We start from the raw sequence: 57,671 nt of genomic DNA, 5'->3' as shown, positions 1-57,671 counted from the left end.
GCCCCGAAACAATAAGCTCTTTTCTTTTACAGGAACACGCCTCTCATCCGCACCGCATCGGCCACTCTCTGGATAGCGGCCATGAAGGCTGCCCGGCGCATCTTGACGTTCTTGTCCTTCGCGTACGTCCACACCCGCTGGAAGTTGTCCTTCATGATGCGGATCAGCCGGTCGTTGTACTCCTCCTCCGACCAGAAGAATCCGCCGAGGTCCTGGGCCCACTCGAAGTAGGAGCCGATGACTCCGCCGGAATTGGCCAGGAAGTCGGGAACGACGAGAATTCCCTTGTCATCGAGAATGGCGTCGCCTTCAGGAGTGATGGGGCCATTGGCTGCTTCGACGATGTACTTCGCCTTGACCTTGTCGGCATTCTTCCCGTTGATGACGCCCTCAAGGGCGGCGGGGATAAGGATGTCACAGTCCAGGAAAAGCACTTCGGGAAGGTCGAGCTTCTGGCAGCCGTCGCAGGTAAAGCCTTCAAGAAGGCGCTTCGGATGGTTGCTCACGTGGTCGAATGCTTTTTTGATATCAAGGCCGTTGGGGGCGTAATAAGTTCCGGTGATGTCGCTGATGCCGATGACCTTGGATCCGGCATCGATCATTGTAAGGGCGGCATAGGTGCCCACGTTGCCGAAGCCCTGGATGGCGACGGTGGCGCCCTCGGGAGACTTGCCCAGATTCTTCAGAAGCTCGAGAGCGCAGGTGGCGACGCCGTAGCCCGTCGCAGCCGTGCGGCCCTTGGACCCCCACAGGGGAATGGGCTTTCCGGTGAAAATTGCAGGCTCGAGCTGGTTCTTCATCTTGCTGATGGTGTCCATGAACCAGACCATTTCCGGTCCGCCGGTGTTCACGTCAGGGGCGGGGACGTCGGTCCATGCTCCGATAACGGGAGCCATCCGGGCTGCCCAGGTTCTGGCGATCCGCTCTTTTTCCTTCTTGGAAAGCTCGAGGGGTTCGCAGGAAACGCCACCCTTGCCTCCGCCGTAGGGAATGCCGGCGAGGGAGCATTTCCAGGTCATCATCATGCCGAGGGCTTCGCATTCATCAAGATTCACTTCGGGGTGGAAACGGACTCCGCCCTTGCCCGGTCCGATGGCGGAAGAATGGAGAACCCTGTACCCGTCAAAAACCCTTACCGTACCGTCATCCATTTCCACGGGGATGGAAACGCATGTCCGGCGCTCGGAGTGGCTGAGGATGTCGATGAGTCCCTCTTCGAGCCCCATCTCCTCAGCTGCTGCATAGAAATTCTTGAGTGCTGTGTCAAGGAGAACGTTTGAGGAAGTACGCTTCACTACGGCCATTAAACACACCTCCTGTATTTTTACGGCTTCCGCCGTTTGAGACCGTTCATATCATAACATTTTTTTCCTTAAAGCACCAAGAAAAGAGAAGAAATAGGTCAAAATAGTTCCAAATACCTAGAACAAAATCTTACAATTCATTCTCCGCAATCGGAACAATCAGCGCAAAAAGAGCCGCTGCCCGCTTCTACGCTGGTAACCATGAGATAGGCCGACCACAGAAAGCCCCGCTGGACTACCTCGACAGTGTCATTTCTGAATTTCATAAAGGAGGGAACCCAGAGGGAAACTCCTTCGTGCTCTATTCTGCGGTATTCGCCCTCCGACGGAGGAACGCCGTCTTCAACTCTGAAGACTCTCCTGGCTCCTCACCCGATCCCGAGGGTCCGCTGGATGACAAACGCTTCGCCTTTTTTCCGGAGCTTGTCCATAATGCTCCGCTCCGCGACGATTTTCAGTTCCATCATTATCCTCCTCTCCGGACCTTCAGTCCGTCACTCCTCTTCCATTACGGAAGCCGCCATCCCCGGGAGGCGCAAAGGGACTCCATGTCGGCGGGAAGAGGAGCGGTAATCCTCATGCCGGACAAATCCTCAATTTCTCCCCCGAGTTCCCCAAAAAGGATCCTGTAGCTGTGAAGCAGGGGGCGCCGGATTCCCCGCTTTCTCCATTTTCCGTTGGTTTCCTCGCTTCCGTACCGGATGTCGCCGAGGACAGGGCATCCTATGGACGCCATGTGGACCCTGGCCTGGTGGGACCGTCCCGTCACGAGGTCGATCTCCACGAGGGAGGCGTCGTTTCCGCCGCCGAGAAGCCTGAACCTGGTCAGGGCTTCTTTGCCGGCAGGATCGACCCGGACTGTGTTCGACGAAGGCTCCTTCAGGAGCGGCGCCCGGATCTCTCCTTCCTTCGGCGGGAGTCCCGCCACCACCGCGAGGTAGGTTTTGCGGATTTTTCTCTCCCGGAAGGCGTCCTGAAGTATCCGGAGACTGACCCCCGAAAGGGCAACGAGCAGAACGCCCGTGGTGTTCCTGTCGAGGCGGTGCACGGCATAGGCCCTTTCTTCGAGCCCCTCGAGCTGCAGCATGTACTTCACCCGGTCAAGGACGTTGTCCTGGTCCTTCCTGTCGGGCTGGACAAGAAGGTTTTCAGGCTTGTTCACAGCCCAGATCCGGCTGTCACGGAAGAGAACGGACAAAGTCCGGCGGTAGCGGTACTCCCCCGCCGCTTCCCTGGGGCTCTCCCACGGGACGTAAATCTCCTGGCCGGCAGAAACCCGGACATCGCAGGAGGCCTTTTTTCCGTCAAGCCTCACGGAGCCTGTCCGGATTCCCTTCATGACCACGCTCAGGGGAAGGCCGGGCCAGATGGACCGGAGCACCTTGTCAAACCTGCGTCCGTCGTCGGATGAGGAAACCGTCAGCTTATGCGCCATTCCCCTGCTCCCATTTCCAGAAACGCCTCTGGGCTGAAACGTTGTAATCCGTAATTTCCTTGCCGTCCTCCATTTTCTCCACAGAATTTTTCCAGCAGAAAAGCCTGAAGTCGAGCTCGTCGGCCGCACTCACCGCCATGGCCTCTGGGGTGGCGGGCAGAACGGGGGATCCGAATTCCCGGCATCCATGATGGCTCACCAGAATATGGCCTATGGCGAGAAAAAGCCGTTCCTCCAGGCCGAAATCCCTGGCAAGGGCGGCGAAGGTGCTGTATCCCAGGACAATATGGTCTATGACCGTGCCGACCACCGTCATTTCGGGAGCAGGAACGAGTCTGTAGGAATCCATCTTTCCGAGATCGTGCAGCAGGGCCCCCGCCACAGCGACTGGGACACTGATTTCATACCCCGATTCGGAGTAGGTCCCCGCCAGGGATCTTGCCGTCCTCGCCACGGCAATGGTGTGCTCCAGCAATCCACCTACGTAGGCATGGTGGTGGGCCACCGCTGCCGGCCAGTCCTTGAACCGGTCCCAGAGTTTTCTCTCGAAGAAGACGTAACGGAGAAAAGCCTCCACCTGTCCGCCGCAGCTCCCCAGGAGGTCGAAAAACTCCTTTTCCAGGGTGTCCTGGTCGATGGGAGAACGCTGTACAAACTGGTGGGGAGGAAATTTCTCCTGGTTCAGGAAATACACCGCGTTGAAATTGTACTGGAGCTGTCCTTTGAATTCGGTGACCTGACCCGCCAATCCCAGGGTTTTGCCCACAAGCTCACCGAAAACTGACGATTCGGCAGGGTCCTGCACCTCGACCTGCCCGTCGCCGCTCTTGTCCCACCACCTGGAATTTCCCCAGATTTTTCCTTCGATGATGCCTTCGTCATCCATAAGGGCGATATCCCAGTAATTCTTCCCGTTCTTGTCCTTTCTCACGGAGGCTCTCGACACAACCCCGAGAACCTTGAAACGGTCGTCCTTGGCCATCCGCCGGATTTCTCCGGTCTTGCTCAGCCGCTGCTCTTCCACGCCATCACCCCGTATTGTCATAAAAGAGGCCTTACGCGCCGTATTTTTCTAGCCGGCCGGCATGGGCGAGCATCAGTCCGAGCAGCTTCCGCGCCTCCATCCTGCCCCCCGAGCCGATGCGGCATTCCCTCTCGCTGAAGGCCGCTGAATCCCCTGAACGAACGAAGGGGCTCGAGAGCAGGAACGGCACGGGATGCCAGGAGTGGGCGCTCATGACGCTGGGGGTGCTGTGGTCCCCCGTCACCACCAGTACGCCGGGGGACAGGGCAAGTAGTTTCGGAAGAAGGGCGTCCACCGTCTCCACCACTTTCCGCTTGCCGTCGAAGTCTCCGTCCTCTCCCCTGCTGTCCGTGTACTTCACGTGGACGTAGAAGTAGTCATAGTCGTTCCAGAGACGGCCGACGGTGTCGAAGAGCTGGTCCAGGGTCTCGCCGGCGTCAACGACGTCCATCCCGACGAGCTTCGCCAGCCCGCGGTACATGGGGTAGGTTGCCACGGCAACGGGCCTCATCCGGTAGAGGTCCCCCATCAGGGGCAGATCGGGAGCTGAGGAGAATCCCCTCAGCAGGCATCCGTTCGCCGGGGCATCACCCTTCAGAACCTCGGAGACCTTCCTTATGAAGGCATTGGCCACGGCCGCCATCCTTTCCCCGTCGGGCCCAAGAGAGTCCGCCCACCGCATGGGGGCCCCTTCCTGCTGGGGGTCGGCATCGGCAACCTGTTCAGTCAGGCCGGCACCGGAGAAGACGACGACAAACCGGTGTTCCTTTCCGGGGTAAAAGGTGACCTTCACACCATCTATCTCTCTTATGGCTGCCGCCAGCTTCTCCACCACGAGAGCGCTTTTTTCCGTGGCTATCCGCCCGGCTCTCCTGTCCAGGATGATGTCGTCTTCGGAGCGGGTGCAGAAATTCCCCCGGGCGCAGACGTCTCCCGGGCCTACGAGAGCCCCGACGCCCATGGCCTCGAGGATGCCCCTGCCGATGGAAAACTCGAGTGGATCGTAACCGAACAGGGAAAGATGGCCGGGACCGCTTCCCGGGGTTATTCCCGCGTCCACCATGTCGATGAGGCCAAGCTCGCTTTTTGCGGCAAGGCCGTCCAGGTTCGGGGTATCAGCGGCTTCGAGCTCGGTTTTTCCGTCCGGGCCGGGAAGTCCGCCGATTCCGTCCATGACGAGGAGTATCATTTTTTTTCCGTTGTCGCGGGCGAGTCTCCGCAGAAGTTCCATTCTTTTCATGGGTCAGATTCCACCTCCGGGTAATTTCCAGGAACAAATTTGTAGTAAGTACTCGTTTTTTTCTGCAAAAACCATTGGATTTTATGATATCATTTTCTCCAAAGGTCCATCCAGTTTAATTCAAGGGGGTAATACAGGTGAAGTTTTCCGAACGAGTTCGCGCGCTTCAGTCGTCGCCTGTCCGCCGCCTTCTTCCCTATGCGGAGGAAGCCCGGGCGAAGGGCAAAAAGATCTATCCCCTCAATATCGGCCAGCCAGACATCGTGACTCCTCCATCCTTCCTCGAGGCCATCAGGGGCTTTTCCCAGGACGTGATAGCCTATGCCACCTCCCAGGGAAACAACGATCTCCGTGACGCCATGAGCGGCTACTATAAAAACTTCAACATTCCCTTCGAACGGGAGGACATCATCGTCACAAACGGCGGAAGCGAAGCCCTCATGTTCGCCTTCATGGCCATGTGCGATCCCGGGGACGAAGTGCTCATCCCCGAACCCTTCTACGCCAATTATAACGCCTTTGCCGGTTCCGTGAACGTGAAAGTGCGCCCCATCACCACAAAAGCCGAAGAAGGGTTCCACCTTCCCCCGAGAGAGGAAATCGAAGCCCTCGTCACTCCGAAGACCCGGGGTGTTCTCGTGGCCAATCCCGGCAACCCCACCGGAACCATCTACACGAGAGATGAAATGGATATGCTGGCCTCCCTGGCCCTGAAGCATGACCTTTTCATCGTCGCCGACGAAGTGTACAGGGAGTTCGTATACGACGGGCTGCAGTACACGAGCTTCGGACATCTCCCGGAGATCGCCGACCGGGTCATCATCGTGGATTCCGTATCCAAGCGCTACAGCGCCTGCGGCGCCCGCATCGGCTGCATCGCCTGCAGAAACAGGGACTTCATGGCCCAGGTTCTGAAGCTCGCCCAGGGAAGACTGTGCGTCCCCACCCTGGAGCAGGTGGGCGCCACGGCCCTGTACAGCACGCCGAAGTCCTATCTCGAGGAAGTCAACAAAGAGTACCAGTCAAGGAGAAACACCCTGTACAAGGCCCTGAAGGAGATGCCCGGCGTGGTGTGCGCCGAGCCGAAGGGAGCCTTCTACGTGATGGTGAAGCTGCCGGTGGACGATGCTGAGAAGTTCATCATCTGGATGCTCCAGAACTTCGACGTAAACGGGGAAACTATGATGGCGTCCGCCGGAGAAGGCTTCTATGCCACCCCGGGTCTCGGAAAGCAGGAATTCCGGCTGGCCTACGTCCTGAACAACGAAGACCTCCTCAAGGCAATGAACATTCTCAAGGTCGGCCTGGAGGCGTATCCCGGCCGCGTGGAGGCTGCAGTGGCCCGCTGAAGCGGACCTGCCGCCGTTTGAAGACCGGTCCCTCCCCGTTTGTCGGGGAGGGCTTTTTTATGGTAGCATTCCGGATGTAAAAAAAGTACCGCCGCTGTATTGACGATCTACAGGAAAGAGGGAATGAAGCATGCTCAAAGTCAAGGAAGCCATGCCGAAAGACGTAGGCCGGTGCATCGCCCGGATGGCGCCGGAGGATATTCGCGAGCTGGGGCTGTCTGAAGGGCAGATCATCGAAATAGAAGGGAAGAAAGTCACTGCGGCACGGCTTCTTTCGTGCGATTCCGAGATGTCCGAGGGAGGGGGGCGGGGATTCCTCCAGATCGACGGCATCATCAGGGACAACGCCCAGGCAGGAATCGACGACAAGGTCACCGTCAGGAAGGCCGATCACCATTTCGCGGGAAGCATCACCCTCCGGCCGCTCACGTCCACCGCCCTTCTGGAAAAAGAGCGGGACGCTGTGTATATCCGGTCCCTGCTCGAGGGAATGGCCGTCAGGAAGGACGACCGGGTGCGGACAAACCTCTTCGGCACGAGAATCTGCGACTTCAGGGTCATGGACACGACTCCCGACGGAACGGTCATCATCAGCAAGTCCACCTACGTGAACGTGGAAAAGCAGCCGGAAATGGAGAAGAAGGCCAGGATTTCCTACGAGGACATCGGCGGCCTCGGTTCCCAGATCCAGCGCATCAGGGAGATGATCGAGCTCCCCCTCCGGTTTCCTCTGGTCTTTGACCGCCTCGGCGTTCAGCCTCCCAAAGGCGTCCTTCTCTACGGCCCTCCGGGAACGGGAAAGACTGTGATCGCCAGGGCTGTGGCTGCCGAGACCGATGTTTACTTCACCCACATTTCGGGACCGGAGGTCATCGGGAAATTCTACGGCGAGAGCGAAGAGAGACTGCGGAACGTCTTCGAGGATGCCCAGGCCCATGCTCCCTCCATCATATTCATCGACGAGATCGACGCCATCGCCCCCAAGCGGGAGGATATGGGCGGAGAGAAGCAGGTGGAACGGCGGGTTGTGGCACAGCTCCTGGCCCTGATGGACGGGCTGGAGTCAAGAGGACAGATCGTGGTCATCGGGGCGACGAATATTCCCAACACGCTCGACCCTGCGCTCCGCAGGCCCGGACGGTTCGACCGGGAAATTTCCATTCCCATTCCCGACAGGAAGGGAAGGCACGAAATCCTGACCATCCACACCAGGGGAATGCCCCTGGCGGCGGACGTGGACCTCAGGAAAGTGGCTGAAATGACCCACGGCTACGTGGGAGCCGACCTGGAAGCCCTGGCAAAGGAGGCCGCCATGGCAAGCCTCAGGGAACTGCTTCCGGAGATCGACATGGAGATGGAGGACATTCCCTACGACCGCCTTCTTGCCATGGACGTCCGCATGGACCATTTTCTCGAGGCCTTCAAGGAAGTGGAACCCTCGGCCATACGGGAAGTCTTCGTGGAGGTTCCCGATGTCACATGGAGGGATATCGGAGGGCTGGAGGAGATCAAGGAAGAGCTTCGTGACGCGGTCCAGTGGCCTCTCCAGCACGGCGATATTTTCGAGAAGTTCGACATCACGCCGCCCAAGGGAATCATGCTCCACGGGGCCTCCGGAACGGGAAAAACCCTTCTGGCGAAAGCCCTGGCCCGGGAGAGCGGAGTAAATTTCATTTCCGTGAAGGGCCCCTCCCTCATGTCAAAATACGTGGGAGAAAGCGAACGGGCCATCCGGGACGTTTTCAGGACCGCAAAACAGGCTTCGCCCTCCATCCTGTATTTTGACGAGATCGAGTCCCTGGTGCCGGTGCGGGGAAAGGAAAGCGGCAGCGGGGCGAGCTTCACAGAGCGGGTGATCAGCCAGTTTCTCGCGGAAATGAGCGGCATCGAGGAGCTCAAGGGGGTAGTGATCCTGGCGACGACAAACCGCCTTGACCTTGTGGACCCCTCTCTTCTTTCAGGCGGACGGTTCGATCTGATTCTCGAACTTCCCCGCCCTGATGCCCAGGCCAGGGAGAAAATCTTTGAAATACACCTGCGGAAAAAACCACTGTCTTCCGAGGTCCGCATCGCTACCCTGGCCCGGCTTACCGACGGCAGAACGGGAGGCGACATCGCCTTCGTCTGCAGGAAAGCGGCCATGCTCGCCGTGAGAGACCACCTGAAAACGGGAGGAGACGGGGAGCTCCTCATGGAGTGGCACCATTTCGAATCCGCCCTGAAGGAACTCAAAGAGCTGCCGGCAATCTGCAGGCAGAACGAAGGCAGCAAGTAGAAAAGCAAAAGGGGCCCCGCTCTTTCCCGGCGGGGCCCCTTTGACTTTATTTTCCTCCGTCGTCCAGAAGAAGAGGAGCTTCGTCGTCCCTGTCCTCAGGGTCGGGACCGTCGGCGGAAGTTTCAAGGTCGTCGTCAGGCACGTCGCCGGGCGCTCCCGGAGCCGCACCTTCTGTTCTGGGAATGCCGTACAGCGCCCTGTAAATGTGAAGATTGGCCATCACTTTCCTGACATAGTCATTGGTTTCCTCAAACCGGACCGATTCTATCCATTCATCCAGGGGAACGTCCTTCCTTCCGGCAAGCCAGCGTCTGGCCGAGCCGCTTCCTCCGTTGTAGGCGGCCACAGCCTGCTCCACGTTGCTGAAGGATTTCAAAAGGCGGGCGATATGGGCTGTTCCGAGAATAATGTTCTGGCCGGCGTTGTAGAGGTTGTAGTTCTTCATCTCCAGGGCTTTCGCCTCGCTCCGTGCCGTGGCGGGCATGAGCTGCATGAGCCCGGCGGCGCCCACCCAGCTTGTGGCGTTGGGATTGAAGGCGCTTTCCTGCCGCATGATGGCCCAGACGAGATTTTCCTCCACCTTGAACCGTTCCGCCGCCTTTCTCACCTCGTCCAGAAAGGGCCGGGGGTAGAGATATTCCATGCCCTTCCTGAAGAAAGAAGGCCCCCGGGTTATCTCCCCGGCGATGCGGCCAACGGCTGAATAGGCCGCCAGGTGATCTCCGCTCCACTCCGCCAGCCGGGCTGCGCGGAAGAGGGATTTGGCGTCGCCCCTTGCGAGCAGGTGCCACCGCGCATAGGTGATGAACCCCCACTGCTCGAGGTCCGAAGGGCTGTCCTGGGCCAGGGGACGGGGAACGTCAGGGACAATGGACAGCTTGTCCCCGCCGCTGAGAAAAGCGTAGATGGACAAAGGATGATTCTTCCGTATTTTTTCAAGGAAGGCGGCCTTCTTTTCAGGCGCCTTCAGCCGTTCGTATCCATGGGCGACCCAGTAGAGAACCCTGGGGCGCCAGTTCCCGTCCATACCTGAGGAAATACTCTTTTCCCATTCCTGCACGGCTCCCTTGATGTCGCCGCTGTTCCACCGGTCCCATCCCCGGTTGTAGAGGATACGGGTGGTGAAGGCCGAATCCGGAATAAGGGCGATGACCTTTTCCTCGAGTTCCCGCTTTTCTTTTCCTGAAGCGTGGGTCGAGAGGGAATACAGGGCCCTCGCTTTTATCGCGCCCTCCCGGGAGGCGGCAACTTCCCGGAGCACCCGGAGGGCCCGCTCCTTCTGGGCTCTCCCTGCAAGGATGGATATTCTCCGTATGGAGGACTCGGCATAGGTGGAGCCGTTCCTGGCGAGGTAACTCCACAGCTCGAGGGCCTCACCGTATTTCTGCTGGCTGTAGAGGGAAAAGGCCCGGTAGTATCTGGCCTTTCTTCCGTTGCGGGACTCGAGCGGGACCGCCTTAAGGAGGGGTACCGCTTTCCCGTGCTGTCCCCTGAGGTAGGCGGCATACCCGACGGCGAAATTCACTTCGGCTTTCCATGGTTTAGGCAGGGCCTCGAGGATCTTCAGGGCCGCGCTGTTTCTGGGGTGGATGCTGAGAAGGTTCAGGGCATAGGCAGTCCTGTCGCCCGGCAGCCCCAGGAGAAGCGTCAGGGCGGACGACTGCTGGGAGGTGTTTTCGGCGAGGCTGTACATACGCTGAAGATGCTTTCTTCTTCCTGCGGTGTCCTCTTCAGCTGTGAGCCTGTACAGGGCATAGGCGACGTAATAGGCTATGTCCGCCGGAGCCGCGGGCAGAAACTTTGCGGCAGCCTGCCTTGCCTCGTCCTTTCGGCCGGTCCTCTCCAGTCCGAGGATGGTCATGAGGGTACCGTAGGGCTTCACCGACTGGGGCCAGTGAGAGGCCGTCCGTTCAAGAAGCTCCAGCGACTCGGCCCATTTTCCGCGAAACCAGAGAGAGTTTGCCGCAAGAGAAAGTTCTCTCGGGGAGAGAACGCCGCTTTTTTGCGCCAGCAGGGTGTCCACACCGCGCCAGTCTCTTGCGGTAAAAAGCTCGTCCATGCCGGAGGCGGCTCCTCCGGCCGGAAAAGCAAGGAGGAAGAAAGCAATGGTTAAAGTGCTGAGGACAACTGGTGCTTTCAGCAATCTGGGCACCGGCATCCCTCCTTTCACATTTTTTCGGGCATTATAATAGGGGAAGAACAGGAAGAAATCTCCGGTAAAAATCCCTAATCAGAGGCAAACGGCGTTGCGTCCCTTTCTCTTTGCCCTGTACAGCGCCTGGTCCGCCCCCATAAGCATCTCATCGGGTCCGCTGGAGGAAGGGCTCCATTCACATATACCGAGACTGGCGGTTACGGTAAAAGGAGTTGCGCTTCCTTGCTGCGGCGCGGGGAAAAAAGGTTTTTTTTCTATCACCGAACAGACCCTCTCGCAGATCCTGAGGGCATCATCGCCCTTCAGGCCCGGAAAAACGAGAAGGAACTCTTCACCGCCGTACCGGCCCACAAGGTCATAGCTTCTCACCGCCGACCGGATCCGCCGGGCCGCCTCGGCAAGGACTGAATCGCCCGTCGCATGACCATAGCTGTCGTTGACCTCCTTGAAATGATCGAGGTCAAGAAGGGCGACGGCAAAAGATTCCCCGGACCTCTCGGAACGGGCGATTTCCCCCTCGAGACCGTCAATGACGGCCCTCCTGTTGGGGAGTCCCGTGAGCGAATCGTACAGGGCCGCCTTCCGGAGCTGTTCCTGGAGGAGGAGAATTCTTTCTCCAACCTTTATCCGCATCTGCAGCTCCTGGGAATCGAAGGGCTTTGTCACATAATCATCCGCCCCTGCGTCAAGGCCGGCAACGACGTTTTCCTTCTCTCCCTTGACGGTCAGCATGATGATGTACTGGTACGGCCTTCCCTTACGTGCCCCTCCGCCCATGCGGAGCCTCCGGCAGATCTCCGGCCCGTTCAGGCCGGGAAGCATCCAGTCCAGGATCGCAAGGAGGGGGGGATCTTCGCCGTTCAATACCGAGAGAGCCTCCACACCGTCGGAAAGGGCTACAGCATCGTACCCCCATTTTTCGAGCAGGGACTGCAGCATGAATAAAGATGTTGCGTCATCTTCGGCAACAAGTATTTTCATAGGGACCATTCATCCTTTCCATTCTCCGGTGCTTTTTGGACTCGCGTCTTCACCGTCCGCCACTTCGGCGAGAAACCTTTTTCGGGCCGCAAAAACGGCCGGCATCAGGGAACTGGCCTTCTCCCTTTTGCCGGCGGCGGCGGCTTCTTCAACAGCTGCCGCTGCTGCCATTATCTCCCTGGATTCCACGTTCGCCGCGGCACCCCGCAGGGTATGGGCCTTCATCTTCGCTTCCTCGAGACCGCCGGACTCGAGAAGGGCGGCAAGCTCCCCTGCAAGTTTCAGAGAATCCTCCACGAAAAGCCGTATGGTCCGTTCACAGAGTTTTTCATCCCCCCCCATGCGGTTGAGGAGGATATCTTTTCTGAAGACGGTCTTTTCATTCCCGCCGTCCCTGTCGCCCGTCCGCGCATTCTCCGCGCCGAGGTTTTTCAGGAGAAGCCTGACGAGATCCTCGGGGAGAACCGGTTTGCTGATATAGTCCGTCATGCCGGACCTGAGGTACTTCTCCCTGTCGGCGGGGAGTATGTTGGCCGTCATGGCGGCTACGGGAACCTGGCGGTCCAGAACGGGGGACGATGAATCCCTGATTGCGGCAATGGTTTCCAGTCCATCCATCACCGGCATCTGGATATCCATTAGAACAAGATCGTACCTTTTTGAGGAAAGTTTTTCAATGGCCACGGCACCGTCTTCCGCAATTTCTATCTCCGGAACGCCTATTTTCTCCAGCAGAGAGACGGCCACCATTCTGCTTGTTTCATTGTCCTCCACCACCAGCACAGAATATCCCGGGGGAAAGCCGATTACCGTTCCCCCTGTGCTGTCCTTCTCCCGGGATTTCCCGGCCAGGATCTTCAGGGGAAGGCAGAACCGAAAATGGGCTCCCTTCTCTTTCCCGGGCTCGATGGATATGAAACCTCCCATTCCTTCCACCAGTCGTTTGGAGATCACAAGACCGAGCCCCGTTCCGCCGTATTTTCTGGTAGTGGAGGGATCTCCCTGGACAAATGGCCGGAAGAGCCGCCCCGCCTGTTCTGAAGAGATGCCGATTCCCGTGTCCCGGACGTCGACTTGGAGAACACACAGTCCCTCCTCTCGGGGAAGGATTTCTCCGAGAACGGAAACTTCACCCTTCGATGTAAACTTCAGGGCATTCCCGATGATGTTGCCGAAAACCTGGCGGATTCTGAGAGAATCCCCGGACACCGTCCCGGGAATCTCTCCCCTGAGTTCCATCCGGAACCGGAGATTTTTCTGCCGCGCTCTCGGAAAAAAACTGTCCCGGATGCTGTTCCAGAATTCAGGAAAATCGAAAGAAGCATCCTCGAAGGAAAGCTTCCCGGCTTCTATCCTGGAAAAGTCGAGAAGATCGTTGATGAGCCGCAGAAGAGAAGAAGATTCATCCCTGAGGATCCGGACCATGTCGGCCTGACGGGAGTCGAGCGACGTGTCCTCGAGCAGTGTGGCCATGCCGAGAATTCCATTCAGAGGGGTTCGAATTTCATGACTTACGTTGGCGAGGAAGATGTCCCTGGCCCGCATGGCCTCCGCGAGGCTTCGCTCCGATTCCTCGAGCCGTTCGATTTTTCTGCTGAGCTCGCTGTTCAGGCCCCGGATCACGGTGTAGAGTTCTGCATTCTGGAGCAGTCCGGCTGCCGCGCTGAGGACAACGGTGAGGAAAGCGAAGGACAGGTCGAGAATATCCGCCTCGTCTTCTCCGAGGTACCCCATGAACATCCCCATGGTCCTGTTCTGGGTGGTCATGGAATGAAGGAGAATCTGCCCCCTGCCGTCGGTGGCAGTAACGATGACCGGCCTGTTCCTGTCCACTGCCCAGGCAAAGGTTCTGTCTTCAACGAGGGGGAGCATCTCCTTCTCGAAAAAGGGCCTGCCGGAGGAAGGGTCGCAGAACTCCAGGGACATATTGAGGCCGTCATGGGCGAAGACGATGAAGGCAAGAGATTCGAAGGCGATGAAGGTGCGCACTTTCCGGGCGCATTCCTCGAACAGGGCGGGATAGGAAAACTCCTCGTCCACCACCACGGAAAAGCCGAGGGAATCCACGGCGGATTCGAGAAGGCGTTTTGCCGCCTCCCGTTCCCTGGAGAGAATCGCAAGTCTTTCTTTCATTTTTTCCATGGGATCTCCGCTCATCATTCCCGCCTCAGGCCACGAGGAAAATATGCATGATTTCCCGGATCTGCCGCTCTCCCTGAACGAGGACCGATTCCAGATCTCCTTCGTCCAGACCGAGATAGTCCCAGATCTCCGGAGCCGGGGCGGAAAGATAGGCCGAACCGCTTGTTCCTGTGCGGAGCCCGTTGGCAATGTAATCCGCGGCATGAACAAAGGCGGACTCTTCGGGGGCGTCTTCTTCCAGGGGCGAGTGGTGGAAGTCGCAGAGCTTCCGTATGCTTTCGGGGATGTTCCATTCTTCGAGAAGAACCTTTCCCACGGCGGCGTGGTCAAAACCGAAAACCCTCTTTTCCGCCCGCCAGAGGGGAATCCGCTCAAAGAAGGAAAGTTCGAGGGCATAGGTCATCTCTGCCGGTGTCTTGGTGTAGAGAATGATCCTCCCGAGGTCGTGCAGAAGTCCGGCGAGGAAGAACCGCTCCTCGTTCCGTATTCTCTTCGAATAGGCCAGAAGGCGGGAAAACACGCCGCACGCGATGGAGTGCTTCCAGAGGGATTTCATGTCCACGTACGCGGGCGGAACATGGCGAAACACCGTCATGGTGGACACGGCAAGGGCGAGGGCCGTCAGCTCGTTCGACCCAATGATGGCGATGGCCCTGGGAATGGACAGTATCGGGTTCGGAAAGCCGTAAAAAGAACTGTTCACCAGCCGGAGGAGACGGGCGGTAAGGCTGGGGTCCTTGCCCACCACTTTCGCGATGGAGGTGGCGGAGCTTATCGGAGAATTGATGACTTCCTGTATCTTGAAGTAGATGTCCGGGAACGAAACGAGCCTCACCTCGTTCTTTGCGAGGCCGTAGGCGGAGAAGGTACGGCCGAAGTGCCCTTCCGGCGGGCGCGGGAGCTGTTTCATGGCAGGAAGGGGGTCCGGGGTTTTGCCGGAAGAGATTTCTCCGGCAAATTTCCTGGTGCAGAAGGACCGGATCCCCGCCGGCGCAGCCGTTTCACCTTCCGGAGGCGGAAAATAGGAATCCACGTAGGCGGCGGCCGACCGGAGAGCCTCTTCCCGGAGATTCTCCCCGAGCACTATCTCACCGTCCTCGGCCCCTTCCACGGATGCACCGGTTACGCCCCAGATCTTGAACATCCGGATATGATTTTCTTTCAGAGCGGCGCCCCTGCCCAGGATGAACCTGCCGTTGGGAGCGGACAGGTCTTCTTCGAGGACCATCCCCTCCCGCAGGTTGTTCACGCTCACCCTGCCCATGGCAGATCCCTTCCCGGCAAAGGGGAATGCCGTCTTTTCATTCAGTCCTCCGGCGGGGAGGCAAAAAGGGAGAGAATCTTTCCGCTCCCCTTGAGCCCTGACCCGGTAAGAACCGCCGCCACCGTATCTCTCCTTCCCACCCCGCCGTCACGGGAAAGCCGTTCCGCCGCCGCCGCAACGATGGCGCTCGTGGGTTCGACAAAGTAACCTCTTCGGGCGAGCTTGACAAAACCGTCCCAGATTTCCCTGTCGGAAAAGGAAAGGACGGCGCCTCCGCTTTTTCTCACCGCTTCGAGGACTTCTCTCCCCCGAACAGGTTCCGCGGAGCTGATACCTTCTGCGATGGTTTCCGTTTTCCGCACTTTTCCGGGAATGGGTTTTCCTTCCCTGAACGCTTCTTCCAGGGGGGCGCAGTTCTTCGGCTGAAGGGCGAATATCTTCGGAAGGGTTTCTATTTCCCCGCTTGAGAGCAGTTCTTCGAAGGCAAGGGCACAGCCGAGAACGAGGCTCCCCTGGCCGGCAGGAAGAAGGACCGCATCCGGGGCGGTGAATCCCAGCTGTTCCCACAGTTCAAAAGCAAAGGTCTTGATCCCGTGGGCGAACCAGGGACTCCAGTTGTGGCTTGCGTAAAATGCGGTCTCCGCGGCCTTCTCGGCTGCCCTGGTCGTATCCTCCCTGGTTCCGGGTACCCTTTCAAGTTCCGCCCCGTAGGAGGCAACCTGGACACACTTTCCCTCTGAGGTGTAGGAGGGCACGAAAACACGGCACCGTATGCCGGCCCGGGCGCAGTAGGCCGCCATGGAGGCTCCCGCGTTTCCGGAAGAATCCTCTATAACCTCATGGATTCCCTGGTCCCTCAGTCTGCTCACCAGGTAGGCCATCCCCCGGTCCTTGTAGGAGCCTGTAGGACAGGCAAAGTCGAGCTTCAGGAAGAGTTTCATGCCGTTCCACTCTTCCCGGACAAGGGGGGTCCATCCCTCACCGAAGGACACCTTCTCCTCCGGTCTTTCCAGGGGAAGGGAGGCCCCATAACGCCACATCCCCTGTTCACCGGAACGTATCCGTTTTCTGTTCATGGGGGGAATGCCGCCGAAGTCCGCCTTGAAAGGAGCCCCGCAGCCGCACCGCCACAGCAGGCTGTCTTCCCGGACCGCTGCACCGCAGAGAGAGCACTGAAGCATCATTTTGCCGTCATCAGTCATAATAGGATATTATACGTAATTCTCCCCTTTCCTGCAGGGAAAAAATAGGCAAGAATTTCAAAAAGGAACGAAGTTTGAAAGACAATCCCGGGAACTTTTCCCCGAAGAAAGGAGGAGAACGATGTGAAAAAAGCATGGAGACTCCTTCCCGCCGTTTCTCTCCTGGCCCTTCTTTTCACGGGAACACTGGAAGCAGCCATTGACCAGGCCGCGGTTAACCGTGCCTGGAAGAACATTTCCGCAGCGGCTGGAATCGAGCATAAGCCGGTCAATTTCGAGAACAAAAAAGAACCCAACGCCTGGGTGAAGTTTTCGCCCGGGAATCACTCGGTCCATGTCACCACCGGGCTGATGGCCATACTCGACCACGAAGACGAGATCGCGGGTATTCTCGCCCACGAAGCGGGGCATATCCAGCTGGGACATTACAACAGCTCCGTCGGGCGCAGCCTGCTCTGGGGGCTCCTTTTCCATGCACTTGAAGGAAACGCGGCCCGGGAGATTGCCGGAGGGGTGGGCATGGCCCTGGCCGAATCGGGCTTCAGCAGGGAACAGGAAGTGGCCGCGGACGATTACGGCATCAGGACGGCTTCCGCCGCCGGGTACAGTCCGTGGGGGCTCGTCCGGGCAATGGAGAAAATGAAGGCCGCCGGATTCAAGACCTCCCCGAACGGTTTCAATTCCCATCCTCCAACGGACAGGCGCCTTCTTCGCCTGAGAAACAACGCATCGGCTATTGAACCCCGGAAATGACGGAATAACCCCGCACAAGGGACACTGTTTACAGAAGCGGGAGCCTGAGGAGGCTCCCGCTTCTGTTGTATAATATGAAGCATCTTTCCGCCTGTTCTCTTTTTTCTGACGTTTTCAGTGTGCCCGTTTCCGGGTGAAAGCGAGATGATCGCAATGCAGTTGACTGTGTCTGTTCTTGCGGCGCTGCTGCTTTTTTCGATGCCGCTTCAGGAGGCGTCAGCGGCAGATGAAACGGTGACCGTGGAAGAGGAATTCATTCTCGAGGAAGAAATACCCGAGGACGACAGGCCTGATTTCTTCAGCGGACGGGACAGCGACATCTTCGCTTCCGCCGGGGACGTGTTCGGGACGGAACCGGAGCAGGAAGAATTTGACAGCCTCGACCTGGCATACCCGCTCAGTCCCGGGGAAGAAAAGGCCCTTGCGGCGGCCATGGAAAACCCTGATGAGCCGAACGTACTCACCCTCGCCATACTGAGGGCACGTAAAGCCTCATCCATACTGGATTCCCTGAAGTCCGGCGAAAGAAAGACTCCTTCAGAAAAAGGCCTGGATAACCCTCTGTACCTTGCCCTGGCCAATGCCCTTTCAGCGGCGGAACTCGCCCCTGATGAACCGGATTTTCTTTTCCTCGTCGCCCAGGTCTACGCGGCCTTCGGCCCGAACCCCTTCACCCTGGAGCTTGCGGAAGAGGCGGCTTCAGGAACGCTGGAACTTGACCCCTCGTACTCCGAAGCACGGCTTCTCCTCGGTATTCTGCAGCACCAAAACAGGTCCTTCGCACTGGCGATAGATAACCTGGAAAGGGCGGTTTCCGAAAAGCCGGCTCTGCTCGACTTCCGGACGGCATCCCTCCTCGGTGCCGCCTATTTTCTTGAAAACGGCCTTCCCCGGGGAGAGCAGTTCTTTCGAAAGTACCTTTCATCCGTGGAGCCCAACGGCACCGCCCTTTTCTGCCTTGGGGTAATCCTCCACGGGATGGAAGAGCTGCCGGAAGCAGGGGAAACGATGAGGCTGGCAGCGGAAGCCTTTTCCCAGGACACGGAAAAGGCTGTCTATGTGCGTTCAGTTCTTGCTGAATGGACCGAAGGGAAGTGAAGGAATTGAAGACAGCGGAAACGAGGCATTACGGGAAATTTTTCTCTCTCTTTTTCCTGTTCACCCTCCTCGCCCTTCATCTCTTCTCCTTCGGCGGACAGGCACTCGGAGCATCCCTCGAGGAGGAGATGCTGAGCGAACTGGGCAAAGTACGGGATAATTTTGCGGCCTCCGAACCCCAAAGGGGACAGTTTTCCGATGAAGGGAGCTTCAGCTCCGCACGGAAAAAATGGCTGAATGATTTCCAGAAGGCGTCCGACGGCGTTCGGACAACCTACAAAAACCGTGACGGCCGGTTCACCGAGATCAAGGACGCAATCAAGTCCTCCGGGATGGAAAAGGAGTTTCTCAACTCCGGGAGCGCTCCCAAAACTCCTTCAAGCGACATCGACCTGACGGAGATGAAGCCCGGGAGCGCGAAAAAGCTTGCGGACCAGCTCAACTCGAAGGGCTATTCCATCCGTCCTGACCCGAACGTTCCCGGACGGTACGTGGATCCCGCAAAGAAGCTCGTGATCTGGGAGACCCCCCCGAACCTGAGGACCGGAAGCCCGGAATGGCGGAACTGGGTGACGTCCCGGGCAGGTGCTGAAGATACCTTTTCCACCGCTGGCGGGCTCTTCGAGACCTCAGGCGGCAAGGTGGGCGCGAAAGACCCCGCCGGTGCGGTCCTCGACAACGTGAAAAAAGCGATGGAGGCAGGGATCGGAAAGAATCCCGCTGCCGGGGAGATCGATTCCAAAACCATCGGCAAAAGCGTAAAGAAGGCCATGGAATGGACGGGCACGACTCCGAAAAAGGGTGAAGCGGCCGAATTCGCCAGGCAGGCGGAGAACCTGCGGAAGGGAAGAAGCTGGGAGGAAGCGGGTATAACAAGCCCCAACGATCCCCCGGAGGTGAAAAACAAAAAGATCCGGCAGTGGCTCGATAAAGCCCAGGATTCCCTGTCGAAGTCCTACCAGAAGGCCCAGAGGCAGAGCCAGAAGATCACGGACGGAAAAGTGAAGGAACTCACGGAAATACTGAACAAAAAGCCCCCCATGTCCAAAGCCGACCAGAAGACCTGGAGAAAACTGACGGACGAGCTCCATACAATCTCGAAAAGCAACGGTGAGACCCTGAGAAACATTGCGGAAAAGGCCCCGGAAATCGGGGGAAAGATCACGAAACAGCAGGTGCGGCTAAATCCTGACGGCACGGTAACGGACCTGAAAACGGGCAAAACCATGACCAGGAGTCAGTTTGCGGACAAAACGGCGCCGGGGACAAAGAGAACAGTACCGAAGGTGATCAAGCCTCAACTTCCCCAAAAACCGGCGACTCCAACGCCCCCTCCTCCGTCGAAGCTGGTGAAGGTCGGAACGGGCATACTTTTGGTCTACCAGGGATACGAATCCCTCAAGGCGTATTCCGACTATCTTGACAAGGCCGCACGGGAGGATCCGGAGAATTTCGGCTTGCTCACTGTCGGGAAAGGCATAGGGTACGGGGTGGCGACCTTTTTCGGCATTCCCGGGCTGATCCAGATGGGAGAGCAGATCGGGCTCTCCACCCGGGAACAGTACCTCAAGGACCTGCGGGAGGGGAAGGAATGGCTCCTGCCTCCCGCTGTCTGGGCGGGTGCCTACGCTGCCTGGGAGTTCGGGAAATCCGTGACTGTGGGGCCGCTCATCTCCGGCGCCGAGGCGATCTCGGAAGGATACGGACTGGTCGGCGACCTCCTTGACGCCCGGAAAGCCGCCCAGCGGGCGCTGGACATGAAGCAGCGGCTCGATACGGCCTACAAACCTCTCTCCGACCTCATGACCCATGTCATCGGGGGTCCTCTCCCCCCTATATGGGAGAAAAACCGCTGGAAATACTACAGGATCTTCAAGCCCATCCTCGACGACAGGGAAGCCCTTGAAAAGATCATGAAGACTCCCGCGGGGAAAGACCTGTGGAAATGGATGAAGGAGTACAAGGACAGGAGAGCGAAGGAACTCGGCATTACCTTCGGTTCTCCCGGGGCGGACAATCCAGACGACAACGACAACATCGGAGAAGCCATGCTCGCCCTTCCTCCCCAGGAGCTGGGCCTCTACCTCCGGGCGGCGGAAAAGGGAAACGCCTTCGTCATGGATTTCCTTTCTTCCCGGAACAGGGGCGCCTTTTCCGAACCGTTGGGCCCGGAAACACTGGGGGCCTTTCTACAGGGCTCGAAATCCGGTGAGCGGGTGACCTTCGAGGCTCCTTTCTCCGAAGAGCAGGGAGCTGCCGCGGAAGAAATCTACAGGGATCTCCTGAAGACAGTCGCGGAGACACCAGACGTAGCGATCCTTTCCTCGGGGTACGCAAGGGGAGCGGCGGCCCTCCTCGGCGGAACGGAACCCGCGACACTCCTGCAGCCTGTTGACGCCGGCGAGTCCCTTGCGAAATTCAGGCTGCTCATTCTCCCGAGCGGATCCCTGTCCGACTGGAGCCTCTCGGAGACCTTCCGGAACGCGGTGGAGAAATTCGTCTCCTCTGGAGGAACCCTCCTCGCTTTCTCCCAGCAGCTCGGGAAAGAATATGCCGTTCTGCCCGGAAAGGTGACCGCCTACGGATTCGCGGAAGACCAGAGCTGCCAGTACGCCTCCGCCCGGATCACCGCTTCGAACGGGGCCTTCTGCTCCATGACGACCCATACGCCGGATTTCAACGTGGACGGATATTTCCTCGACTACCCCGCCGAAAGCGAAATCTGGCTTTCGAGAACTAAAAACGACCAGCCCTGCATGATCTCCTTCCCCTGGGGCAAAGGACGGGTCGTACTTTCGACCCTGTACCTGGACTGGGCGGCCGGCAACCACCAGGGGACCGTTCATGAAAGGCTCTTCTTCAGGGATCTGATCTCCTTCCTTCTTGACAACGCCCCCGTCCTCCCCCATGCGGGCAAAACCGTCCGCGTTCCCCTGCCGGGACCCGAAACAGGCGAGCGCGGGGTTTCCTTTGCGCCCCTTCTTCTCGGCCCGGACGGTGCCGAGATAGAAGTCCCTTCCCAAACGGTTTCGAGTGACGAACTTGAACTTCCCCTCCCGGGGCTCCCCGGCTTTTATCGGCTCGGCGGCGTTTTCGCCGACGGATCGGGAAAGAAAACAGGAGTGGTTTTCCCAAGAACACGCTTCGGACTGAGCATCCTCCCTGGAGGCCTTTCTGGTGCTGAAGACGGGCAAAGGGACGGCGTGAGCGCATCGGTGGCCAGCGACCTGGAGAACTATATCAGGGGAGCGGAAGGACGGTTCTCCATTCTCCTCTGGAACCGGGGGGCAGCTGAAAAGACGGTTCGGGTCGACTGGAGGTTCCCCCACAACTACGGAAGCGCGCCGGGAACGGAGAAAGAAAAATACGCCGGATCGAACACCCTGGCCCTGAAACCGGGGTCGCGGGAGACAATAAACCTCTCCATACCTATCGTGAATACCGACGGAATCGACAGGCTGTGGGTCGATGTCTTTGACGGCCGGACAGGCGAGAAAATGAGCACAGTATCGAAAGGATTCTATACGAAGAGCCCGTCCGCTGAAATTTCCGTCCTCCTTTCAGGTCAAACCTTCCCGGAGGGAAGCGCGCTGAAGGGCGAGGTTTCCTTCAAAAATCCCTTCAGGGCGAAAGGAACAGGCACTTTGAGGATCAAGGCCGCTGATTCTGCAGGAAGAACTCCCCTGGACAAGGAAATCGGTTTTGAAGTATCGGAGGAAGGTGCAGCCGTTCCCTTCGAGATTCTCCTTCCGGAAAACACGTTCTCGGGAGAATGCTCTCTCCAGGCGTTTCTCGTTCTCAGGGGGACCATCGTCGGTGTAGGAAGCGCACCATTCACCTACACCGGCAGGCCCTACCCCATCAAGGGAAAGGTCGCCGACCGCATCACAGGCTCTCCGCTCTCCGGGAGCGAGGTCGAATTTCATCTCGGGGGCTCCTCCTTCAGGGGAAAAACCGACGGAAACGGCGTTTTTGAGATTGCTCTCCCTGACGGACGGTACAGCATCGAGGCTTCTGCGGAAGGTTTCAACATCTTCACGGCAGAGGCCGTTATCGGTCCGGAGGACAGGGCCGAATTCCCCATAGCCCTCCTTCCCCTCGGCAAGGGAGAGGGAACAGGAATGGTCTAGGGACGGGTTTTCGACAGGGTAACCGGCGAGCCCGTACCCGGATGCCTGATCGATATCATCAAGGGAAATGAAAAGTACACGGTACAAAGCGATGCCTCGGCCCGCTATTCCCTGGCGCTGCTTCCCGGCGATTACCTGGCACGGTGTTTTGTGGAAGGACAGAGCTGGAGTTCATCGGAATTTCCCTTCAGGATAACCGAGGGATGGGAGCAGCGCCTGGACCTCTATCCCCCCCTGGGGAAAATACGGCTCAGGATCCTGGACGCCATATCGGAAAAGGAGGTGGGGAGCGTCACCGCAATTCTCAGGACCAGCGATCTTTCAAAGGATGACGGCTGGAATCGGGACATTTCCTTCTCCGTCAACGGCGGACCCGCCGCCCTGACCGCTCCCGGGAGGAGAGCGCTGAGGATATCCGCCGACGGGTACAGGCCTCTTGAAACGGAAATCCTCGCCGGAGAAAGGACAAGGGAAACCCTTCTCTACCTGACCCCGAAAAAAGGCTCTATGAAGATCATCTGTGTCGATCTCGTCAGCGAAGCTCCCCTGGCGGGGGTGGCCGTCTCTGCGGGACGTCCCGGACAGCCGGCATCCGAAACAAAGAAGACGGACGACGACGGAGGATGCATCTTCAGCCTCGAGGACGGACGGTGGGTCATTTCCGCCGAGACGGAAGGATACAGCATCCTTTCAACGGAATGGTACTCGTCGGTCCACCCCGAGGCGGAGGTGCCCGAGGTGAAACTGTATCTTTCCCGGGATACACAAAAAAAACGGGAAGCGCACGACTGGCCGTCCTCGACAGGATGACCGGCAGTCCGGTTACAGGAGCATCCGTTGAAGTGACCGCTCCCAGCGGCTTCCAGCAGGGAGTCACGGACGACAGCGGCCGTGTCACCCTTGCGATTCCAGATGGAAGAGTCGCTCTCAGGTTTACCCGGGAAGGATATGCGTCCCTGGAGACGGAACTGTTCAACAGCTACCTGGATGAGGCGGAAAGGGTGTTTTATCTCGACTTCGATTCAGCGAAAGCAGCCTTTCTCCTCAGGGACGGCATTACGGAAAAGCCCCTTGGAGGAGTGAGAATTTTCCGGCTCGAGAGGGAGACGGGACACGATCTGGGCGTCACGGGGAATGAAGGGATCCTCGAGGCTTCAGTGCCCAGGGGAGCGCTCTCATTCAGGTTCGAGCTGGACGGATACGATTCTCTCACCACAGGGTTTTTCGTTCCGGGGAATGGCAGGAAAGACACTCCTGCTGACGAAGTCTTCCTGTTCCCGAAAAAAAGCCCGTACCCCTTCCGGGGAGTGGTGAAAAACACTGCCGGAGAACCTCTTTCCCGCGTTTCCATAACCCTGAAACAAAAAGACACCACCGCCACGACGGAAAGCCTGGAGAACGGAACATTTTCCCTGTCTCCGGAGCCGGGTCCCCTTGAACTTACCCTGACTTCCGCAGGGTTCCACGAACTCAAGACCCAGACGTATTTCTCCAGGGGAATACTCCCTCCGGAGGAGGAGGAGTTTTTCCTCTTCTCTTCGGAAGCCCCCTATCCCGATACTCCCGGCAGGATGCTGTTCAGCGCCGTGGATGCCCTTACGGGAGAGCCCCTGGAAAAATTCGCCGCCTATCTCCTCGACAACGGATGGGCAGGGTTTGAAAAAGGGTCCGCCGCCACAGAATCCAGACCGGGGAACAGGAATACCGTCATCAAATCGGACGGATACTACGAAACCGGTTCTTTTTATCCGACCGTCTTCCCGGGGAAAACGGTGAAAAAAACGATCCAGCTTCACCCTTCCACGGGAAAGATACAGTTCCGCGTCATTGACGCCCTCTCCGGGGAACCAATACAGAGGTTCTCGGCGTATCTTCTGGACAACGGATGGGCCCAGTACGAAAACGGCTCCGGCGAAACGGAGGCCCAGCCGGGGAACAGGAACACGGTCATCAAGGCACCGGGATACTATGAAACCGGGTCCTTCTACCCCACCGTTTTTCCGGGAAGATCCGTCACGAGGACCATTTTCCTCAGTCCCTCGTCGGGGCGTATCAATTTCTCGGTTCTCGACATGATCACCGGGAAACCTATACCGCAGTTTTCCGCCTATCTTCTCGACAACGGGTGGGCCCGGTACGAAAACGGCACGGCCTCCACGGAAGCCCAGCCCGGGAACAGAAATACCGTCATCAATGCTCCGGGATACAACGAAACCGGTTCTTTCTATCCTACCGTTTTTCCGGGAAGGACCATACAACGCACGGTATTTCTCACCCCATCCACGGGGAAACTCGCCTTTTCCGTGAAAGACGGACAGACCGGAAAGCCTCTTCCCGTTTTTTCCGCCTACCTGCTTGACGGAGGATGGGCCCAGTACCGGAACGGGAAGAGCTCCATGGAGGCCCAGCCGGGGAACAGGAATACCGTCATCAAAGCACCCGGATACTACGAAACCGGGTCCTTCTACCCCACCGTATTCCCGGGGAAAACCGCAGATCGAACCATTTTCCTCGCCCCTTCGCTGGGGCGGGTGGATTTCACCGTGGCGGACGTTCTCACGGGAACCCCCCTGCCGGTCTTTTCGGCATACCTCCTCGAAAACGGGTGGGCCCGGTACGAGAACGGCATGGCCTCCACGGAAGCCCTGCCGGGGAACAGGAACACGGTGATCAGGGCGGACGGCTACTTCGAAGCAGGGTTCTATCCTACGGCCTTCCCGGGCCGCTCGACCACGCACACCGTCTATCTCCATCCGACGGACCCCCTCGGGCAGATGAACCTGAAAGGAGTCGACCTGGCTTCAGGGGAAACAGTGACCAACATCACCTTCCAGCCCCAGGGTGAACCTCCTCTCAGGGCTCCCGAGGGCAGGGGCCTCCATTCATCCCGGACTCACTTCAAACACCAATGGTTCCGGGCCTCTTCTCCGGGGTATAAGGAGACTGACGCCCCCGGCTTTTTCACCTCGGGCCGCAGGGACGTCGAACTGGCCATCCCCCTGGAGCGCATTGTCCCGCCTGGGAGAGGAAATCTCCTCGTATCGGTGGCCGATTCTGCCGGAAAACCCCTTCCGGGCGCGGCCGTAGCCCTGTCCTGTGCGGGAACGATATTCCGGGGAAATGTCAACAGTTCGGGGCAGGTTCTTTTCAGGAACGCGCCCTCAGGAATCCATACCGTTTCAGCGGAAGCGAAAGGGTACGGAAAGGGCAGCTCGCGAACGGCCGTGGAAGGAGGAGAAACTGAAAAGGCAGGGCTGATGCTTTCTCCCCTGTCGGAGCTCCGGCCCCATGCCCCCTTTGCACCCGTCATTCTCAGCGTCCCCTCTGAAGAGATACTGAGGCCGGGAGAAAGAAAAATCCTCCGGGCTGTTCTTGAAAACAGGGGGGATGAAGGCGGGAGGACCTTCTGTTCCCTCGAGATTCCGGATATGGGAAGAATCGTCAGGGAAACAGTCCTTGGACCGGGCGAACGGGCGGAAGTTCCTTTCGAAGTTCTTGTGCCGGAAGACAGCGTCAACTCCCGGGTGTACGCCCTTGTGAAAGCGGGTGACCATTCGAAACGGGGAGTACTCTCCATCGAGGCTCCGAAATTCTCCGTATCAGCACGGACAGACAGGGAAGCCTACGAGGAAGGTGAAGTCCTGGCCCTTGAAGTGGATGTGACTTCCAATACAAACGAAGGAGAATACCAGGTCAGGGTCTCCTTCAACGACGAAACCCGCCTTGAACCGGTGAAGCTCACGGGGGGGAAGGGAAAGGCTCTGTTCCCGGACATACCGGTTTCTTTCAGGGGGAACAAAATACTCTACGGCCTCTACCATGCCTCGGGAAGATCCATCCTGCTCAATGCCCTCCAGGTGCAGGACAGGTCAGGGAAGGTCCTCCTTCTTCCGGAAAAACAGCAGTACGAGGCGGGGGAAACTGTCCGGATCCGTATTTCCGGGAAAGGGGGAGACCCCCTTTCCGTTTCCTCCCCCCTGATCCCCGGCGGAACAGCCGGCACGGAGGGAGTGAAGGAAGTGATTCCGGGCGCGGACGGGACCGCAATTCTCGAACTGGTCCTTCCCCGTGCCATAGCGACCGGGTCCTATCCATTCCGGTGCGGCGGGTTTTCAGTGAACGTCGACGTCCGGGGGATCGAAACGAAAATACTGGACCGGTACCTGGAAGAGGACGGGGAGGATGGTACACTGCTTTTCTTCTGGAAGGCTGCAGCAAGCGGGGAGATTCCGTGCACATGGTCGGTGGAGGTTCTCCCTCCGGATGAAGAAGGTTATGTGCTGGCGGAGGGGAATATCACACTGAAAGGAGAATGGGGCGACTACATGGTCCGGGTCGAACCGGAAGACGACGGCCCCTGCGACTTTGTAATCCGTCTGAAAACGGACGCCCTTTCCCCGTCCGGGGTCCCTCTTGCGGAAATCCGGTATTCCAGGGCAGAAAGGGAAAGCCGGCCCTAGGCACGTACAGCGTCAGGTCCCTGTTCCTATGGTGGGGAACGGCTTTACGCCGTTCCCCACCTTCGTGCTATAATATACTTGTATTGTCGATTTTTTTGCTTCTATGGCGTAAAATCCGAATAATTGGTGAAAACGCGAACAAATCAAGGGAGGCGAAGAAATGAGCGGGATTTGGCAGGACAACTTCAGCTCCGTAGCGAAGAACAACCGGCCGTCACCAATCCGGGAGATGCTGGCAGTGATCAAGCAGCCCGGCATGATCTCCTTCGCGGGAGGCATGCCTGCCCCGGAAGTGTTTCCGGTAGACCAGTTCTACGAGGGAGCACACATCCTCAAAGACCAGGGCAAAGAACTTCTCCAGTACGGCACTACGGAGGGCTACCCTCCTCTCAAGGATTTTCTTGCAGCCTGGACCGCACCCCGTCTGGGGAGGAAGGCCGGACCGGAAGAAATGCTCATCACCACCGGTTCCCAGCAGGCCCTCGACCTTTTCGCATGGTCCATGATCGACAAGGGGGATTATGTCATTACCGAGGATCCTTCCTACCTTGCAGCCCTCACTGTTTTCTTCAACCACGGCGGCAGCTTTCTCGGCGTCCCCACGGACCGGAACGGCATGCAGGTGGACCTTCTCCCCGGCATCATCGAGAAGGCAAGGTCCGAGGGAAAGAAGATCAAGTTCATCTACACCATCGTCAACTTCCACAATCCCGGAGGATCTACCATGTCCGTGGAACGTCGGAAAAAGCTGGTGGAGATCTCCAAACAATACAACATCCCCATTTTCGAAGACGACCCCTACGGCTATGTCCGGTACGAGGGTGACCATCTGCCGTCCATCTTCTCATTCCACGACCAGGGGGGCGTAATCTACGCCGGTTCCTTCTCGAAGATCCTCTCCCCCGGAACCCGCGTGGGGTGGGTTACGGGACCGAAGGAGATCATCAGGAATCTCACCGTGTTCAAGCAGGGGACGGACCTCTGCTCCAGCACCATCACCCAGGCCCTGGTGGCGGAGTACTGCGTGAACGGCCACCTCGACCGTCACCTCCCCGTGATCATCGACAACTACAGGGTGAAGCGTGACGCCATGGAGAAGAGCTTCGAAAAACACCTCACTCCTCTCGGCGTGACGTGGGTCAAGCCGGAAGGGGGCTTTTTCTACTGGCTGAAGTTCCCCACCGTGAACACCAACGACCTTTTCAAAAAGGCCATCGACAAGAAAGTGGCCTTCGTTCCCGGCGATCCCTTCTGCCCCACTGCCGGGGCGGGCATCCACAATGCCCGGCTGTGCTACACTTTCCCTTCCCCGGAAATCATCGAGGAGGGCGTGAAACGCCTCGCCGAGGCAGTCACCGAACTGGCTATCCCCGCAGTGCACTGACAATCCATTGTTCTGCCGCCTCTGCTCCCTCCCTTTCGGGGAGGGAGTTTTTTCTGCGCCCGGGGACAATTTGATGTAAGATACGAAAGAGAGCTGGATGAAGCAGGAAGACCGGAGGAGGAGAGAACGATGGATTCCACGAGTCCGCACAGCGGCACACAGGATACCATAGCGGCTATTGCCACAGCGTGGGGAGAAGCAGGCATAGCCATTGTCCGCCTTTCCGGAGCGGAAGCGAGGAGACTTGCCGACAGGCAGCTTTCTCTTGCCGTTCCCCTTTCAGGGACTCCCTCCAGATACCTCCGGAACGGTTATCTTCTTGACGAAAAGGGAGACGCCATCGACCAGGTGCTCGCTGTATGGTTCGCTCCCCCGAAAAGCTATACCGGGGAGGAAGTGGTGGAAATCCACACCCACGGCGGCACCCTGGTGGCACAAAAATGCCTGGAGCTCCTTCTCTGCCGGGGAGCCCGGCTCGCGGAACCGGGAGAGTTCACGAAGCGGGCGTTCCTGTCCGGCAGGATCGACCTGACCCAGGCGGAGGCTGTCCTGGGGATCATCCGTTCCCGGAGCGACGAGGCCCTCCGGGCTGCCGCCAGGACACTGAAGGGAGAGCTCGCTTCCTTCGCCAGAGACATCTATGACGAGCTTCTGGCTCTCTCGGGAAAAATGGAAGTTTCTCTCGACTTTCCGGAGGAAGACCTTCCCTACGGAAGCGACGAGGATACGAGCCATTCCCTCCAGGCAATCCGCCAGAGCCTGGAGGACCTGCTGGACCGGTGCGCCACGGGGTTCCTTCTCCGTGAAGGGATCAGGGTGGCCATCGTGGGCAGGCCGAACGTGGGGAAATCTTCTCTTCTCAATGCCCTCCTCAGGGAGTCGCGGGCAATCGTCACTGCGATTCCGGGCACGACCAGGGACCTCATCGAGGAAGTGCTCACTTATAGGGGAATACCTCTCCGCCTTGTGGATACGGCAGGGATGGGGATACCCTCCGACGAAGTGGAAGCCATAGGGATCTCGCTGGCAGAGGAAGCCTTCAAAAATGCTGACGTGCGCATCTGGGTGGCCGACGGAAGCGCTCCGCCCGCCCCCTTCGACTTCGACATGGCGGACCGGCTTCGGGATCTCGTACACGTGGTGGCGGTGAACAAATCGGACCTTCCTCCAGGAAGAGACGAAACGGGAAGGACCACCGAAGAAGCCATCTCCGAACTTCTGCCCGAAAGTCCCATGCTTTCCATTTCAGCAAAGAAAGGCACCGGGCTGGACAGCCTGAAGGATGCCGTGGTCTCCTCCATCGCGGGCGGCGGGGCGCTGGATTCAGGGCTGAATGCGTCCGCCAGGCAGGTGAACGAGATCCGTGCCGCCATCGGATTTCTCAGGGATGCCTCGGCAGCCCTGGAATCAGGGCTTGGCCAGGATATCGCAGGATCCTGCATCTCCGAGGCCCGGTCCGCCATGGAGCGCCTTCTCGGCATTTCCGGAGACGACACCCTGCTCGACTACATTTTCAGCCAGTTCTGCGTCGGAAAATAAGCGGAGGGGAGGAGCCCCCCGGCTCCTCCCCTCCCTTGATACTACCGCACGGACAAAAGAAACTGAAGGCATGTCCTGACGGCAAAACCGGTTGCCCCTTTGCCGTAGACCGAATACTCGTCCTTGTTGAAGTCCACCCCCGCAATATCCAGATGAGCCCAGGAAATCCCCTCACCGACGAACTCCCGAAGAAACCGTGCAGCGAAGATGGCTCCGCCGTACCTGCTTCCGGAATTCACCAGGTCCGCCACGGGAGATTTCATGGATTCCGCAATCCTTTCGTCATCGTCAGGAAGCCGCCACAGCCGCTCTCCCCTGGCCTTTCCGGCTTCCAGAAGGCTTGCGGCGAGAGTGTCGTCCGGTGTAAAAAGTCCGGCTATGGACGTTCCCAGGGCCACAGCGCAGGCCCCTGTGAGGGTTGCCATGTCGATGATGACATCGGGGCCGAGCTCCGAGGCGTAGCTCAGGGCATCTGCAAGGACGAGCCGTCCTTCGGCATCAGTGTTGTCGATTTCCACTGTTTTTCCGTTCCTCATCCGGAGAATGTCGTCGGGACGGAACGCCTTGCCGCCGGGCATGTTCTCGGCGAGGGCCACGATTCCGTGAACCTCCACGGGCAGCTTCATCTTCGCAGCCGCCCGGAGGAGGGCGAAAACATTGCATGCCCCTGACTTGTCACTCTTCATGGAGCGGATGAAGTCGCCGGGCTTGAGGTTCAGCCCGCCGCTGTCAAAAGTGATGCCCTTCCCTACGAAGACCACTTTCCGCAAGGGTATGCCGTCGGGCTTCCAGGAGAGGCGGACCAGCCTCGGAGGTGTGGACGACCCCATTCCCACGGAATAGAGCCCTTCCATTCTCTCTTCGAGGATTTTCTTTTCGTCCCAGACTTCCGCTTCGAGGCCGAAATCTGCTGCTTCAGCAAGGGCATACTCCGCCAGCGTCAGGGGGTTGGACCTGTTCCCCGGCTCGTTTGCGAGATCCCGGGCCATGTTCTGGGCACAGGCGAGCATTTTCCCCAGGGAGAGTCCTTCCCCGTCGCCGCCGTACAGGACGAATTCTCCCGGTTCGGGAAGCCTGTCTTCATCTTTCCGGGTTTTGTATTTTTCGAAGGAGTAGCTTCCGAGCTCCGCACCCTCCGCCACGGCACAGCTTGCGTTCCGGTCCGGAGAAACCGGAAGATGGGCGAAAATACGGAAAACTCCGTCTCCTTTCGCTCTCCGGACAAGCTCCGCGGTACTGGACCGGAGACTGTCCTCCCCGAAAACCTTCCTTTCTCCGAGGCCGACAAGGTAAAGCGGCGAAAAGGCGGAACCAGGAAGGAGAGCCTTCGCTATTTTTCCCTTTTTCGCCCTGAACGAGGAGTCATCGAGCAGGGCAGCCGCTGCCGGGACGTCCCCGGGTGAAAGGATCCCTGCCGGGAGAGGTTCTCCCGAAAAAACATACAGAGCAATTGCCCCGCTCCCCTGTACGTTTGCGCCGGAAAGAGGGGATGCCGTTATCTTCATTGATTCCACACTCCCTGAATACTCATTTTTCCCCGGAAGGGGACGGTTTTTTTTTCGTGTTGACGAACCAGACTCCCGTGAACACCAGGACACCTCCCGCGATCATGGAAAGGGTAACGGTCTCTCCGAGAAAGGCCGCCGAGAGGAGCACGGCCACCACTGGGTTAATGTAGAGAAAAACCCCGGCCTCGGAGGCGGGAAGCTCCCGGAGGGCATCGTACCAGAAAAGGTAGGCCAGGGCGGAGCAGCATACACCGAGGAACAGGATATTGGCCCAGGCTCCGGCGGAAATGGACGGGACCTCCGAAGCCCCCCCCGAAAAGAGAAAGGGAAGGGTGGCGAAAAGCCATCCGAAAGAAAGGGCGTAGGCCATCCCGAGTTCCGGGGAGGTTTTCCTGAGAGCCTTCCGGGAAAAGACGGAAAAAAGGCCCCATGAAAAGACGCTGACCACCATGAGCAGCTCCCCGGGGCTGTAGCCTCTCCTCAGGAACACGCCGGGATCGCCTTTGGAGAGAATGACCAGGACCCCGAAGGCCGCGAGGAGGATCCCGCCTTTCTTTCTCCCGTCGAGCCTTTCGCCGAGAATAAGGGCTCCCAGGAGGGCGATGGCGATGGGGTTTGCCGCCACGATGAGACCCGACATGCCCGCCGAGACAGTCTTCAGGGCAAAGGCCTGGAGAGCGTTGTGGAAAAAGACCCCGAGAAATCCCAGGCCGGCGAAAACAGCCGCTTCCCTCAGGGGAAGAAGCCGCATCCTTCCCCTGAGAAGAAGGAACAGGAGCAGGGCCGCCACCCCTGTTCCGAAGCGGAGCCAGATCAGGGTGGTAAAGGAAACCTCGGCGACCGCGGCCTTTATGGAAGGCAGAGAACCGCCCCACGCCACCACCGCGATGAATGCCTTGAGGCGTGCCCTGGCGGTGGCTGTCATTTCCCTTCACCGGACGGAGAGGGGCTGCCTCCTGCGGCATCCATGTTTTCGGAAAGAAGAACGGAAAGCCTTCCGGCGAAACGGGCGGGATCCGCGATCTGTCCTCCCTCCGCGAGAACGCACTGGTCATGGAGAAGGAAGGCATATTCCTTCACTTTTTCTTCCGCTCCGCCGGAAGCAAGCATCCTCTCCATTTTCGAGATCACCGGGTGCTCCGGGTTGATTTCGAGAATACGCTTGAGGGGAGGGACCTCCCTGCCCATGGACCGGAGTATGCGCTCCATATTGAAAGAGGAGCCGTCTTCGTCGGTTACAAGGCACGCCGGTGATTCCGTGAGACGGGAGGAGATTTTCACATCTTTCACCGTTTCGGAGAGAACCCCCCTCAAAAACGAGGCAAGCCCTTCCGGCTGAACGGTGTCTTTCCCTGCTTCCTCCGGAGGCAGGGCGTCTTCCCGTTCCATGGATCGGAATTCCTTGTCTCCGAATTTCGGGAGGACGGGAGCGATCACCTCGTCCACAGGGTCGGCGAGGAGGAGCACGTCATACCCCTTCTCCCGGCACCGTTCAAGAAGCGGAGAATTTCTGAGAACCTGGAGCTTCCTTCCCGTGATGTAGTAAATCCCCTGCTGCCCCTCTTTCATGGCATCCACGTATTCATGAAGGGAAACAAAACCATCCCCTGAGGAAGAGGACGGGAAGAGGCAGATTTCCAGGATGGCCTCCCTGTTTTCTTTTTCGGCACCGTCGAAGGAAGCGAGCCCCTCCTTGATGACCGGACCGAATTCCTTCCAGAGGCGGACGTATTTTTCCCTGTCGTCGGCCAGCATTTTTTTCAGTGCGGAAAGAACCCGCCGGACAAGGCTCTTCCTGATGATTCTTACCAGGGGATCCTCCTGGAGAATTTCCCTGGAGATATTGAGCGGAAGGTCCTCTGAGTCCACCACGCCCCTCAGAAAACGGAGCCAGGATGGGACAAGATCCCGGCAGTCGTTCATGATGAAGACGTTGCGGATGTACAGGCTCACGCCCTCGTTCCGGGGTGCATAGTGAAGGTCGAAGGGAGCTTTCGACGGGAAAAAAAGAATCCCCCGGAATTCCGTTCCTCCCTCCACTGAGAAAACCACCCTGCCGAGGGGCGGTTCCCAGTCCGAGGCGACGTGCTTGTAAAATTCCTCGTACTCGCCGTCGGTCACGTCTTTTTCCGGGCGGCGCCAGATGGCCTTTCCTGAATTGAGGACCTCGTCCTCCGCGGTTTCGCCGCCCTCCCGCCCCTTCGCTACGGCCATCACGATGGGATAGGAGATAAAATCGGAGTACTTCCTCACGATGTCCCGAAGGGTCCACTCATCGGTGTAATCCCGTTCGCCCTTCTCCTTGTCCGGCGTTTTAAGGTGCAGGATCACCGTGGTGCCGGGCTCGTTCCTTTCAGTCTCTTCCAGCGTATAGGTGCCGTCTCCGGGGGAAGAGAAACGCCAGCCTTTTCCTTCGCCGAGACGGCGGGTCACCACGTCCACCCGGTCAGCCACCATGAAGGCGGAGTAAAAGCCCACTCCGAACCGGCCGATCAGGCTCTCGGCCCCTGCGGACTCCCGGGCAGCCTTCATGGCCGCAAGGAATTCCCCGGTTCCGGACCTGGCGATGGTCCCGATATAGTTTGTCAGTTCCTCCCTGTTCATCCCCACACCGTTGTCGGAGACAAAGAGAGTCCGTCCTTCCTCTCCCCGGGCAATCCGGATCGACGGAGCAGAGAGCCCCGCTCCCCCTTCGCTGTCGGCATATTCCGGGTGGGCAAGAAGTTCGAGGCGGCGCTTGTCGAGGGCGTCCGAGGCATTCGAAATCAGCTCCCGAAGGAAAATATCCCTGTTGGAATACACCGAATGGATCATAAGGTCAAGGAGCTGCTTCGCCTCGGCCTGAAAAGAAAACCGTTCCTGTTCCATGACTTTCCTCCCGTTCCGTTCACGATGGTTTCCGCGGACTGCAGGGCCGCAGATTTTCAGGTTCAAAAAGCCGGGGACGATGCTTTCCGGCAGCACCGTCCCCGGGAGAATGCCCTTATTGTAAAAAAAAGGCGCTATTCGGCCGGGGCCGGTTCGTATTCGCTCATGGCCTGCTTCAGGCTTACCAGGGCGAGATACATTTCCTTGATTGCAGCGAGGTGTTCCGTCTTGACCTTCTGATTGTCCACCTGGGCGTTCAGAAGGTCGATCTGGGCTCCCATGCCTTCCTTGTACATAAGCTGAGTGATATTGAGCTCCTCGTCAGACCGGGCGACCTGCTTTCTCTTGCTGCTTTCCACGGCCACCGCCTTTTCCCACTGGTTAAGAGCTTTCACCACATCCTCCCGGACCTGGTTTTTCCGGGATTCCAGAGTCCTCTCCGTCGCTTCGACGGTCTTTGCCTTGTCAGCCACGTCCTCCTTCGTTTTCCCTCCGTCATAGACGGGTATGGAGACATTCAGGGAGAGAAGGAATTCCTTTTCTATCGGTGAGGAATTGTCATTGTCGGTGAGCAGCATGTACCCCACCGATCCTTCCACCGTGGGAGCCATTCCCTTTGCGGCAAGGGTTTTCAGCACCCTTGCCCGCTCGAGGGCAGTCTCGGCCGAGCGGACGTCGTTCCTGCGGTCCATGGCTTTTTCTATTCCTGCCTGGACAGAAAGGGCGGGAACAAGGAGGCTTTCCTCCTTCGGTTCAAGATCTGTGCCTCCTGCAAGAGTCGCCATCTGGGCGAGGGTGTTCCTGTAGGCCGATTCCGCCTCCACCACGAGACTTTCCGCCTCCTCCACCTTCGCCTGGGCCCGGACAACGTCCAGGCGGGGGATAAGCTGCTGCCTGAACTTTTCCTCGGTAATTCTCAGGTCTTCCTTCCGCTGGTTCAGGATGCCCCTCTGCAGAAAAATATTCTGCCGGGCAATGAATGACTGCCAGTAGAGGCTTTCCGCAGCGGCAAGGGTGTTGTTTACCAGGGCGAGGTGGTCGGAGGCCAGGCCGTTGTACTGGAGAAGGAGCTGCCGTTCCTGGGCGCCGTAGACGCCGCTCACATCAAAACGGTGGGTGATTGCCGCCGAGAGGGAATAGTTCCCCCTGGACCCCGTATTCCTGCCTGCCTGGGAGGAATAGGTATCGCTGAGCCAGGTGGTGTTTCCCCTGACTCCCAAGGATGGGCGCTGAACTGCCACGGATGACCGCACCGTATGACTGAATGCCTCCAGTCTCCTGAAGGAAGCCTGAAGCACCGGGTTGCTCTCCCTTACGGAGAGCAGAAACTCGTCAAGGGACATCTCCGCGGCAGCTGCCGGGAGCGAAACAACCCACGCCAGCACTGCCGAGGCAAGAATAGTTGCTTTTAAGCGCTTTCCCATGAATGTTCCTCCTTGAACGTAACTCCCGCCGTATCGGCCGGGTGAGAAAAGAAACAGGACGATATCAGGAGAAGCGATATCTCCTTTCCCTATCCCTGCTGTCTGAGTATAGATATTCAGCCTCGTTCCTGTCAAGAAATATAAGGCCCCTTCCCCGCCGGAAAAACCTCTGCGGGCGATTCAGATCCGGAATCCCGTTTTATGCTGCCTGAAATAAATAAAAACTATTTTCGTTGATTATCAACCGAACCTGCACTAAAATTACCACTGGATGAAGTCAGTAAAGAAGGCAATTCTTTACAAAATGCTTTTTATGTTGTAGCATTCAGCGTATACGAAATCGGCTTCAATTCCATTCCTATCCGGCAGTTCGTTTCTTTCTATCCATACGAAGCAGAAACAGACAACTCAATAAGGAGGAGATATGCACATGAGGAGATTCACCAGAGTTCTGTTTGCAGTCGCGCTTGTTCTTGCCCTTGGAACGGTGGCCTTTGCGGCACCCAAGATCGGCATTATGACCGGAACCGTTTCCCAGGGAGAGGAAGAGTACCGCGCAGGGGAAGAAATGGTGGCCAAGTACGGCGCAGACAGGGTCATCCACGTCACCTATCCGGACAAGTTCATGGACGAGCAGGAGACCACCATTTCCCAGGTCATGGCCATGGCCTCCGACCCTGACGTGAAGGCCATCGTCATCTGCCAGGGCGTCCCCGGGACGGCAGCCGCCATCGACAAGGTCAAGGAAGTCCGGGACGATATTCTTTTCGTCATCGGCACCGTCCATGAAGAGCCCTACATGATGGCCGGCAAGGCTGACATTCTCTTTGAAATCGACCAGCCCACCCGCGGAACCTCCATTGTTGAAAAGGCGAAGGAAATGGGCGCCAAGACCTTCATCCATTATTCCTTCCCCCGTCACATGAGCTATCCTCTCCTTGCCAAGCGCCGCGAGATCATGGAACAGACCGCGAAGAAAATCGGCGTCGAGTTCGTTTTCGTCAACGCTCCCGACCCCACGGGCGAGGGCGGAGTCGCCGGTTCCCAGCAGTTCATCCTTGAAGATGCTCCCCGCCAGGTGGAAAAGTACGGCCCTGACACAGCTTTCTTCAGCACCAACTGCTCCATGCAGGAACCCCTCATCAAGTCCGTGGTGAAGGGGAAGGCCATCTATCCCGAGCAGTGCTGCCCCAGCCCCTTCCACGCCCTTCCCAACGCTCTCGGACTGAAGGTGGAGAACAAGGGAGACGTGCCCTACATCCTCAAGGCCATCGATGAAAAGGTTGTCGAGCTGGGCGTCGCCGGCCGGATCGCCACCTGGACCGCCCCCGTCACCATGAACTTCATCCGTGCCGGGGCAGAATACGCCATGGACTTCGCCAACGGCAAGTTCGAAGACAAAAAGGACATCCAGAGAGCGAAGTTTACCCTCGAGAAGGCAGCCGGTGCCGTCCGCATCCGCGCTTTCGACGAGGAAAAGGCTCCGAACTTCCTCATGGTCGTCGGCGAATCCATCATCTTCGGGAAGAAGTAATCCTGTCCCGGGAACGTTAAGACTCGAGGCAGGGCTGTCACTACGGGCAGCCCTGCCTTTTTGATAAAGGAGGTCGTTTTTTTGACCGGTACACCCCGTCTTGAGATGAAGAACATCAGCAAGCAGTACTACGGGAACCGCGTCCTTAAGGGCGTGTCGTTCTCCCTCGGCAGGGGAGAGGTTTTGTCCCTCGTCGGAGAAAACGGAGCAGGCAAATCCACCCTTATGAATATTCTTTTCGGTATGCCGGTGATCCATGCGACAGGAGGATTCGAAGGCGAAATTTACCTCGACGGTGAAAAAGCTGACATTAAATCCCCCGAAGAAGCCATGAAACTCGGCATCGGTATGGTCCACCAGGAATTCATGCTCCTCCCCGGTTTTTCCATAACCGAGAACATAAAGCTCAACAGGGAAATCACGAAAGACAGCCTGCTCAGCAGATTCTTCGGAAAACCCCTCAAGTGGCTCGACATGCCCGCCATGAAGGACGACGCCAGGGTTTCCATGGATGCCATCGGCCTGGGCATTGACGAAATGCTCCCCGTCAAGGGCCTGCCCGTGGGCCATATGCAGTTTGTGGAAATAGCCAGGGAACTCGACAAGAAAAACATCCGCCTTCTCGTCCTCGACGAGCCTACGGCGGTGCTTACGGAATCCGACTCTGATAAACTCCTCGAGGCCATGAAAATCCTCACCGACAAAGGAATCTCCATCCTGTTCATCAGCCACCGCCTCGACGAGGTCATGACGGCCTCCGACAAGATCGTCATTCTCCGGGACGGCGAACAGATAGCTGAAACCCTGCCCTCCGAGACTTCCATTGAACGGATCGCCGAGCTTATGGTCGGAAGAAAAATCGAGAGCGGCGAAATGAAGGGCAGGCCGCCCTCGGAACTAAAGGACGACTACATACTCCAAATCCGGGATCTGTCCGTATCCATGCCCGGGGAGAGGGTCAAGGGCGTTAACCTGGACGTGAAGCGCGGTGAGATTCTCGGCATCGGCGGCCTTGCCGGCCAGGGAAAAATCGGCATCGCCAACGGCATCATGGGGCTCTTTCCTTCCGGAGGAGACGTGAAGAAAAACGGCGATCCCGTCATGCTGAACAATACCCGGGGATCCCTCGACAACGGCATGGCCTTTGTCTCCGAGGACAGAAGAGGGACCGGGCTACTACTGGACGACTCGATTGAATTCAACATCGTCGCTACGGCAATCCAGGTCCAGTGTAAATTCCTGACCCAGGGGAAGATAAGCATTCTTGACGGAAAGGGCATGACGGAGTACGCATCGAAAATGATCAGGGAGCTCGACATCCGGTGCACCGGCCCGGGGCAGCTTACGCGACGTCTCTCGGGCGGAAACCAGCAGAAGGTCTGCATCGCCAGGGCCATTACCCTTGAGCCCAATCTGCTGTTCGTTTCCGAGCCGACGAGGGGCATCGACATCGGCGCCAAGAAGCTCATTCTCGACCACCTCGTGAAGCTGAACAGGGAGGAAGGTCTCACCATCGTCATGACCTCCTCCGAACTGGCGGAACTCCGTTCGATCTGCGACCGGATCGCCATCGTCTACCAGGGAAAGCTGGAAGGCATTCTTCTCCCGACGGACAGCGACAGGGATTTCGGACTCATGATGGCCGGGGAATACCACAAGATTCATAGAAAGGAGGCTGTATGACATGGGCAACGGCCTTTTGAACAAAGTCGGCATCCCGCGCCTCATCATTTCTCTCTTTCTCGCATTTCTCGTCGCGGCAGCCTTCTCCTTCGGTCTTCCCATGGGGCAGATCTTCAGCGCAATGCTCACCAGGTTCGGAATGAACGCCCTCCTGGTGCTGGCCATGATTCCCACCATCCAGGCAGGAGCCGGACCGAACTTCGGCCTTCCTTTCGGAATCATCTGCGGCCTTGTCGGAGCGACCCTGGCTATCGAGCTCGACCTTCGGGGCTTCACCGCGCTCTTCTTCGCCATCGGCGTTTCCATTCCTCTCGGCGCGGCCGCCGGCTGGCTGTACGGTCTGCTGCTCAACCGGGTCAAGGGACAGGAGATGACCGTTGGTACCTATATGGGCTTTTCCATCGTGTCGGTCATGTGCATTTTCTGGCTGATGGCCCCGTACAAGAGCCCGGAGATGATCTGGCCCTACGGCGGCGACGGACTGCGGGTCACCGTGGTCCTTGACGGCAGGATGGAACAGCTCCTCGACCGCTTTCTCAGCTTCACCTTCTACGGCGTGAGGATCCCTACCGGCCTGCTTCTTGTCACTGCCCTGTGCTGCCTTCTCCTGTGGATTTTCCTGAGGACGAGGACGGGCCTTGCCATGTCGGTGGTCGGATCCAACCCCCGCTTCGCCGAGGCCTCGGGCCTCAGCGTGAACAAGTACAGAATGCTCGCCTCCATCATCTCCTGCGCCATGGGTGCGGCAGGCATCGTCATCTACTCCCAGAGCTACGGCTTCATTCAGCTCTACCAGGCGCCCCTGTACATGGCACTCTACTCCGTCTCCGCCATCCTTATCGGCGGCGCGTCACTGCAGCGGGCCACCATCACCCAGGCACTCATCGGCACCTTTCTTTTCAACGGACTCCTGGTCATCGCCCTCCCTGTGGCCAACGTGGCCATGGACAGCGACATCTCCGAGATCATGAGGGTCATAATAAGCAACGGCATCATTCTCTACGCCCTCACCCGCAAAGAAGTGGGAGGTGACGCCCGATGAGGCTCCTTCAGAAAAACATAGTCCCCATAGTGTTCCTTGTTCTCTGCTCGATCGGTTTTTATTATTCCGGGCTGTCCTGGATGTTTTTCGCCAACGATCTCATGTCCAGGCTCGCACGGAACTCCTTCCTGGTGATCTCTCTTATTATCCCGGTACTCGCAGGGATGGGACTCAATTTCGGCATTGTCCTCGGCGCCATGGCCGGCCAGTTTGCAGCTTTCATCACGGTGGTCTACAACCTCACCGGAATAACGGGGTTCTTTCTGGCATGCATCATGTCCGTTCCCTTCGCCGTCCTCTTCGGCTGGCTCACCGGCATCCTTTTCAATAAGGCCAAGGGAAAGGAAATGATCACGGGCCTGATTCTCGGCTTTTTCGCCAACGGACTCTACCAGCTCGTATGTCTCATCTTCATCGGGTGGATCATTCCCATTTCCAACAAGGCGCTGCTGCTGCCATCGGGGATCGGCTTTGTGAACACCCTCGACCTCAAGATCTGGCAGTACGCCATTGACAAGTTTTACGTCTTCCGGGCGAGGAGCATCGACATTCCGGTGCTTAAATACCTGAACAACATCAATTTCCCGGTGCTTACTCTCGTTATAATCGCCCTTCTCTGCGCAGCCGTTTACCTTCTCTTCAGGACGAAGCTCGGCCAGGATTTCCGGGCCGTGGGACAGAACAGGCACATCGCCGAGGTGGCCGGCATAAAGGTCGACAGGGTGAGGATCATCGCCGTCATCTTCTCCACCGTTCTCGCGGCCTGGGGACAGCTCATCTTCCTCCAGAACATCGGGAACGTCCAGGTGTACGGATCCCATGTCCAGGTAGGGACCTTCGCTGTGGCGGCGCTCCTAATAGGCGGCGCATCCGTCTCGAAGGCCACCATCGGCCAGGCTATCCTTGGAACGGTGCTTTTTCACGCCCTTTTCATCGTGTCCCCCCTGGCAGGGAAGAATATCATGGGAAGCGCCCAGGTTGGCGAATATTTCCGTGTTTTCGTCGCCTACGGGGTCATCGGCATAGCCCTGGCTCTCCACGCATGGCAGAGGCTGACAAAAAAGGAGTAACGCCTTTTCGTGTTTGGGTAGCTTGACAAATCACAAATCTTCCGCATAATAGATCAGATGTAATGGAGGGAAGATTTTGAGTGGACCCCCGGAACGGGGTCCACTCTTTTTTGAGGGCGAAAGACGGAGGCGTCGTTGCCCTTCCCTTCTTTCGAATCTCAAGGAGGAACAAAAATTAATGAATGACAACGGTTTCGCGAGTTACGAACTGCGGGAAGAACTGCTTCTCGCCCTGAAAAAGAAGGGATTTTCCATCCCGACCCCGGTACAGGAAAAAGTCCTCGCCCTGGAAAATTTCGAAACAGACCTGATCGTCCGGGCCAAGACGGGCTCCGGAAAAACCCTGGCCTTCCTGTTGCCGCTTCTTCAGAATATGGATCTTCCCCAGTCCTCACCCCGGATTCTTGTCCTCTCCCCCACCAGGGAACTGGCCCAGCAGACTGCCCGTGAGGCGGAATGGCTTTCGCGGTACATGGATATATCGGTCGCCACTCTTGTGGGAGGGCTGGACATGTCAACCCAGATCCGCTCACTCAAGGACGGAGCAGTCATCGTCGTCGGCACGCCGGGAAGGACCCTTGACCACGTGAACAGGGGAACCCTGAGAGCTGACGGTATCCATTCCGTCATCCTGGATGAAGGGGACCATATGCTCGACATGGGATTCCGGGATGAACTTGAAGGCATTCTTGACGCTCTTCCCCAGCGGGAGCGGACCTGGCTTTTCTCCGCCACCATGCCCAGGGAAGTCAGGGAACTCTCGAAAAAATACCTCTCCGCTCCTGTGTCCATCTCCCTGGTGGAGGATGGCGAACAGCACGAGGATATCGTCCACCGGGCATACCTCGTTCCCTTCAGGCATAAAATGGAAGGCCTCGTGAACGTTCTTCTCTGGGAACGGCCCAAACGGGGACTGATCTTCTGCCATACCCGCCTGGAAACCATGTCTGTGGCCCAGCGGCTTTCGGAAGAAGGTTTCAGCGCGGGGTCGCTCCATGGAGAAATGACCCAGAGAGAGCGCAATGCCGTTCTCGGTTCCTTCAAAAACGGGCACCTGCCGCTGCTTGTCGCGACGAACGTGGCTGCCCGCGGCCTCGACGTTGAGGGAGTAACGCACGTCATCCAGATCGGACTGCCCGACGACAGGGAGACTTTCGTCCACAGGAGCGGACGGACAGGACGGGCCGGGCGGGAAGGAACCGACATCCTCCTTCTTTCCCCCCAGGAGGCGGAGAAATTCAAGTACATGCTCGGTTCGGCAAAGGTAACCGTTGAATGGAAGAATGTCCCCGACCTTGACGCCATTTCAAAGGTTCAGAGAGAGATCGCAGAAGAAAAACTTCTCACCGTGAAGGAAGCCGGAGAAGACGAGGATTATCTCCTGTGGGCCGAGGACCTTCTTTCCAGGGTCAGTGCGAAAAATCTCGTAGCCAGGCTGCTCTGGACCCTGTCTTCAAAACGTTCTGCCGGATACAATCTCTCCTCCGAACTGGAACGGGAACTCCGGAGAAAGAGCCGCTTCGCCGGAGAAAAAGACCGCACACCCGGGGCACGGCCCCTTAAGGGAAGACGTCCCAAGGGAACAATGCTGCGCCTGAGCAAGGGACTGGCGGACGGATGGGACGTGGGCAGGGTTCTGAGCTCCGTATGCACATCCCTGAACGTGGACCGTTCGGAAGTGGGCGCTATCAGGATGAAAGACGACCATGTCCTCGTGGAGCTGCTTCCCGTGGCTCTCTCCCGGTTCGAGGAGGATTGCCGCGGCCTGGAACGGTGCGGTCTCCTTGAAGAGGGCAAAGGCAGGGATTTCCTCCTTCCCGCGTCCAGCCAGACCCAGCAGGTCAGGGGACGTCCATCAGGCGCATCCCGGCCCAGGAGGCAGGGCAAGCCGGAATACAGAGGAAGATAACGAAAAAGACCGCCGGTTCCGAAGAACCGGCGGTCTTTTTTCCCTTGGTTTAATGTAAATCGAGGGAAGGGTTACGCTTTGTGAACGTTCGCAGCCTGAGGTCCCTTTTCACCGTCGACGACGTCGAAAGAAACCTTCTGCCCCTCGGCGAGGGTCTTGAAACCATCACCAACAATGGCGCTGAAATGAACGAAAACGTCCTTGCCCTCGTCCGTTGTAATGAAACCGTACCCTTTGCTATCGTTAAACCATTTCACTGTTCCCTGACTCATCCAAAGACAGCCTCCTAAAACTTTATTAAATTCGCGGCCTAGGCCACTATCAAACAATATAGGATTTTTCCGTTGATGTCAAGGATTTTTTCCTTCCGGTAAAGGTTTCCCCATCTTTTTTCTTTTTTTCGGCCATTTTTTCCTGAGAAAATTAATTAAATAAAAAGGCTTTCCATTAGCTGAAACTTAATGCTCTCCTCAGGATGCTTTTTCAGCGCCCCCCATGTTTAACCGATCCTGTTTCGGGGATGAAGAGGACAGAAAGAAAGGAAAGGACGGCTGAAACGAGAGGAAGCATGAAGGCCATTCTGTAGGCTCCTGCCGGAGGAAGGGCCGCGAAGAGGTCAATGACCCATCCCATGACAGAAGTGCAGACTGCTATGGAAAGAAAACCGGCGGCGTTGAGTATGGAAATGGCGAGCCCGGTGTACTTTTCCGAGGTAAGTTCCTTGGCCACGGACCATGCGAGGATAAAGGCAGTATTCGTTATGCCGAGAAGGAAAAAAACGACTTTCAGCCACCCGAGGGGAGGCATTCCGTTTTCCGACAGGAGAATCACCGCCCACAAAACCATATGGAGCAGCGAGCTGACAAGCATGGGGGCTTTTCTTCTTCCGAGGCGGTCGGATATCCAGCCGGTGATGAACCCCCCCGCCATTATCCCGAAGATGAGGACCACGCTGTAGGAAGACGCTTCCTGGACTGAAAGCCCGTAGGCGTTCACCATCCAGGGGATACCCCAGGTACCGATGAGGGCGAAAAAACCGGCCTGGTTGAAAAGGTAGAAAAGGGTCGCCGGAAGGATGCCCCTGACCGAGAGGACATTCTTCAGTCCCGAAACCACGGAAAAGGGATCCGGCTGCAGGTTTGCCCTGGCAATTTCCCTTTCGTTTACCGGAGGAAGCCCCATATCCTGGGGCCTGTTCCGGATGAACCGGAAACACAGCGCCGCGATTGCGAGGGTGAGGAGGCCGATGGCCACAAATCCCGCTCTCCAGGAAACCACGGAGATGAGAAGGGCCAGCGGTCCCTGGGAGAAAATGCCCCCGGCGTTGCCCACAAGAGTTGTGGCTCCGGAAATGGTGGCGAACTCCCTGTCGCGGAACCATTGGGACTGGATTTTCATGATGGAGACAAAAACGGTGGATACACCTATGCCGACGAGGAATCTCCCGAGGAAAAGCCAGAAGGAGGACGGTGCGAATCCGAAGATGACCGATCCGGCCCCGGCAAGAAACATTCCAAGGGAGACCGTGATCCTCGCTCCGAGCGAATCGGCGAGGAACCCTACCGGTATCTGCATGATCATGTAGGCGTAGAAATACATGGATGCCATGGCGCCGAAAGCGGTGGCGCTGAGGGAAAAGTCTCTCGTCACGTCGTCCTTCACCACCGCCGCGGCAAAACGGTGAAAGAAAACCACCATGAAGGCGAAGACCATAACCCCCCACACAATCCAGCGGTAGGAGAGGGCCTTCTTCATTCCCTCCCCGCTTCCGTTTCTGCATTCTCCGGAATACTGCTCAGTCATTCTCTCTCCTCTTTTCTCCGTGTTCTTGTGCGGAACGGGAACCGCAGGTGCGACCCGTAAAAAGAAATGATACCATTGAAATCCTTGTTTTCCTCTTTTTTCCCCGGAAAAATCACCGTATAATCAGGTTCATCAGTAAAGCGGGAAGGAGGCGGGGCCGTGATCCGGATTTGCGACATTCGAATACAGCTGGGAGAGCGATCCCTCTTCCAGGACCTTTCGTGGACCATTCTTTCTGGGTCCCGTACCGGTCTTGTGGGAAACAACGGCGCAGGGAAGACGACGCTGCTCCGAATGATGACAGGGGAAACGGCTGTGGATTCCGGAACGGTCACAATCCCCAAAGGGCTCAGGATCGGCTATCTGCCCCAGGACCTGGTGGAGCTCCCCGACATGCCCGTTCTTTCCTTTTTGCGTTCCAGAACGGGCCTGGCAGCCGTGGAGGACGAACTCGCAGCATGCGCAGGAAGGCTGGCCGCACTACCCCCGGAATCCCCCGAGCATGAACGGGAACTCAACCGTCACGACCTTCTGTTGAAACGGTTCGAGTCCCTCGACGGATATGCTTTCGATGCCATGGCAGGCAAAATACTTTCGGGCCTTGGCTTTTCACAGTACGACCTGGACAGGACCACCGGATGCTTTTCCGGCGGCTGGAAAATGAGGCTCCACCTTGCCGGCCTTCTTCTTCTCTGCCCGGACATCCTGCTGCTTGACGAACCGACAAACCACCTTGACACGGAGAGCATGGAATGGCTGGAAGGATGGCTTTCAGGTTTTCGGGGGACTATCGTCGCCGTCTCCCACGACCGGAGGTTTCTCGATACGATCTGCACCTCCATCGCGGAACTCTCTCTGGGAAAGATTTCCATCTACCAGGGCAATTTCTCGGAGTACCTCGACGAGCGGGAAAGGCGGCTTGAAGAACTCAGAAGGCAGGAACGACTCCAGAAGGAAGAAATCGCCCGCATGGAAGAATTCATCGAGCGGTTCCGCTACAAGGCCTCGAAGGCGGCGTCCGTACAGAGCAGGGTCAAGCGGCTCGAGAAAATGAGCCTTGTTGAAATAGAGGAGGACACGAAGCGGGTGTCCTTCCGGTTTCCACCCTGCGTTCGCAGCGGTCTCGACGTGGCCGTCATGGAAAAGGGAGAAAAGAAATACGGGGATCACACGGTTTTCTCCGACGCATCCCTGACTATCCAGAGGGGAGAGAAAATTGCCCTGGTCGGCGTCAACGGGGCCGGAAAGTCCACCCTTTCCAGGATCCTCAGCGGAACCGAGGGGCTCACTTCTGGAACGGTACGAACAGGGCACAATGTCCGGATCGCCTTTTTTTCCCAGCAGTCATCGGAAAACCTGGATTATTCCAGGACCGTGTGGGAAACCCTCTCCGGACGCAATCCCGCATGGACAGCCCAGGACAAGCGAAACCTTCTCGGGGCTTTTCTCTTCGGCGGCGACGATATTTACAAGCCTGTTTCAGTGCTTTCAGGAGGAGAGAAATCCCGGCTTGCCCTGCTGAAGCTGCTGATGGAAGAAGCCAACTGCCTCGTTCTCGACGAGCCTACGAACCATCTGGATATGCAGACCAAGGATCTTTTCCAGAGAGCCCTCCTTGAATACGACGGCACCCTGGTCCTTGTCTCCCATGACCGCTTTTTCCTCGACAACCTGGTGAACAGGGTGGTGGAAATAGCCTCGGGAAAACTCCTGGACTATCCGGGGAACTATTCCTATTTTATTGAAAAAAGGAAAGCCCTTTCCTCAGAGGCTGCTGAGAAGCGGATGGACCCAAAAGAAAAGGAAGACCCTGAAAAAGAGCGGAAGAGAATTGAGGCGGAGAGACGAAACCTCCTGTACCGAAAGAAAAGAAAGGTCCTGGACAAACTTGAGCCGGTAGAAGTGAAAATTTCTCTCCTTGAAAAACAGCAGTCGGAAAGGGACAGCCTTCTGTCCGATCCGGTCTTTCTCTCCGATTCGGAAAAAGTCCAGAACCTGCTCATTCAGAGAAACGATGCCGCAAAGGAACTCGATTCCCTCTACGGACTGTGGGAAAACCTCATGGCGGAAATCGAAACGATCGAAAAAACTGGATAACTATGACCACCAGGGAGGAAAGAACGGAATGAAAATGAAAAAAACGGTTCGATGCGCTCTGGTCGCAGCAGCTGCTCTTCTGCCCCTTTTCTTCGTCGCGCCGGCACCGGCAGGCGGAGAACCCCTGGGAAGCCATCTCCTCAGGCATTTCGTCTCGGAATTCACCCCCGAGAGGATGACCATGATCATCGACGAAGAACCGGACGACACCGGCTATGTGAGGGATATCTACCTGGACATATCGGGATGCGTCATCGGCGGCGTCCGCATGGATTCCCTGCGGGTAAGGGCCATGGGAGTCCAGATGAACCCTCCCGGGGAATGGGAGACAAAAGGACTTGATGCCGGGGAAATCCTCCACGTCCACGCCTTCGCCCGGATCCTGGAGAAGGATCTCAACGACAACCTCCTTTCGAAAGAATTCGGCGATGACGACCACTGGAACAACCTCCAGGTGGACATGCGGCCCGACGGAATTTACGCCCGGGGGAATTACCTGGTGACGGTAATCTTCCGGCTGAACATTCTCATCGAAATCTTCAGCCGGTTCAAGATCGTGGACATGCAGCAGGTGTGGCTTCATGACTACACCCTCAAGGTGAACCGGGTGGACGTCCCCCAGTTCATAACAGACCAGGCTGTGGAACAGATCCAGCCCCTTCTCGACCTGAGAAAATTTGTTTTTCCCCTGAAGCTTCACTCCATCGAGTACGACGAGGACAGCCTGACGATCACGAGCCGGGTTCTTCCGGAGGCGTTTCAGGGAATAGTGTATGAATACAAAGCAGGAAACGGAACACCGGGAACAAAATAAAGGAAGAGAAACGAACGGGGGGAGCAAATCCGCTCCCCCGTTCGTTTTCACTTCGGGCCGTAAGCTCCCGCGAATCCGCGGATGCTGTTCCCGATGAACTCCCGCTCCCTGTCCCGGATATCGGGCTCCATTTTTCTCCAGGCCGCAAGGAAGGGGTCACGCTCCAGCAGCTCCTGAAAAACTGCCTCCTCGTCGTCAGGCGGAACCCCCCTTCTGAACAGGTCCACCACGATGTCTCTCCAGAAGAGAATCTGCCCCCTGGCAAAGGAGAGCATTTCCCCGGCTCCTTCGGCCGCTCCGAAATGGGAATAGCAGATCCTGCTGCAGCCGAGGGGTATCAGCTTTTCAATGGACTCGAGGGTCACTTCCGGGAAGAAACGGGGGGGCGTGGCAGGACGAAGATAGGGAAAAGGCTCCTCCCCTTCCAGGAAAATTCCTGCCGCCTCACCGGCGAAAAGGGTTTTTCCGCCTCCTCCTTCATCAAGGACAAAGCACCGGTGATGGGATGCATGTCCCGGGGTCTCCACCGCCGAGAAACCGGCCGGGAGGTTTTCATCCGCCAGAAGGGCTTCCCGGGGAAGGGGTTCCGGCTCTCCGTAAAGATACGCCGTATTGCCGAGGGTTTCCACGCTCCCCTTCCACAGGGCCGCAGGCTCGAGCAGGTGAGGAATTCCCTTCGGTGCCGCGGACACCTTAGCGCCGTATTCCCGAAAAGCGAGGGAAACAGCCCCGGCATGGTCGAGATGCACATGGGTCAGAAGAACGGCATCCACCCTGCTCCCTCCGTGCCGTTCCACCGCATCGCGGACAATGGGCCAGGTGCTGCCCGGTCCCGTGTCCACGAGATAGGTCCTGTCCTCATTCTCATCCCTTACCAGCCACGAGGAAATGAAGCGCCGAAAACCCCTTTTGTTTACCTGGAGATCTATGTTCACAAATTTCATGGCAACTGCTCCTATTCCGAAATGACGACTTTCATGCCGACAAAAACCGTCTTCTTCAGCTCCTCAAGTTCATGGTTCCTCATCCGTATGCACCCCTGGGTTATCATGGTGCCGATGGAGTGGGGATCATGGGTACCGTGAATGCCTATACCCGACCATCCCGGGGTTTTCAGCCGTATGAACCAGGGGCCGTACGCTCCCGGGATAGGTCCGTTCCCGTCGCCGAAGTCGTAGGTCCAGGAGGAGGACCTCTGAATCTGCTGGACGGTGAAGTCACCTGTAGGGGTCCTGCTGTCGCCGACACGCTGCTTCTGCCCTCCGTTGGCCCCGACAGCCACATCGAAGGTCCGCTCCACGTTTCTTCCCCGGTAGAGATACATCCGGTAAGTCCCCTTGACGACGTGGAGCCAGAGCTGGTCGCTTTTCGCCCTTCCCGGCAGGGCTGGGGGCAGCGGCGGTTCCGGCGCCGGAACCGGAGTATGAACTCCGGGAGGCTCCTGAAACTGCAGGGACGGTTCCGGCAGCGGAACCGGACCGGGTGAAGCCGGCATTTCGGGCGGCGGAGCCGTCAGCTCCCGGTAGAGAGTATAGCCGAGGTACCCCGTGAGAAAACCGGCAACAACCAGAAGGGCAAGGCCGGCCAGCTTTGCCCAGAAGGGAAATTTTCTTTTTCCGTAGAACATGGAGGAGCCTCCTTGCAGCGGTGCGCTCAATGGTCGGAACAGCATTGATTCTACCATGGAACCTCTGCGGGCAAGGGGGAAAAGAATACGTAAATTCCCTGATTTTTCTTCCCCTTTCCCTATTGCATTTCTCGGCCCGAGGCCGTAAACTGCATCAGGTTCAAAACCAATTCATTAGGAGGTAGAGACGTGGAAAACCAGTTCCAGTTCGACCTTGAAAGGTATATTTCCAGGGAACGATTCGACCGCATCAAAAAGTTTGCTGAAGATAAGGAGACACCCTTTCTCGTAATTGACCTGGCAAAGGTCGAACAGAAGTACGATGAACTGATCAGCACCCTGCCCTTTGCAAAGATTTACTATGCCGTGAAGGCGAACCCCAACGAATCCGTCATTCGGATGCTCGTGGCCAAGGGAAGCTGTTTCGATATAGCCTCGATATACGAACTGGATCACATCCTCGCTCTCGGCGCAACGCCGGACAGGGTCAGCTACGGCAATACAATAAAAAAGGCGAAGGATATCGCCTACGCCTATTCGAAGGGAGTCCGCCTCTTCGCCACCGATTCGGAAAACGATCTGAAAAAAATCGCGAAGAACGCTCCCGGCTCGAAGGTATTCTTCAGGATCCTCACCGACGGAAGCGGCGCAGACTGGCCCCTCTCCAGGAAGTTCGGCGCCCACCCCGATACCATTTACAAGCTCATTCTCCAGGCTCCTGAACTCGGCCTGGAGCCCTACGGGATTTCCTTCCACGTGGGCTCCCAGCAGAGGGACATCGGCCAGTGGGATCATGCCATCTCCACCTGCAAATATCTCTTTGATTCCGCGAAGGCGGAGGGAATCGAGCTGAAAATGGTGAACCTCGGCGGCGGATTCCCGGCGAACTACATTTCCCCCACGAAGGAGACCTCAGTTTACGGAGCGGAGATTATCCGCTTCCTTACGGAAGATTTCGGAGAAACCCTCCCTGAAATCCTTCTTGAACCGGGCCGCTTTATGGCCGGAGACGCAGGAATCCTTATTACGGAAGTGGTGCTCATTTCCCGGAAGTCGGAGGCCAACCAGTACAGCTGGGTGTACCTTGACGCCGGAAAATTCGGCGGTCTTATTGAAACTCTCGACGAGTCCATCAAGTACCCCATCTACTCGGAGAAATCAGGCCCCATTCAGGAAACGATCCTGGCCGGTCCCACCTGCGACAGCATGGACATTCTGTACGAAAACGAAAAGTACGCCCTCCCCGCTTCACTGACGGAAGGAGACCGGCTGTACTTTTTCACCACCGGGGCATACACGCAGAGCTACTCCTCGGTCTGCTTCAACGGCTTCCCCCCGCTCCGCGCCTACGTGCTTGAAGATTGAAGCAGGACATTCTATACTGAATGAAAGTCAGTCAGCGGAGGGAACAGGTTGAACGACTTGTTCCCTCCGCTTTTTCCAGAGAAAGGAGAATGCCCAATGGAAACCCGCCCGAAACGCTTCAACGAGCTCTGGCTTACGGAAGAACAGAGCCCCGACATGAAGCTGAGCCTTCGCGTTTCAGAGGTGCTTCTGAACGTGAAAAGCCCCTACCAGGACATCCTGCTTGTGGAAACCGGAGAATACGGCCGGATGATGATTCTCGACGGAGCAATCCAGATCACGGAACGGGATGAATTTTGCTACTCCGAGATGATGGCCCACGTGGCGCTCTCCTCGCACCCGGATCCCCGGAGAGTGCTCATCGTCGGCGGCGGCGACGGCGGCGTTCTGCGGGAAGTCCTCCGACACAAAAGCGTGGAAAAGGCCACTCTTATCGATATCGACGAGGAAGTGATCAACGCCTCGAAACGGTTTCTCCCGACCATCAGCGCTGCCCTTGAAGACCCCAGGGCGGACGTAAAACCCATGGACGCCATGGTATATATCAAAGCCGCGAAAGAAGAATTCGACGTCGCCATCGTGGACAGCACGGATCCCGTGGAATTTGCCGCCGGACTCTTTGAATCCCCCTTCTACCGCGATATCCACAACGCCCTGAAAAAGGACGGAATGGTCGTTGCCCAGACGGAATCACCCTTCACCGACAGGAACGTCGTCCGGGACGCCTTCCGGGAGATGAGTTCCGTCTTTCCCGTCGTCAGGATGTACTGGGGAGCCATGCCCACCTATCCCAGCGGAATGTGGACCTACACAGTGGGATCGAAGAATGCCGATCCGTCGGCGCCCCTTCGCCCGGCACCCGAGGGAACGAGGTACTACACATCCGATATCCATAGGGCAAGTTTCGTTCTTCCGCCCTTTGTCATTGACTTGCTGAAATAAGCTGCTTAGTTTAGAATATACTGGTTTAGCATTAACATTCAGGAGGGGAATTTAAAGAGATGAGAGTATTGGTCGCCCTTGGAGGCAACGCCATTCTGCAGAGAGGCCAGAAGGGCAATGCAGCGGAACAGCGGGACAACGTTCAGAAAACAGTGGACCAGATCGTCAGGATGATCCGGGCCGGTCATGAAGTGGTGGTCACCCACGGCAACGGGCCCCAGGTCGGCGCAATCCTCATCCAGAACGAACTGGGCAGCACTTCTGTGCCTGCCATGCCCATGGATGTCTGCGGAGCGGAGAGCCAGGGACTCATCGGGTACATGTTCTGCCAGAGCTTCCACAACACCCTTGCTCTCGAAGGCCTGTCCGGCCATGAACCCGCATGCGTCGTGACCCAGGTTGAGGTCGATCCTGCCGACCCTGCCTTCGTCCATCCGACAAAACCGGTGGGACCGTTCTATACGGAAGAAGCGGCGAAGAAGCGCATGGCTGAAACCGGAGAATTCTGGATCGATGACGCGGGACGCGGCTGGAGAAGGGTCGTTCCCTCCCCTGACCCCAAGTCCATAGTGGAAAAGGACGTCATCAACTCCCTGCTGGAAAAGGGCTTCACCGTCATCGCTTCCGGCGGCGGCGGCATTCCCGTCATCCGCGGGGCTGACGGAACCTACCAGGGAGTCGAGGCGGTCATCGACAAGGACCTCGCCGGCGAAAGGCTCGCCGCCGCGGTGAAGGCCGACCTCCTGATGATCCTCACCGACGTGCCCAGGGTTGCCATCAACTACAACACGCCGAACCAGAAATGGCTTGAGAAGCTTACGGTAACCGAAATGGAAGCCCTTGAAAAGGAAGGCCATTTCAAGGCCGGCTCCATGGGACCCAAGGTTCGGGCAGCCCTCCGTTTTGTCCGCAACGGCGGAAGCCGCGCCGTCATCGCGAGCCTCGAACAGGCCCTCGAAGCCCTGGAAGGCTCGGCGGGCACCCAGATTCTCAAGGACTGACCACTCCTCTGCCCTCAGGCATCTGCTGAAAGCGGCCCCTTCAGGGGCCGCTTTTTTCCTGCCCTCCCCTTCCGGTGAAGGAAGGAAAAGTGTATCATCAATATCCGTTGTCAATCTTCCTTCAAGGAGATGGATGGATCATGAAAACCCTCGCCGTCATTCCCGCAAGATTCGCAAGCACCCGCCTCCCAGGAAAGCCCCTTCTTCCGGTAAGAGGGGTACCACTGGTCGTCCGGGTACTCCGCCGGGTGGAAAGGTGTTCGTCCGTGGACAGGATCATCGTCGCTGCGGACGATGAACGGATCGCCGCCGCGGTGAGGGACGCAGGAGGGGAATGCATGCTCACCCCTCCCGAACTGCCGAGCGGAGGCGACAGGGTGGCCTGGGTCTCCGAAAGAATCCCTTCCGATATCGTCCTCAACGTCCAGGTCGACGATCCTCTCGCGGGGCCGGACATGATCGATCCCCTGGCAGCGGCCATGGACGATCCTGCCGTCATGCTCGCCCTTCTGTCAAAGCGGATTGACCGCGAAGAGGAAGTTTTCTCGCCGAACATAGTCAAGATGGTGTTCGATTCCGCAGGAAGGGCGCTGTACTTCAGCCGCTCCCCCATTCCCTATCCGAGAAACGGAGACCCTGTCTATTACAAGCATATCGGCCCCTATTGCTGGAGGAGAGATTTCCTGCTGAAATTCTCCTCCTGGGAACAGACGCCCCTGGAAAAAACGGAAAGCCTGGAAATGCTCCGGGTTCTCGAAAAAGGGCATTCCATCGCCTGCGTTCCCACGGAGAGGGACACCATCGAGATTGATACTCCGGAGGACGCGGAAGCCCTGGAGCGATACCTGGAACTCCACCCCGACTTCTGCCTGTAGCTCACTGGAAAGCGGGCCCCCGGCAGATTCCCGGAGGCCCGCTTCGCTTAACCCGAAGGAGATATCTCAGAGAGCAGCCTTTGTCCCCGCCCGCACTGCATGGATAATGGCTTCCACCGCGGAATCATCCATGATGATGCTGAGACCGAACATGACTGCCCGGGCAAGCAGCCTGTCGCTCCCTGCCATTGTTTCCGGGGCATAGGAAGGAGTCCTCGTCCCGAACCAGTCCTTTTCCCCCATTACTTCAAGAGCCTTCCAGTGTTTTGCGAAATGCCAGGTGTTGTCTGCGATAATGGAACAACCGCAACCCGCTGAAACGGCGGCATCCCTGAACTTCAAGGCCGACTCCGCCGACGGCAGCATGAAAATCACATGGGAGGCAGTGTCCCCCTCACCGTTGTGGGTGGGACGGGGGACAATGCCCGTATCGGAAACGGCTTGCAGAATCCTTTTCTTGGTGGATCGGAGCAGCCCGAGGGCATAGTCCATTTTCTGCAGCGCAACAAGGCCGAGGGCTCCCTGCAGTTCGCTGAGCCGGTAGTTCACACCCAGCCCCGACTTGCCTTCGGCACCCCGGTCGTGTTCCTTGCTGTGGATATGCCCGTGGTCATGGTAGCAGTCCATTCTGGAGTAGACTTCTTCGCTGTCGGTGAACACAATCCCGCCTTCGCCCACGGTGAGGGTCTTGTTGGGATCAAAGCTCCAGGTGCCGCATGTTCCCAGGCTTCCGAGCATCCTTCCCTTGTAGGTGCCGCCGACGACTTCACAGGCATCCTCGATGATGGGGATACCGTACTTTTTTCCGAGTTCGGCAAACCTGTCCATGTCCGCCGCGGCACCGAACATATGGACCGGCATGATCGCCCGTGTTCTTTCGGTGATAAGCCTCTCTGTTGAGACCGGGTCGAGACTCAGGGTCCCGTCGATTTCGCCGAGTACGGGAACTGCGTTGCAGGCAACGATAGCCTCGACAGTGGCGATGAAGGTAAAGGGAGACGTGATAACTTCATCCCCCGGCTGGATGCCGATTCCCTTCAGGGCGACGATAAGGGCAGCCGTTCCGTTGGCCACCGCAAGGGCATGGCGGGCTCCTGAAATTTCCGCGGCCCTGTTTTCAAACTCCTCCACCCTGTAAATACCCCTTCTTGCTCCGTGAGACCCGTAACGGTGGATCATTTTTCTTTCAATGACATCCTGAACTGCCTCCAGTTCTTCCTTCCCGAAAATTTCCGTTCCTGCCATCAGCCTTCCCCCCTGTCGTTTTCTGCAGAAGCAAAAAATCCCTACCGGGAAACGATTCTTTCATAGATCCCCCGGATATATCCCTCCGTGGCCCGCTCCTTCCAGTTGACTCCGAAACAGCTCTGCCAGAGCTTCTCCATGCCGAGGGCAGTTTTCGTCATTTTTTCCACTGCTCCTGCCCCTATTCCGAAATCCGCTGCTTTTGGAGTGTCCATGCCGTTGATCCGGAGAAAGGAAACAGTGTCCTCGTATCCGTCAGGATAGAGGTCGCCGAGGGAAAGCATGGCGAGGGTGACGGCCACGCTGTGAGGGAGGGTTGGCGAGGAGTTGCTCAGCCCATAGGAAACTGCGTGGGCTGCCCCCACTCTCCCGCCGATGGTGCTGCTTCCTCCTAGAACGGAGGCCATGGCCGACCGGATGGCGTTGTCCATCCGAAACTCCTCCACACCCGACGTCAGGACGTCCCTGGAGAGGCTGATGCCGTCAAGGGCATCCGAAACGGCCGTCTCCGAGCTTGTCGCGCTTTTCGTGATTTCATAGTGATGGAAGAAGCAGTCCATCATGGTGAAAAACCGGTTGTATTTACGTACCCCCGATGTGAGCCCGGGATCGATGAACGCCACGGAGGGTGCGGTATAGGGGTTGTTGATGCCCAGTTTCTTCTCGGGTCCGCGGAGCACCGCGATGGGAGTAATTTCGGCCCCTGTACCGCTGAGCGTAGGAAGAACCCAGATATCCGCCCCTTTCTTCATGTCCAGGCCATACCCCTGGTATGTATGGGCGGGGTCCGGATTTGCAAGGCATATGCCCACGGCTTTCGCAAGGTCCATGGTCCCTCCCCCGCCGATGCCCACCACCACATCATGGGGTTTCGCCCTGTTTTTTATTATGGAGACGACAGTATCGACATCTCCTGTTTTGGGTTCCGACGCGGAGGCATCGAAAAGAAACAGGGCTTCATGGGCGAAAAGGGGGGCGAAGACAGGCTGATCCTGCAGCACTGAATCCACCACGAAAAAGGGATTTTTTTTCACCTGTTTCACCCTGTGAAGAAGCTCCCCGACTCCTTCACGGGAACGGATTATTTCTGTCGGGACCCCGGTGCGCCACCAGGGCTGATGAGAAAGGAAACCTTCCATGTCCGCCGGTACGTTTTTCATTTCTGTTTCACCCCAGACCTCGAAAGAATTGCCCCACACCGCCGCTTTCCCTTTTTCCGCAATGTCGCAGAAAGGGAGGGATCAAATAACAGCGGGAGAAACACGGGAAAAAGTGTACTCCAACTTTTTTCTCCGGTCCAGAGTACTTCAGGCTGGAAGGAAAAATTCTCCGGGGAAAATTTTCGGAGTCCGGACGGGAAAGTGATATATCGTTCCCTGGCAAGCCCCCGAAGCGAAGGGTAAGAAAAAGGACCCCGGAAGACCGGGGTCCCATGTCGTATCTTTTTCTGCTACAACAGAGCGGAAGCGCCGGGGCCAAGAGGTATGCCCAGCAGATACCACGCAATGAGCAGTGCGGTAAAGCAGATGAGGTAGGCGATGGTATAGGGCATCTCCAGGGAGATGACCGTACCGATGCCGACCTTCGTGTCCGGGTCGGACCGGTACTGCTCCAGAAGCCCTATGATAACCGGCACGTAGTACGACAGGGGGGAGATGATGTTGGACGAAGAGTCGCCGATTCGATACGCCACCTGGGTGAGGGCCGGCGAGAAGCCCACGATGGAGAACATGGGAACGAAAATGGGGGCCAGGATGAGCCACTTGGCAGAACCGCTGGTGATGAACAGGTTGATGAAGGTGCAGAGGAGAATGAACATGATAAGCAGCGGGATGCCGCCGAGATTCATTCTTTCAAGCCAGTGGGCGCCGTTGACCGCGAGGACGGTGGTGAGCCTGCTGGCGTTGAAGAGCTGGACGAAAATGGCGGCGGGAAGAACGACCACCATGAAGCTCAGTCCTCCGGAAAGGCCCTTCTGCATGAGCTTGGGCACGTCGTCCATCTTCTTTATGGTGCCGGCGCCGAAGCCGTAGGCGATCCCGACGAAGAAGAACAGGAAGAACAGAATCGCCACGATGCTGCTCAGGAAGGGCGAGCGGGGGACGATGGTTCCGTCATCGGCCCGGAAGAAGGAGCCTTCAGGGAGTATAAGGTACAGCAGGACGCCGATGACGAGAACCGCCATGACGGCGGAGAAACGGAGTCCCCGGTTCTCTTCGGGGGTGACGGCATGCTTCAGAAGCTCGTCGGAATCCTTGTCGTGGGCACTGTCACCGAGGACACGAACAGTGAATTTTTCGGTCACCCACGTGGTGACGAACATGACGACGATGGTGGCCACAGCCATGAAGTACCAGTTGATGAGGGGATGGGTCGGTCCGGGGACGTTCATTCCCTGGGCCGCCGACTGGGTGATTCCGGCGAGGAGGGCGTCAGTTCCGGCAATGAAGAAGTTCGCGGTGAAACCTCCCGAGGCCGCCGCGAAACCGGCGATGATGCCGACCCATGGATTTCTTCCCAGGGCCTTGAAGACCGCGCCGCCGATGACCGGGGTGAAGATGATGCCCGCGTCGGAGGCAAGGTTCGAGTTGATGCCCACAAGAGCGAGGACCGCCGTCACCATGTAGGAGGGGGCGCCGAGAATGGTCTTCCGCATCAGGGCGGAAATCATCCCGGACTGCTCCACAAGGCCGATTCCAAGCGTCATGACCATGACCAGGCCAAGGGGTGCGAAATTGACATAGGTGGAAACAAAGCCGGCCGTGAACTTTCTCATTTCGGCGAAGGAGAGAAGGTTCAGAACCGCAACGGTCGTTTCCTTCGGGGCCTCTCCGGCTTTCGCCGCCATGTAGGTCACGGAGACTCCGGCCTCTGAAAGATAATAGGACAGTCCGAGGACGATGAGCGAAAGATAGACGAAAAGCCAGAAGGGGTGCGGGAGCATGTTGCCGACGATCTCGATTCCCTTGATGAATTTCTCGAACAGTGTCCTCTTCTGAGGGGTTGCTGTTTCAGCCATGAAAATACCTCCTTTCACTCTTGTCCAAAATAGGTTTTTAGGAACATTAAAAAGCCCCCAAGGTCTTTGAGATATCATTGGTTTGCCTACGCAACGAGACCTCAAATCCG

Annotated in this window: 40 protein-coding genes; 20 read left to right on the top strand and 20 right to left on the bottom strand. The window is 57.6% G+C overall.

Going from position 1 to position 57,671, the window contains the following annotated elements; genetic code table 11:
• Positions 1-26: 26 nt before the first annotated feature.
• From C8D99_RS09275 to C8D99_RS09260, 4 genes are all read right to left on the bottom strand, one after another.
• On the bottom strand, positions 27-1,304 hold the full coding sequence (locus tag C8D99_RS09275; RefSeq protein ID WP_133957858.1) for a Glu/Leu/Phe/Val family dehydrogenase: 1,278 nt from the start codon (positions 1,302-1,304) through the stop codon (positions 27-29).
• 508 nt (positions 1,305-1,812) lie between these two features.
• On the bottom strand, positions 1,813-2,739 hold the full coding sequence (locus C8D99_RS09270) for an RluA family pseudouridine synthase (protein WP_133957857.1): 927 nt from the start codon (positions 2,737-2,739) through the stop codon (positions 1,813-1,815).
• Positions 2,729-3,784 (bottom strand): 3'-5' exoribonuclease YhaM family protein, encoded by a 1,056-nt coding sequence (locus C8D99_RS09265; RefSeq protein ID WP_133957856.1) that lies wholly within the window; start codon positions 3,782-3,784, stop codon positions 2,729-2,731. The genes C8D99_RS09270 and C8D99_RS09265 overlap by 11 nt, the downstream gene beginning before the upstream one ends.
• 10 nt (positions 3,785-3,794) lie before the next feature.
• Positions 3,795-5,003 (bottom strand): 2,3-bisphosphoglycerate-independent phosphoglycerate mutase, encoded by a 1,209-nt coding sequence (locus tag C8D99_RS09260; RefSeq protein WP_133957855.1) that lies wholly within the window; start codon positions 5,001-5,003, stop codon positions 3,795-3,797.
• A gap of 137 nt (positions 5,004-5,140) precedes the next feature.
• Between C8D99_RS09260 and C8D99_RS09255 the strand changes: the two genes are divergently transcribed.
• Both C8D99_RS09255 and C8D99_RS09250 read left to right on the top strand, forming a co-directional pair.
• A complete protein-coding gene (locus C8D99_RS09255) occupies positions 5,141-6,352 on the top strand; it encodes a pyridoxal phosphate-dependent aminotransferase (RefSeq protein ID WP_133957854.1) in 1,212 nt (403 codons plus the stop codon).
• A 130-nt stretch (positions 6,353-6,482) separates the two neighbouring features.
• A complete protein-coding gene (locus C8D99_RS09250) occupies positions 6,483-8,627 on the top strand; it encodes a CDC48 family AAA ATPase (RefSeq protein WP_133957853.1) in 2,145 nt (714 codons plus the stop codon).
• A 46-nt stretch (positions 8,628-8,673) separates the two neighbouring features.
• On the opposite strand, the gene C8D99_RS09245 is transcribed toward C8D99_RS09250, so the two are convergent.
• From C8D99_RS09245 to C8D99_RS09225, 5 genes are all read right to left on the bottom strand, one after another.
• The gene (locus C8D99_RS09245; RefSeq protein WP_166670107.1) at positions 8,674-10,779 is read right to left on the bottom strand and encodes a lytic transglycosylase domain-containing protein; all 2,106 of its coding nucleotides are present in this window, start codon (positions 10,777-10,779) and stop codon (positions 8,674-8,676) included.
• A 78-nt stretch (positions 10,780-10,857) separates the two neighbouring features.
• The gene (locus tag C8D99_RS09240; RefSeq protein ID WP_166670106.1) at positions 10,858-11,763 is read right to left on the bottom strand and encodes a GGDEF domain-containing response regulator; all 906 of its coding nucleotides are present in this window, start codon (positions 11,761-11,763) and stop codon (positions 10,858-10,860) included.
• Positions 11,764-11,772: 9 nt separating this feature from the next.
• On the bottom strand, positions 11,773-13,905 hold the full coding sequence (locus C8D99_RS09235; RefSeq protein WP_166670105.1) for a response regulator: 2,133 nt from the start codon (positions 13,903-13,905) through the stop codon (positions 11,773-11,775).
• A 25-nt stretch (positions 13,906-13,930) separates the two neighbouring features.
• Complete coding sequence (locus C8D99_RS09230) at positions 13,931-15,169, bottom strand: HDOD domain-containing protein (RefSeq protein WP_133957849.1); 1,239 nt, start codon at positions 15,167-15,169, stop codon at positions 13,931-13,933.
• 41 nt (positions 15,170-15,210) lie between these two features.
• On the bottom strand, positions 15,211-16,371 hold the full coding sequence (locus C8D99_RS09225) for a threonine synthase (protein ID WP_243833883.1): 1,161 nt from the start codon (positions 16,369-16,371) through the stop codon (positions 15,211-15,213).
• Between the two features lie 123 nt (positions 16,372-16,494).
• On the opposite strand from C8D99_RS09225, the gene C8D99_RS09220 reads away from it, so the two are divergent.
• The 7 genes from C8D99_RS09220 (at position 16,495) to mnmE (ending at position 29,735) form a co-directional block, all read left to right on the top strand.
• Entirely contained in the window at positions 16,495-17,124 is a 630-nt protein-coding gene (locus tag C8D99_RS09220) for a M48 family metallopeptidase (RefSeq protein WP_133957848.1), read from the top strand.
• A gap of 144 nt (positions 17,125-17,268) precedes the next feature.
• Positions 17,269-18,222, top strand: coding sequence for a tetratricopeptide repeat protein (locus C8D99_RS09215; RefSeq protein ID WP_133957847.1), 954 nt, complete (start codon positions 17,269-17,271; stop codon positions 18,220-18,222).
• Positions 18,204-22,352: a carboxypeptidase regulatory-like domain-containing protein gene (locus C8D99_RS09210; RefSeq protein ID WP_133957846.1), complete on the top strand. Its 4,149-nt coding sequence runs from the start codon at positions 18,204-18,206 to the stop codon at positions 22,350-22,352. The genes C8D99_RS09215 and C8D99_RS09210 overlap by 19 nt, the downstream gene beginning before the upstream one ends.
• Before the next feature lie 150 nt (positions 22,353-22,502).
• The gene (locus tag C8D99_RS15215) at positions 22,503-23,162 is read left to right on the top strand and encodes a peptidase associated/transthyretin-like domain-containing protein (protein ID WP_166670103.1); all 660 of its coding nucleotides are present in this window, start codon (positions 22,503-22,505) and stop codon (positions 23,160-23,162) included.
• Between the two features lie 32 nt (positions 23,163-23,194).
• The gene (locus C8D99_RS09205) at positions 23,195-26,812 is read left to right on the top strand and encodes a carboxypeptidase-like regulatory domain-containing protein (RefSeq protein ID WP_166670102.1); all 3,618 of its coding nucleotides are present in this window, start codon (positions 23,195-23,197) and stop codon (positions 26,810-26,812) included.
• Positions 26,813-26,972: 160 nt separating this feature from the next.
• A complete protein-coding gene (locus C8D99_RS09200) occupies positions 26,973-28,196 on the top strand; it encodes an aminotransferase-like domain-containing protein (RefSeq protein ID WP_133957844.1) in 1,224 nt (407 codons plus the stop codon).
• A gap of 129 nt (positions 28,197-28,325) precedes the next feature.
• Positions 28,326-29,735, top strand: coding sequence for a tRNA uridine-5-carboxymethylaminomethyl(34) synthesis GTPase MnmE (gene mnmE, locus C8D99_RS09195; RefSeq protein WP_133957843.1), 1,410 nt, complete (start codon positions 28,326-28,328; stop codon positions 29,733-29,735).
• Between the two features lie 41 nt (positions 29,736-29,776).
• Here the strand turns inward: mnmE and C8D99_RS09190 are convergent, their stop codons facing one another.
• The 4 genes from C8D99_RS09190 to C8D99_RS09175 all read right to left on the bottom strand — a co-directional run bounded on the left by C8D99_RS09190 (position 29,777) and on the right by C8D99_RS09175 (position 35,535).
• Entirely contained in the window at positions 29,777-31,240 is a 1,464-nt protein-coding gene (locus tag C8D99_RS09190) for a leucyl aminopeptidase (protein WP_133957842.1), read from the bottom strand.
• Between the two features lie 22 nt (positions 31,241-31,262).
• Positions 31,263-32,168, bottom strand: coding sequence for a DMT family transporter (locus C8D99_RS09185; protein WP_133957841.1), 906 nt, complete (start codon positions 32,166-32,168; stop codon positions 31,263-31,265).
• A complete protein-coding gene (gene htpG, locus C8D99_RS09180; protein WP_133957840.1) occupies positions 32,165-34,111 on the bottom strand; it encodes a molecular chaperone HtpG in 1,947 nt (648 codons plus the stop codon). Before htpG ends, C8D99_RS09185 begins: the two co-directional genes overlap by 4 nt.
• Before the next feature lie 134 nt (positions 34,112-34,245).
• Positions 34,246-35,535: a TolC family protein gene (locus C8D99_RS09175; RefSeq protein ID WP_133957839.1), complete on the bottom strand. Its 1,290-nt coding sequence runs from the start codon at positions 35,533-35,535 to the stop codon at positions 34,246-34,248.
• A 430-nt stretch (positions 35,536-35,965) separates the two neighbouring features.
• Here C8D99_RS09175 and C8D99_RS09170 point away from each other — a divergent pair, with 430 nt between their 5' ends.
• The 5 genes from C8D99_RS09170 (at position 35,966) to C8D99_RS09150 (ending at position 42,773) form a co-directional block, all read left to right on the top strand.
• Positions 35,966-37,069 carry a DUF3798 domain-containing protein gene (locus C8D99_RS09170; protein WP_133957838.1) on the top strand — a complete coding sequence of 368 codons (1,104 nt, stop codon included), beginning with the start codon at positions 35,966-35,968 and terminating at the stop codon, positions 37,067-37,069.
• An 81-nt stretch (positions 37,070-37,150) separates the two neighbouring features.
• Positions 37,151-38,752: a sugar ABC transporter ATP-binding protein gene (locus C8D99_RS09165; protein WP_338024443.1), complete on the top strand. Its 1,602-nt coding sequence runs from the start codon at positions 37,151-37,153 to the stop codon at positions 38,750-38,752.
• Between the two features lies 1 nt (position 38,753).
• Positions 38,754-39,794 carry an ABC transporter permease subunit gene (locus C8D99_RS09160; RefSeq protein WP_133957837.1) on the top strand — a complete coding sequence of 347 codons (1,041 nt, stop codon included), beginning with the start codon at positions 38,754-38,756 and terminating at the stop codon, positions 39,792-39,794.
• Positions 39,791-40,864, top strand: coding sequence for an ABC transporter permease subunit (locus C8D99_RS09155; RefSeq protein WP_133957836.1), 1,074 nt, complete (start codon positions 39,791-39,793; stop codon positions 40,862-40,864). The genes C8D99_RS09160 and C8D99_RS09155 overlap by 4 nt, the downstream gene beginning before the upstream one ends.
• A 178-nt stretch (positions 40,865-41,042) precedes the next feature.
• On the top strand, positions 41,043-42,773 hold the full coding sequence (locus tag C8D99_RS09150; protein WP_133957835.1) for a DEAD/DEAH box helicase: 1,731 nt from the start codon (positions 41,043-41,045) through the stop codon (positions 42,771-42,773).
• 71 nt (positions 42,774-42,844) lie between these two features.
• Here C8D99_RS09150 and C8D99_RS09145 read toward each other — a convergent pair whose 3' ends face one another.
• A complete protein-coding gene (locus tag C8D99_RS09145) occupies positions 42,845-43,045 on the bottom strand; it encodes a cold-shock protein (RefSeq protein ID WP_133957834.1) in 201 nt (66 codons plus the stop codon).
• A 211-nt stretch (positions 43,046-43,256) separates the two neighbouring features.
• Positions 43,257-44,576, bottom strand: coding sequence for an MFS transporter (locus C8D99_RS09140; RefSeq protein WP_133957833.1), 1,320 nt, complete (start codon positions 44,574-44,576; stop codon positions 43,257-43,259).
• Positions 44,577-44,735: 159 nt separating this feature from the next.
• Here C8D99_RS09140 and C8D99_RS09135 point away from each other — a divergent pair, with 159 nt between their 5' ends.
• Together C8D99_RS09135 and C8D99_RS09130 are read left to right on the top strand one after the other, a co-directional pair.
• Entirely contained in the window at positions 44,736-46,673 is a 1,938-nt protein-coding gene (locus C8D99_RS09135; protein WP_133957832.1) for an ABC transporter ATP-binding protein, read from the top strand.
• 28 nt (positions 46,674-46,701) lie between these two features.
• Positions 46,702-47,487, top strand: coding sequence for an LmeA family phospholipid-binding protein (locus tag C8D99_RS09130; RefSeq protein WP_166670101.1), 786 nt, complete (start codon positions 46,702-46,704; stop codon positions 47,485-47,487).
• A gap of 47 nt (positions 47,488-47,534) precedes the next feature.
• Here the strand turns inward: C8D99_RS09130 and C8D99_RS09125 are convergent, their stop codons facing one another.
• Entirely contained in the window at positions 47,535-48,431 is an 897-nt protein-coding gene (locus C8D99_RS09125) for an MBL fold metallo-hydrolase (protein WP_133957830.1), read from the bottom strand.
• Positions 48,432-48,442: 11 nt separating this feature from the next.
• The gene (locus tag C8D99_RS09120) at positions 48,443-49,114 is read right to left on the bottom strand and encodes a L,D-transpeptidase (protein ID WP_243833882.1); all 672 of its coding nucleotides are present in this window, start codon (positions 49,112-49,114) and stop codon (positions 48,443-48,445) included.
• A gap of 189 nt (positions 49,115-49,303) precedes the next feature.
• Between C8D99_RS09120 and C8D99_RS09115 the strand changes: the two genes are divergently transcribed.
• From C8D99_RS09115 to kdsB, 4 genes are all read left to right on the top strand, one after another.
• Positions 49,304-50,479 carry a type III PLP-dependent enzyme gene (locus C8D99_RS09115; protein ID WP_133957829.1) on the top strand — a complete coding sequence of 392 codons (1,176 nt, stop codon included), beginning with the start codon at positions 49,304-49,306 and terminating at the stop codon, positions 50,477-50,479.
• A 96-nt stretch (positions 50,480-50,575) separates the two neighbouring features.
• The gene (gene speE, locus C8D99_RS09110) at positions 50,576-51,421 is read left to right on the top strand and encodes a polyamine aminopropyltransferase (RefSeq protein WP_133957828.1); all 846 of its coding nucleotides are present in this window, start codon (positions 50,576-50,578) and stop codon (positions 51,419-51,421) included.
• Between the two features lie 59 nt (positions 51,422-51,480).
• Complete coding sequence (gene arcC, locus C8D99_RS09105) at positions 51,481-52,422, top strand: carbamate kinase (protein WP_133957827.1); 942 nt, start codon at positions 51,481-51,483, stop codon at positions 52,420-52,422.
• A gap of 140 nt (positions 52,423-52,562) precedes the next feature.
• Complete coding sequence (gene kdsB, locus C8D99_RS09100) at positions 52,563-53,297, top strand: 3-deoxy-manno-octulosonate cytidylyltransferase (protein WP_133957826.1); 735 nt, start codon at positions 52,563-52,565, stop codon at positions 53,295-53,297.
• A gap of 66 nt (positions 53,298-53,363) precedes the next feature.
• Here the strand turns inward: kdsB and C8D99_RS09095 are convergent, their stop codons facing one another.
• The 3 genes from C8D99_RS09095 to C8D99_RS09085 form a co-directional block, all read right to left on the bottom strand.
• A complete protein-coding gene (locus C8D99_RS09095; RefSeq protein WP_133957825.1) occupies positions 53,364-54,542 on the bottom strand; it encodes a DegT/DnrJ/EryC1/StrS family aminotransferase in 1,179 nt (392 codons plus the stop codon).
• 41 nt (positions 54,543-54,583) lie between these two features.
• A complete protein-coding gene (locus C8D99_RS09090; protein ID WP_133957824.1) occupies positions 54,584-55,702 on the bottom strand; it encodes an iron-containing alcohol dehydrogenase in 1,119 nt (372 codons plus the stop codon).
• 290 nt (positions 55,703-55,992) lie between these two features.
• The gene (locus C8D99_RS09085) at positions 55,993-57,561 is read right to left on the bottom strand and encodes an AbgT family transporter (RefSeq protein ID WP_133957823.1); all 1,569 of its coding nucleotides are present in this window, start codon (positions 57,559-57,561) and stop codon (positions 55,993-55,995) included.
• Positions 57,562-57,671 lie beyond the last annotated feature (110 nt).

Origin of the sequence: Aminivibrio pyruvatiphilus, assembly GCF_004366815.1 — a bacterium.
Classification (GTDB): domain Bacteria; phylum Synergistota; class Synergistia; order Synergistales; family Aminobacteriaceae; genus Aminivibrio; species Aminivibrio pyruvatiphilus.
Note: the sequence above shows the minus strand (reverse complement) of the source record. Positions and strands in the feature narration are given on the sequence as shown.

Coding starts and splice junctions, on each gene's coding strand:
- C8D99_RS09275 (WP_133957858.1), bottom strand. CDS start 1,304: ATGGCCGTAGTGAAGCGTACTTCCTCAAACGTTCTCCTTGACACAGCA.
- C8D99_RS09270 (WP_133957857.1), bottom strand. CDS start 2,739: ATGGCGCATAAGCTGACGGTTTCCTCATCCGACGACGGACGCAGGTTT.
- C8D99_RS09265 (WP_133957856.1), bottom strand. CDS start 3,784: ATGACAATACGGGGTGATGGCGTGGAAGAGCAGCGGCTGAGCAAGACC.
- C8D99_RS09260 (WP_133957855.1), bottom strand. CDS start 5,003: ATGAAAAGAATGGAACTTCTGCGGAGACTCGCCCGCGACAACGGAAAA.
- C8D99_RS09250 (WP_133957853.1), top strand. CDS start 6,483: ATGCTCAAAGTCAAGGAAGCCATGCCGAAAGACGTAGGCCGGTGCATC.
- C8D99_RS09240 (WP_166670106.1), bottom strand. CDS start 11,763: ATGAAAATACTTGTTGCCGAAGATGACGCAACATCTTTATTCATGCTG.
- C8D99_RS09235 (WP_166670105.1), bottom strand. CDS start 13,905: ATGGAAAAAATGAAAGAAAGACTTGCGATTCTCTCCAGGGAACGGGAG.
- C8D99_RS09230 (WP_133957849.1), bottom strand. CDS start 15,169: ATGGGCAGGGTGAGCGTGAACAACCTGCGGGAGGGGATGGTCCTCGAA.
- C8D99_RS09225 (WP_243833883.1), bottom strand. CDS start 16,371: ATGACTGATGACGGCAAAATGATGCTTCAGTGCTCTCTCTGCGGTGCA.
- C8D99_RS09215 (WP_133957847.1), top strand. CDS start 17,269: ATGATCGCAATGCAGTTGACTGTGTCTGTTCTTGCGGCGCTGCTGCTT.
- C8D99_RS09210 (WP_133957846.1), top strand. CDS start 18,204: ATGGACCGAAGGGAAGTGAAGGAATTGAAGACAGCGGAAACGAGGCAT.
- C8D99_RS09200 (WP_133957844.1), top strand. CDS start 26,973: ATGAGCGGGATTTGGCAGGACAACTTCAGCTCCGTAGCGAAGAACAAC.
- mnmE (WP_133957843.1), top strand. CDS start 28,326: ATGGATTCCACGAGTCCGCACAGCGGCACACAGGATACCATAGCGGCT.
- C8D99_RS09190 (WP_133957842.1), bottom strand. CDS start 31,240: ATGAAGATAACGGCATCCCCTCTTTCCGGCGCAAACGTACAGGGGAGC.
- C8D99_RS09185 (WP_133957841.1), bottom strand. CDS start 32,168: ATGACAGCCACCGCCAGGGCACGCCTCAAGGCATTCATCGCGGTGGTG.
- htpG (WP_133957840.1), bottom strand. CDS start 34,111: ATGGAACAGGAACGGTTTTCTTTTCAGGCCGAGGCGAAGCAGCTCCTT.
- C8D99_RS09175 (WP_133957839.1), bottom strand. CDS start 35,535: ATGGGAAAGCGCTTAAAAGCAACTATTCTTGCCTCGGCAGTGCTGGCG.
- C8D99_RS09170 (WP_133957838.1), top strand. CDS start 35,966: ATGAGGAGATTCACCAGAGTTCTGTTTGCAGTCGCGCTTGTTCTTGCC.
- C8D99_RS09160 (WP_133957837.1), top strand. CDS start 38,754: ATGGGCAACGGCCTTTTGAACAAAGTCGGCATCCCGCGCCTCATCATT.
- C8D99_RS09155 (WP_133957836.1), top strand. CDS start 39,791: ATGAGGCTCCTTCAGAAAAACATAGTCCCCATAGTGTTCCTTGTTCTC.
- C8D99_RS09150 (WP_133957835.1), top strand. CDS start 41,043: ATGAATGACAACGGTTTCGCGAGTTACGAACTGCGGGAAGAACTGCTT.
- C8D99_RS09145 (WP_133957834.1), bottom strand. CDS start 43,045: ATGAGTCAGGGAACAGTGAAATGGTTTAACGATAGCAAAGGGTACGGT.
- C8D99_RS09140 (WP_133957833.1), bottom strand. CDS start 44,576: ATGACTGAGCAGTATTCCGGAGAATGCAGAAACGGAAGCGGGGAGGGA.
- C8D99_RS09130 (WP_166670101.1), top strand. CDS start 46,702: ATGAAAATGAAAAAAACGGTTCGATGCGCTCTGGTCGCAGCAGCTGCT.
- C8D99_RS09125 (WP_133957830.1), bottom strand. CDS start 48,431: ATGAAATTTGTGAACATAGATCTCCAGGTAAACAAAAGGGGTTTTCGG.
- C8D99_RS09120 (WP_243833882.1), bottom strand. CDS start 49,114: ATGTTCTACGGAAAAAGAAAATTTCCCTTCTGGGCAAAGCTGGCCGGC.
- speE (WP_133957828.1), top strand. CDS start 50,576: ATGGAAACCCGCCCGAAACGCTTCAACGAGCTCTGGCTTACGGAAGAA.
- arcC (WP_133957827.1), top strand. CDS start 51,481: ATGAGAGTATTGGTCGCCCTTGGAGGCAACGCCATTCTGCAGAGAGGC.
- kdsB (WP_133957826.1), top strand. CDS start 52,563: ATGAAAACCCTCGCCGTCATTCCCGCAAGATTCGCAAGCACCCGCCTC.
- C8D99_RS09095 (WP_133957825.1), bottom strand. CDS start 54,542: ATGGCAGGAACGGAAATTTTCGGGAAGGAAGAACTGGAGGCAGTTCAG.
- C8D99_RS09090 (WP_133957824.1), bottom strand. CDS start 55,702: ATGAAAAACGTACCGGCGGACATGGAAGGTTTCCTTTCTCATCAGCCC.
- C8D99_RS09085 (WP_133957823.1), bottom strand. CDS start 57,561: ATGGCTGAAACAGCAACCCCTCAGAAGAGGACACTGTTCGAGAAATTC.